The 57671-nt window shown below is 32.1% G+C and carries 63 protein-coding genes and 2 pseudogenes (1 of these 65 running past the window's edge); 41 read left to right on the top strand and 24 right to left on the bottom strand.

Annotation, left to right across the window (positions count from 1 at the left end; translation table 11 throughout):
* From dnaA to CCUN_RS00025, 5 genes are all read left to right on the top strand, one after another.
* On the top strand, window positions 1-1332 hold the full coding sequence (dnaA, locus tag CCUN_RS00005; RefSeq protein WP_027304904.1) for a chromosomal replication initiator protein DnaA: 1332 nt from the start codon (window positions 1-3) through the stop codon (window positions 1330-1332).
* Window positions 1333-1470: 138 nt separating this feature from the next.
* Window positions 1471-2538 (top strand): DNA polymerase III subunit beta, encoded by a 1068-nt coding sequence (gene dnaN, locus CCUN_RS00010; protein ID WP_027304905.1) that lies wholly within the window; start codon window positions 1471-1473, stop codon window positions 2536-2538.
* A gap of 9 nt (window positions 2539-2547) precedes the next feature.
* Window positions 2548-4857 (top strand): DNA topoisomerase (ATP-hydrolyzing) subunit B, encoded by a 2310-nt coding sequence (gene gyrB / locus CCUN_RS00015; RefSeq protein ID WP_027304906.1) that lies wholly within the window; start codon window positions 2548-2550, stop codon window positions 4855-4857.
* Window positions 4857-5783, top strand: coding sequence for a hypothetical protein (locus tag CCUN_RS00020; protein ID WP_027304907.1), 927 nt, complete (start codon window positions 4857-4859; stop codon window positions 5781-5783). Before gyrB ends, CCUN_RS00020 begins: the two co-directional genes overlap by 1 nt.
* Window positions 5776-6318 (top strand): hypothetical protein, encoded by a 543-nt coding sequence (locus CCUN_RS00025; RefSeq protein WP_035175578.1) that lies wholly within the window; start codon window positions 5776-5778, stop codon window positions 6316-6318. Before CCUN_RS00020 ends, CCUN_RS00025 begins: the two co-directional genes overlap by 8 nt.
* A gap of 291 nt (window positions 6319-6609) precedes the next feature.
* Here the strand turns inward: CCUN_RS00025 and CCUN_RS00035 are convergent, their stop codons facing one another.
* The gene (locus tag CCUN_RS00035) at window positions 6610-8430 is read right to left on the bottom strand and encodes a sulfatase-like hydrolase/transferase (protein WP_027304910.1); all 1821 of its coding nucleotides are present in this window, start codon (window positions 8428-8430) and stop codon (window positions 6610-6612) included.
* A gap of 194 nt (window positions 8431-8624) precedes the next feature.
* Between CCUN_RS00035 and queF the strand changes: the two genes are divergently transcribed.
* From queF to secY, 25 genes are all read left to right on the top strand, one after another.
* Window positions 8625-9011, top strand: coding sequence for a preQ(1) synthase (gene queF, locus CCUN_RS00040; protein ID WP_027304911.1), 387 nt, complete (start codon window positions 8625-8627; stop codon window positions 9009-9011).
* A gap of 30 nt (window positions 9012-9041) precedes the next feature.
* On the top strand, window positions 9042-9194 hold the full coding sequence (locus CCUN_RS10125; protein ID WP_164502899.1) for a hypothetical protein: 153 nt from the start codon (window positions 9042-9044) through the stop codon (window positions 9192-9194).
* Between the two features lie 79 nt (window positions 9195-9273).
* On the top strand, window positions 9274-9708 hold the full coding sequence (locus CCUN_RS00045; RefSeq protein ID WP_269474146.1) for a restriction endonuclease: 435 nt from the start codon (window positions 9274-9276) through the stop codon (window positions 9706-9708).
* Complete coding sequence (locus CCUN_RS00050) at window positions 9705-10712, top strand: DNA adenine methylase (protein WP_027304912.1); 1008 nt, start codon at window positions 9705-9707, stop codon at window positions 10710-10712. The genes CCUN_RS00045 and CCUN_RS00050 overlap by 4 nt, the downstream gene beginning before the upstream one ends.
* A 161-nt stretch (window positions 10713-10873) precedes the next feature.
* Window positions 10874-11185: a 30S ribosomal protein S10 gene (rpsJ, locus tag CCUN_RS00055; RefSeq protein WP_027304913.1), complete on the top strand. Its 312-nt coding sequence runs from the start codon at window positions 10874-10876 to the stop codon at window positions 11183-11185.
* A 9-nt stretch (window positions 11186-11194) separates the two neighbouring features.
* Window positions 11195-11770, top strand: coding sequence for a 50S ribosomal protein L3 (gene rplC, locus CCUN_RS00060; RefSeq protein ID WP_027304914.1), 576 nt, complete (start codon window positions 11195-11197; stop codon window positions 11768-11770).
* Window positions 11767-12381: a 50S ribosomal protein L4 gene (gene rplD / locus CCUN_RS00065; protein ID WP_027304915.1), complete on the top strand. Its 615-nt coding sequence runs from the start codon at window positions 11767-11769 to the stop codon at window positions 12379-12381. Before rplC ends, rplD begins: the two co-directional genes overlap by 4 nt.
* Window positions 12382-12383: 2 nt before the next feature.
* Window positions 12384-12665: a 50S ribosomal protein L23 gene (locus CCUN_RS00070; RefSeq protein ID WP_027304916.1), complete on the top strand. Its 282-nt coding sequence runs from the start codon at window positions 12384-12386 to the stop codon at window positions 12663-12665.
* Window position 12666: 1 nt separating this feature from the next.
* Complete coding sequence (rplB, locus tag CCUN_RS00075; protein ID WP_027304917.1) at window positions 12667-13497, top strand: 50S ribosomal protein L2; 831 nt, start codon at window positions 12667-12669, stop codon at window positions 13495-13497.
* A 1-nt stretch (window position 13498) separates the two neighbouring features.
* Window positions 13499-13780, top strand: a complete 282-nt coding sequence (gene rpsS / locus CCUN_RS00080) for a 30S ribosomal protein S19 (RefSeq protein WP_027304918.1) — start codon at window positions 13499-13501, stop codon at window positions 13778-13780.
* Between the two features lie 11 nt (window positions 13781-13791).
* A complete protein-coding gene (gene rplV, locus CCUN_RS00085) occupies window positions 13792-14178 on the top strand; it encodes a 50S ribosomal protein L22 (RefSeq protein ID WP_027304919.1) in 387 nt (128 codons plus the stop codon).
* Window positions 14178-14876: a 30S ribosomal protein S3 gene (gene rpsC, locus CCUN_RS00090; protein WP_027304920.1), complete on the top strand. Its 699-nt coding sequence runs from the start codon at window positions 14178-14180 to the stop codon at window positions 14874-14876. The genes rplV and rpsC overlap by 1 nt, the downstream gene beginning before the upstream one ends.
* Window positions 14877-14878: 2 nt before the next feature.
* On the top strand, window positions 14879-15304 hold the full coding sequence (gene rplP / locus CCUN_RS00095; RefSeq protein WP_027304921.1) for a 50S ribosomal protein L16: 426 nt from the start codon (window positions 14879-14881) through the stop codon (window positions 15302-15304).
* The gene (gene rpmC / locus CCUN_RS00100; protein WP_027304922.1) at window positions 15291-15476 is read left to right on the top strand and encodes a 50S ribosomal protein L29; all 186 of its coding nucleotides are present in this window, start codon (window positions 15291-15293) and stop codon (window positions 15474-15476) included. The genes rplP and rpmC overlap by 14 nt, the downstream gene beginning before the upstream one ends.
* Window positions 15477-15485: 9 nt before the next feature.
* Complete coding sequence (gene rpsQ / locus CCUN_RS00105) at window positions 15486-15737, top strand: 30S ribosomal protein S17 (protein ID WP_027304923.1); 252 nt, start codon at window positions 15486-15488, stop codon at window positions 15735-15737.
* Entirely contained in the window at window positions 15737-16105 is a 369-nt protein-coding gene (gene rplN, locus CCUN_RS00110; RefSeq protein ID WP_027304924.1) for a 50S ribosomal protein L14, read from the top strand. Before rpsQ ends, rplN begins: the two co-directional genes overlap by 1 nt.
* Complete coding sequence (rplX, locus tag CCUN_RS00115) at window positions 16105-16338, top strand: 50S ribosomal protein L24 (RefSeq protein WP_027304925.1); 234 nt, start codon at window positions 16105-16107, stop codon at window positions 16336-16338. The genes rplN and rplX overlap by 1 nt, the downstream gene beginning before the upstream one ends.
* Window positions 16339-16343: 5 nt before the next feature.
* Complete coding sequence (gene rplE, locus CCUN_RS00120; protein ID WP_027304926.1) at window positions 16344-16898, top strand: 50S ribosomal protein L5; 555 nt, start codon at window positions 16344-16346, stop codon at window positions 16896-16898.
* Window positions 16891-17076, top strand: coding sequence for a type Z 30S ribosomal protein S14 (locus CCUN_RS00125; protein ID WP_027304927.1), 186 nt, complete (start codon window positions 16891-16893; stop codon window positions 17074-17076). Before rplE ends, CCUN_RS00125 begins: the two co-directional genes overlap by 8 nt.
* A 9-nt stretch (window positions 17077-17085) precedes the next feature.
* Complete coding sequence (gene rpsH / locus CCUN_RS00130) at window positions 17086-17481, top strand: 30S ribosomal protein S8 (RefSeq protein ID WP_027304928.1); 396 nt, start codon at window positions 17086-17088, stop codon at window positions 17479-17481.
* A gap of 81 nt (window positions 17482-17562) precedes the next feature.
* Window positions 17563-18099, top strand: a complete 537-nt coding sequence (rplF, locus tag CCUN_RS00135) for a 50S ribosomal protein L6 (RefSeq protein ID WP_027304929.1) — start codon at window positions 17563-17565, stop codon at window positions 18097-18099.
* A 9-nt stretch (window positions 18100-18108) separates the two neighbouring features.
* Window positions 18109-18465, top strand: a complete 357-nt coding sequence (rplR, locus tag CCUN_RS00140; RefSeq protein ID WP_027304930.1) for a 50S ribosomal protein L18 — start codon at window positions 18109-18111, stop codon at window positions 18463-18465.
* A 9-nt stretch (window positions 18466-18474) separates the two neighbouring features.
* Window positions 18475-18918, top strand: coding sequence for a 30S ribosomal protein S5 (gene rpsE / locus CCUN_RS00145; protein WP_027304931.1), 444 nt, complete (start codon window positions 18475-18477; stop codon window positions 18916-18918).
* A 3-nt stretch (window positions 18919-18921) separates the two neighbouring features.
* Entirely contained in the window at window positions 18922-19314 is a 393-nt protein-coding gene (gene rplO / locus CCUN_RS00150) for a 50S ribosomal protein L15 (RefSeq protein ID WP_027304932.1), read from the top strand.
* Window positions 19314-20579, top strand: a complete 1266-nt coding sequence (secY, locus tag CCUN_RS00155; protein ID WP_027304933.1) for a preprotein translocase subunit SecY — start codon at window positions 19314-19316, stop codon at window positions 20577-20579. The genes rplO and secY overlap by 1 nt, the downstream gene beginning before the upstream one ends.
* A gap of 20 nt (window positions 20580-20599) precedes the next feature.
* Here the strand turns inward: secY and CCUN_RS00160 are convergent, their stop codons facing one another.
* The 5 genes from CCUN_RS00160 to CCUN_RS00180 all read right to left on the bottom strand — a co-directional run bounded on the left by CCUN_RS00160 (window position 20600) and on the right by CCUN_RS00180 (window position 25891).
* Window positions 20600-21673: a hypothetical protein gene (locus CCUN_RS00160; RefSeq protein ID WP_027304934.1), complete on the bottom strand. Its 1074-nt coding sequence runs from the start codon at window positions 21671-21673 to the stop codon at window positions 20600-20602.
* A gap of 12 nt (window positions 21674-21685) precedes the next feature.
* The gene (locus CCUN_RS00165) at window positions 21686-21916 is read right to left on the bottom strand and encodes a hypothetical protein (protein WP_027304935.1); all 231 of its coding nucleotides are present in this window, start codon (window positions 21914-21916) and stop codon (window positions 21686-21688) included.
* A gap of 106 nt (window positions 21917-22022) precedes the next feature.
* Window positions 22023-24893 carry an FAD-binding and (Fe-S)-binding domain-containing protein gene (locus CCUN_RS00170; protein WP_027304936.1) on the bottom strand — a complete coding sequence of 957 codons (2871 nt, stop codon included), beginning with the start codon at window positions 24891-24893 and terminating at the stop codon, window positions 22023-22025.
* A 214-nt stretch (window positions 24894-25107) separates the two neighbouring features.
* On the bottom strand, window positions 25108-25686 hold the full coding sequence (locus CCUN_RS00175) for a ribonuclease HII (protein WP_415270572.1): 579 nt from the start codon (window positions 25684-25686) through the stop codon (window positions 25108-25110).
* Window positions 25652-25891: a ComEA family DNA-binding protein gene (locus tag CCUN_RS00180; RefSeq protein WP_027304938.1), complete on the bottom strand. Its 240-nt coding sequence runs from the start codon at window positions 25889-25891 to the stop codon at window positions 25652-25654. The genes CCUN_RS00175 and CCUN_RS00180 overlap by 35 nt, the downstream gene beginning before the upstream one ends.
* Window positions 25892-26046: 155 nt before the next feature.
* Here CCUN_RS00180 and ilvD point away from each other — a divergent pair, with 155 nt between their 5' ends.
* The 4 genes and pseudogenes from ilvD (at window position 26047) to CCUN_RS10210 (ending at window position 30625) form a co-directional block, all read left to right on the top strand.
* Window positions 26047-27723, top strand: a complete 1677-nt coding sequence (gene ilvD, locus CCUN_RS00185) for a dihydroxy-acid dehydratase (RefSeq protein ID WP_027304939.1) — start codon at window positions 26047-26049, stop codon at window positions 27721-27723.
* Window positions 27724-27927: 204 nt separating this feature from the next.
* Window positions 27928-28842, top strand: coding sequence for a cytochrome-c peroxidase (locus tag CCUN_RS00190; protein ID WP_035175580.1), 915 nt, complete (start codon window positions 27928-27930; stop codon window positions 28840-28842).
* Window positions 28829-29530, top strand: a pseudogene (locus tag CCUN_RS10205) (DAHL domain-containing protein); the annotation flags it as partial. The gene CCUN_RS00190 and the pseudogene CCUN_RS10205, both read left to right, overlap by 14 nt.
* 510 nt (window positions 29531-30040) lie before the next feature.
* A complete protein-coding gene (locus CCUN_RS10210) occupies window positions 30041-30625 on the top strand; it encodes a methyl-accepting chemotaxis protein (RefSeq protein WP_415270573.1) in 585 nt (194 codons plus the stop codon).
* Between the two features lie 603 nt (window positions 30626-31228).
* Here the strand turns inward: CCUN_RS10210 and CCUN_RS00200 are convergent.
* The 4 genes from CCUN_RS00200 to CCUN_RS00215 form a co-directional block, all read right to left on the bottom strand.
* Window positions 31229-32848 carry a cation acetate symporter gene (locus CCUN_RS00200; RefSeq protein ID WP_035175594.1) on the bottom strand — a complete coding sequence of 540 codons (1620 nt, stop codon included), beginning with the start codon at window positions 32846-32848 and terminating at the stop codon, window positions 31229-31231.
* 36 nt (window positions 32849-32884) lie between these two features.
* Window positions 32885-33238, bottom strand: coding sequence for a DUF485 domain-containing protein (locus tag CCUN_RS00205; RefSeq protein ID WP_027304943.1), 354 nt, complete (start codon window positions 33236-33238; stop codon window positions 32885-32887).
* Between the two features lie 286 nt (window positions 33239-33524).
* Window positions 33525-34403, bottom strand: a complete 879-nt coding sequence (locus tag CCUN_RS00210) for a homoserine O-succinyltransferase (RefSeq protein WP_027304944.1) — start codon at window positions 34401-34403, stop codon at window positions 33525-33527.
* 21 nt (window positions 34404-34424) lie between these two features.
* Window positions 34425-35702, bottom strand: a complete 1278-nt coding sequence (locus CCUN_RS00215) for an O-acetylhomoserine aminocarboxypropyltransferase/cysteine synthase family protein (RefSeq protein WP_035175583.1) — start codon at window positions 35700-35702, stop codon at window positions 34425-34427.
* Between the two features lie 421 nt (window positions 35703-36123).
* Between CCUN_RS00215 and carB the strand changes: the two genes are divergently transcribed.
* Window positions 36124-39399: a carbamoyl-phosphate synthase large subunit gene (gene carB, locus CCUN_RS00220; protein ID WP_027304946.1), complete on the top strand. Its 3276-nt coding sequence runs from the start codon at window positions 36124-36126 to the stop codon at window positions 39397-39399.
* A gap of 55 nt (window positions 39400-39454) precedes the next feature.
* On the opposite strand, the gene CCUN_RS09910 is transcribed toward carB, so the two are convergent.
* Window positions 39455-39682 carry a hypothetical protein gene (locus CCUN_RS09910; protein ID WP_169732367.1) on the bottom strand — a complete coding sequence of 76 codons (228 nt, stop codon included), beginning with the start codon at window positions 39680-39682 and terminating at the stop codon, window positions 39455-39457.
* Between the two features lie 26 nt (window positions 39683-39708).
* Between CCUN_RS09910 and CCUN_RS00225 the strand changes: the two genes are divergently transcribed.
* The 6 genes from CCUN_RS00225 to CCUN_RS00250 all read left to right on the top strand — a co-directional run bounded on the left by CCUN_RS00225 (window position 39709) and on the right by CCUN_RS00250 (window position 43606).
* The gene (locus CCUN_RS00225; RefSeq protein WP_027304947.1) at window positions 39709-40131 is read left to right on the top strand and encodes a Sua5 YciO YrdC YwlC family protein; all 423 of its coding nucleotides are present in this window, start codon (window positions 39709-39711) and stop codon (window positions 40129-40131) included.
* Window positions 40132-40389: 258 nt separating this feature from the next.
* Window positions 40390-40845, top strand: a complete 456-nt coding sequence (locus CCUN_RS00230) for a DMT family transporter (RefSeq protein ID WP_027304948.1) — start codon at window positions 40390-40392, stop codon at window positions 40843-40845.
* Between the two features lie 63 nt (window positions 40846-40908).
* Window positions 40909-41295: a DMT family transporter gene (locus CCUN_RS00235; RefSeq protein WP_027304949.1), complete on the top strand. Its 387-nt coding sequence runs from the start codon at window positions 40909-40911 to the stop codon at window positions 41293-41295.
* Window positions 41292-41606, top strand: a complete 315-nt coding sequence (locus CCUN_RS00240) for a DMT family transporter (RefSeq protein WP_027304950.1) — start codon at window positions 41292-41294, stop codon at window positions 41604-41606. Before CCUN_RS00235 ends, CCUN_RS00240 begins: the two co-directional genes overlap by 4 nt.
* An 11-nt stretch (window positions 41607-41617) precedes the next feature.
* Complete coding sequence (gene bioD / locus CCUN_RS00245; RefSeq protein ID WP_027304951.1) at window positions 41618-42211, top strand: ATP-dependent dethiobiotin synthetase BioD; 594 nt, start codon at window positions 41618-41620, stop codon at window positions 42209-42211.
* Between the two features lie 114 nt (window positions 42212-42325).
* The gene (locus CCUN_RS00250; protein ID WP_027304952.1) at window positions 42326-43606 is read left to right on the top strand and encodes an adenosylmethionine--8-amino-7-oxononanoate transaminase; all 1281 of its coding nucleotides are present in this window, start codon (window positions 42326-42328) and stop codon (window positions 43604-43606) included.
* A 439-nt stretch (window positions 43607-44045) separates the two neighbouring features.
* On the opposite strand, the gene CCUN_RS00255 is transcribed toward CCUN_RS00250, so the two are convergent.
* From CCUN_RS00255 to CCUN_RS00310, 13 genes and pseudogenes are all read right to left on the bottom strand, one after another.
* Window positions 44046-44333, bottom strand: coding sequence for a hypothetical protein (locus CCUN_RS00255; RefSeq protein WP_027304953.1), 288 nt, complete (start codon window positions 44331-44333; stop codon window positions 44046-44048).
* A gap of 260 nt (window positions 44334-44593) precedes the next feature.
* A complete protein-coding gene (locus CCUN_RS00260) occupies window positions 44594-45046 on the bottom strand; it encodes a Dps family protein (RefSeq protein ID WP_027304954.1) in 453 nt (150 codons plus the stop codon).
* Between the two features lie 107 nt (window positions 45047-45153).
* Window positions 45154-46386: a glucose-6-phosphate isomerase gene (locus CCUN_RS00265; protein ID WP_027304955.1), complete on the bottom strand. Its 1233-nt coding sequence runs from the start codon at window positions 46384-46386 to the stop codon at window positions 45154-45156.
* The gene (galU, locus tag CCUN_RS00270) at window positions 46380-47204 is read right to left on the bottom strand and encodes a UTP--glucose-1-phosphate uridylyltransferase GalU (protein ID WP_027304956.1); all 825 of its coding nucleotides are present in this window, start codon (window positions 47202-47204) and stop codon (window positions 46380-46382) included. Before galU ends, CCUN_RS00265 begins: the two co-directional genes overlap by 7 nt.
* A gap of 261 nt (window positions 47205-47465) precedes the next feature.
* Window positions 47466-49436 (bottom strand): acetate--CoA ligase, encoded by a 1971-nt coding sequence (acs, locus tag CCUN_RS00275; protein WP_027304957.1) that lies wholly within the window; start codon window positions 49434-49436, stop codon window positions 47466-47468.
* A gap of 279 nt (window positions 49437-49715) precedes the next feature.
* Entirely contained in the window at window positions 49716-50030 is a 315-nt protein-coding gene (locus tag CCUN_RS00280; RefSeq protein ID WP_027304958.1) for a hypothetical protein, read from the bottom strand.
* Window positions 50031-50036: 6 nt separating this feature from the next.
* Window positions 50037-50234: a hypothetical protein gene (locus tag CCUN_RS00285; RefSeq protein ID WP_027304959.1), complete on the bottom strand. Its 198-nt coding sequence runs from the start codon at window positions 50232-50234 to the stop codon at window positions 50037-50039.
* Window positions 50235-50686: 452 nt separating this feature from the next.
* Window positions 50687-51247 (bottom strand): Fe-S-containing hydro-lyase, encoded by a 561-nt coding sequence (locus CCUN_RS00290; RefSeq protein ID WP_027304960.1) that lies wholly within the window; start codon window positions 51245-51247, stop codon window positions 50687-50689.
* An 84-nt stretch (window positions 51248-51331) separates the two neighbouring features.
* The gene (locus CCUN_RS00295; protein WP_027304961.1) at window positions 51332-52177 is read right to left on the bottom strand and encodes a fumarate hydratase; all 846 of its coding nucleotides are present in this window, start codon (window positions 52175-52177) and stop codon (window positions 51332-51334) included.
* Between the two features lie 304 nt (window positions 52178-52481).
* On the bottom strand, window positions 52482-53696 hold the full coding sequence (locus CCUN_RS10215) for a methyl-accepting chemotaxis protein (protein WP_415270574.1): 1215 nt from the start codon (window positions 53694-53696) through the stop codon (window positions 52482-52484).
* A gap of 39 nt (window positions 53697-53735) precedes the next feature.
* A pseudogene (locus CCUN_RS10220) lies at window positions 53736-54485 on the bottom strand (cache domain-containing protein); the annotation flags it as partial.
* Between the two features lie 547 nt (window positions 54486-55032).
* On the bottom strand, window positions 55033-56220 hold the full coding sequence (locus CCUN_RS00305; RefSeq protein WP_027304963.1) for a type II secretion system F family protein: 1188 nt from the start codon (window positions 56218-56220) through the stop codon (window positions 55033-55035).
* Window positions 56217-57671 carry the 3' portion of a GspE/PulE family protein gene (locus CCUN_RS00310; protein ID WP_035175584.1) on the bottom strand. 156 nt of this gene lie beyond the right edge of the window, so the window shows 1455 of its 1611 coding nt (coding positions 157-1611); its start codon lies beyond the right edge, outside the window; its stop codon occupies window positions 56217-56219. The genes CCUN_RS00305 and CCUN_RS00310 overlap by 4 nt, the downstream gene beginning before the upstream one ends.

Genomic DNA, 57671 nt, shown 5'->3' on the forward strand with positions numbered 1-57671 from the left:
ATGGACGCAAGCGAAATATTAGACTCCTTTAAAAATGAACTTTCAGAAAGTGAGTATGAAAACTATATCTCTCATCTTAAATTCAATGAAAAATTAAGCAAGGCGGATTTTTTAACTTTCAACGCTCCTAATGAATTTTTAGCTAAATTCATACAAACCAAATATGGTGAAAAAATCGCTTATTTTTATGAAGTACAAAGTGGAAATAAAGCTAAAGTTATCATACAAACTCAAAATCAAAAAACCCCCTCTAAAAGCAATAAAATCAACAAAATCGATATTGCAAATATCAAGATGCAAAGCACAATCTTAAATCCATCTTTCACTTTTGAAAGCTTTGTTGAAGGCTCTTCAAATCGTTATGCTTACGCAACTTGCAAGGCTATAAGCGACAAAGATAACTTAGGAAAACTTTATAATCCGGTTTTTATCTATGGACCCACAGGGCTTGGTAAAACACATTTGCTTCAAGCTGTAGGAAATATTTGCTTAGAAATGGGTAAAAAAGTCATTTATGCCACCAGCGAAAATTTCATTAATGATTTTACTTCAAATTTAAAAAATGGTAGTTTGGAAAAATTTCAAGAAAAATATAGAAGTTGCGATGCTTTATTGATTGATGATGTGCAGTTTTTAGGCAAAACAGATAAAATTCAAGAAGAATTTTTCTTTATTTTTAATGAAGTGAAGAATAAATCCGGACAAATCATAATGACAAGTGATAACCCGCCTAATATGCTCAAAGGCATCACAGAACGACTTAAAAGTCGGTTTGCTAATGGTATTATCGCTGATATTACTCCTCCCGAACTTGATACAAAAATCGCTATCATTCGTAAAAAATGCGATTTTAATGAGGTGCATTTAAATACAGAAGTGATTAATTATATAGCCATTTCTATGGGAGATAATATAAGAGAAATTGAAGGAATGATTACAAATTTAAATGCTTATTCAAGGCTTATCAATCAAGAAATAACCCTCGATATTGCTAAATCTTTAATGAAAGACCATATTAAAGATAAAAAAGAAAATATAAGCATTGGCGATATTTTGACTGCAGTGAGTAAAGAATTTAACATTAAAAGTAGCGATATAAAATCTAATAAAAAAACACAAAATGTCGTAACAGCAAGACGCATTGTTATTTTTCTTGCAAAAGAGCTCACAACTATGTCTATGCCACAACTTGCAATGTTTTTCGATATGAAAGATCATAGTGCAATTTCACATAGTTTTAAAAAAATCAATGAATTGATTTTAGAAAATTTAGAACTTAAAAACAAAATTGAGGAGTTAAAGAACAAAATTTTAACCAAAAGCCAAAGTTAAATGTGAAAAGATGTGAAAAATTTAGAAATTTAAAAAACCATAAAACTATGGTAAAATAAATTTTTGAAACACTTTTTCACATTTTCAACAAACTTATTATTATAATAAAATTTAAAAAATTTAAATAAGGAGAAAAAAATGAAACTTGTCATCAACAAAAATACTTTAGAATCTGCCATACTTTTATGCAATGCTTATGTCGAAAAAAAGGACGCAAGCACAATCACTTCACATTTATACTTTCATGCTGATGAAGACAAACTTACAATCAAAGCAAGTGATTATGAAATAGGAATCAATTATAAAATCAAAAAAATCCGTGTGGAAACTTCGGGTTTTGCAACAGCTAATGCAAAAAATATTGTTGATGTAATTAAAAATCTAAACAATGAAGAAGTAACTTTAGAGACCATTGATAATTTTTTGTTTATTCGTCAAAAAAGCACCAAATATAAATTTCCTATGTTTAATCACGAAGATTTTCCAGAATTTCCAAATACAGAAAATAAAAATAAATTTGATGTTGATTCAAATGATTTAAATCGTTGTCTTAAAAAAATTCTCCCAACTGTGGATACAAATAATCCAAGATATTCACTAAATGGAGCATTTTTAGACATTAAAACAGATAGAATTAATTTCGTAGGAACAGACACAAAAAGATTAGGAATTTCTACCTTAAATAAAAATAACGACAAAGAATTTCATATCAGCATTCCAAAAAAAGCCATCATAGAAATGCAAAAACTTTTTTATGAAAAGATTGAAATTTTTTATGATGAAAACATTTTAATTGCTAAAAACGAAAATTTTGAATTCTTTACCAAACTCATCAATGACAAATTCCCAGATTATGAAAAAGTCATTCCTAAGCAATTTAAACAAGAATTCACTTTCAAAACAGAAGACTTCATAGATTCTTTAAAAAAAATCAATGTCTTAACCGAAAAAATGAAACTTTATTTCAATAAAAATAAAATCATCTTTGAGGGCATTAGTCTTGATAATATGGAAGCTAAAACAGAGCTTGAGTTAGAATTAGACATTAAAGAAGAATTTGCTTTAATCATTAAAATTAAATACTTATTAGACTTTTTAAGCTCTATAGAAGAAGAGGAATTTAAGATTAAAATCAATGAACCAAATCTTGCTTTTATGGTAAGTTCTTTAGGGCTTGAAGTCATTATTATGCCTATGGTTTTATAAGGAAAATGAATGGAAAATTACGGCGAAGGTAACATTAAAGTTTTAAAAGGTTTAGAGGCGGTTAGGAAACGTCCGGGCATGTATATAGGAGATACAAATATCAATGGACTTCATCATATGATTTATGAAGTTGTGGATAATTCTATCGATGAAGCTATGGTTGGATATTGTGATGAAATTGAGATTGAAATTACAAATGAAGGAAGCTGTATTGTTAGAGATAACGGACGCGGAATTCCCGTTGGACTTCATCCTACAGAAAAAATTCCTACTTTAACTGTGGTTTTAACCGTTCTTCATGCGGGTGGAAAATTTGATAAAGACACTTATAAGGTTTCAGGAGGATTGCACGGAGTGGGTGTTTCAGTTGTGAATGCACTTTCAAAAAAACTCGTCGCTACCGTGCAAAGAGAGGGTGGAATTTATCGCCAAGAATTTGCACAAGGTAAAGCAACGAGTGAGCTTGAAAAAATCGCTTCAAGCAAGAAAAGTGGAACAACGATAGAATTTTTTCCCGATGAGAGCATTTTTGAAATTACAGAATTTGATTATGAAATTCTAGCAAAGAGATTTAAAGAACTTGCTTATCTTAATCCAAAAATCACTATAAAATTTAAAGACAGACGCATAGAAAAAGAAGAAATTTTTCATTTTGAGGGCGGAATTTCTCAATTTGTCAGTGATTTAAACAAAAAAGAAGCCTTAACCAAAGCTATATCTTTTAATGTAAATGAAGAAGATGTTAATGTTGAAGTGGCTTTGCTTTATAATGATAGTTATACTGAAAATTTACTTTCTTTTGTCAATAATATCAAAACTCCCGATGGAGGCACACACGAATCAGGCTTTAGAATGGGACTTACACGAGTCATAAGCAATTATATCGAAGCAAATGCAAGTGCAAGGGAAAAGGATTCTAAAATCACAGGAGATGATGTCAAAGAAGGGCTTATAGCTGTTGTGAGTGTAAAAGTGCCAGAACCGCAATTTGAAGGGCAAACCAAAGGAAAATTAGGTTCAAGTTATGTGCGTCCTATTGTTTCAAAGGCAAGTTTTGATTATTTAAGCAAATATTTTGAAGAAAATCCTATCGAAGCAAAAGCGATTATGAATAAAGCTTTAATGGCAGCTAGAGGCAGAGAAGCTGCGAAAAAAGCAAGGGAACTCACACGAAAAAAAGAGGGTTTGAGTGTGGGAACTTTGCCGGGAAAATTAGCGGATTGTCAAAGTAAAGACCCGATTGAGAGTGAAATTTATCTTGTCGAGGGAGATAGTGCAGGAGGTTCCGCAAAACAAGGACGCGAAAGGGCTTATCAAGCGATTTTACCTTTGAGAGGTAAAATTTTAAATGTAGAAAAAGCAAGACTTGATAAAATCCTAAAATCAGAAGAAATTAAAAATATGATTACAGCTTTTGGCTGTGGCATAGGAGATGAATTTGATATTTCAAAGTTAAGGTATCATAAAATCATCATTATGACAGATGCAGATGTTGATGGCTCACACATACAAACTCTACTTTTAACTTTCTTTTTTCGTTTTATGAATGAACTTGTGGTAAATGGACACATTTACCTTGCACAGCCACCGCTTTATCGCTATAAAAAGGGACAAAAAAAAGAAATTTATCTCAAAGATGAAAAAGCTTTAAATGATTTTTTGATTGAAACAGGCATTGAAAGTTCAAATTATGAGGGCATAGGGCTTAATGATTTAAAAGACTTTCTAAAACTTGTAGCAGCTTATCGTAGAATTTTAAAAGAGCTTGAAAAAAGATTTAGTATGATTGAGCTCATTCGGTATTTGATTGAAAATCAAGAATTAAGAAAAAATTCTCATTCCGAGCTCTTTACAATACTAAAAAAATTCCTTGAAAACAAAGGGTATAATATACTCAACCATTCAATCGATGAGGATAAAATTCAAATTTTTGTCCAAACTCCAAATGGTTTAGAGGAACTCATCATCAATGAGGAATTATTCACGCATCCACTCTATGAAGAAGCCCTTTTCATTTCTGAAAAAATCAAAGAAAGAGATTTAAATTTTCAAAGAGATATTTTTGAAATTTTAGATGAAGTCGAAAAGAATTCTAAAAAAGGAGCTTATATCCAAAGGTATAAAGGTTTGGGTGAAATGAATCCTGAACAACTTTGGGAAACAACTATGGATCCAAGCATAAGAAGACTTCTTAAAATCAATGTAGAAAACGCACAAAGTGCAAGTGATACTTTCAATCTCTTTATGGGTGATGAGGTTGAGCCAAGAAGAGATTATATCCAAGCCCATGCAAAAGATGTAAAACACTTAGATATTTAATGCACACGTTAAAATATGTTAATGGTGGTTCTATGCGTAAAAATCAAGGCAATGTCTTTGATGAATATTTCACAAAGCCTGAAATTTCAAAAATTCTTTTTGAAAAGACCAAAGAGATTATTTCTCAATATGAAAATTTAGAAAAATTCACTTGGCTTGAACCAAGTGTCGGCGATGGTTGTTTCTATAAACTCTTACCAGAAAAAAGAATAGGAATTGACATTCATAAAACCGCTTTTGATACCTTAGAGCTGAATTATTTGGAATTTAAATTACCCAAAAAACCGCTCATTGTCATAGGCAATCCCCCTTTTGGTCATCGTGGTGTTTTAGCTTTAGAATTTATCAATCATTCTCAAAACGCTGATTTTGTCGCTTTCATTTTACCTATGTTTTTCCAAAGTTTAGGCAAAGGCTCAATCCGCTATCGCGTGAGAGACTTTCATCTGCTCTATGAAGAGACCCTGCCTCACAATGCGTTTTATCTTAGCAATGGTAAAGACAAAGATGTGAAAACCTGCTTTCAAATTTGGAGCAAAAATTATAAAAATCCAAAAAATGAATTCAGCTGGTACAGACAAAAAGAAAAGCAAGAACCTTTTGCAAAGATTCTCAAGGTCGTTACCGTGTCTCTTGCAAAAAATCGCGAATGTGGCAAGGAGTGGATTTTTCACAAAAAACCTAATTTTTATCTCTCTTCTACCTTTTTTAAAGAAAATTCTGTGGTAAAAGATTTTTCAGAAGTTAAATATAAAAGTGGTGTGGCGATTATTTATGCACAAAACGCTCCAAAACAAAGGCTTAATAGAATCTTTTTAAAAGCCGATTGGAACAAATACAGCTCCTTAGCAACAAATGGTTGCAGACACATAGGCAAATCGCATATTTTTCAACTCCTTGCGGATTCTGGATTTGTAGATGATTAAAGAGCTTTTATTAAAAATTATTGAAGAAAAGCATAAAGAGTTACAAGCTTTTAAACAAAGTGGAATCTTTGATAAAATTAAGGATTTTGAAGGTAATGCTATAGGGCAAATTGGTGAAAAATTCATTAAGGAGCTTTTCAAAAAAATCAGTATTCCTATTGATAATAACAAAGAAATCATACATGATGAATTTGATTTGCTTTCTAATGATAAAAAAATAGAAATTAAAACTGCAAGAAAAGGACTTAAAAACGATACCTTTCAATTTAATGGAATCAAGGCAAAATACAATTATGATTATATTATCTTACTCGGTATAACTTATGATGATATATATTATTATATTATTGATAAAAAACAATATTATAAGTATGATCATAAAAAGAGAAAAGAATTCATTAAAATTGGCGAAAAAGATAAACAATTAGTATCAATGAATCCGGGGAATACGGTCAATTATAAACTCACTCTAAAATTAGATGAATTAAAACCAAGCAAGGATTTAATTGAGGAATTAAGAATATTGTTTCTATAAACTCCTACCAGAAAAAACAATCTAAAAAACTCAAAACTTTACTAGAAAAGGTTTTAGAATTTTGACAAAATCTCTGAACTTTCTAAATAAGAACTTACATAGGATAAATTGAAAGCTTTAAACATTTCTAAGCATAAAAAATAACTAGCAATAGAGATTACAAAACATAGAAAAAGCTTAAAACTACAATGCAAAGAGGATTTCTGCAATATCTTAACCTTGTAAGCATTAAATTCTATCAAGGCAAAAAATTTAAATTCTTGCATTCATTGCTTGTTTTTTGACGCTCTATCATTTTCTATAATAGGAAAAATCTTTTAAAATTTCTAAAAGATAAGCATCTCTTGAGGTATTTTTGGAATCTTTATAGACTTTGTCTTTGAAATGAATCAAGCCCAAAGAATCAATGAGTATAATTCTTTCATTTTCTAAAATGGCATTTTGATTGTAAGAACCCGCAAGGAGGAATTTTCTGTCTTTCAAGTTGAAAAGATTCTGCCCTAAGGAATAATCTTTTATAGGATTTATCACGCCAAAAACCTCTTGCATTAAAGTCGCACTAATATCATAAGCACTAGATTTTGTGTAAATGTTTTGTGCAAGTATTTTAGGATATTTGATGATAAGAGGAATTTTAACTTGAAAGTCTTTAAAATTACTATTATGTCCCCAAAAATTATCCTTATCTTCATTGAATTCTTCGCCGTGATCCGAAGTGATAATTATAATAGTATTGTCTAACTCCTTATAAGTTTCTAATATATTTAAGATTTTTTGTATATTAAAATCAGCATATAAAACTGCATTTTGATAAAAATTAAAATAAGGAGTCGCGTCAGTATCTGCACTTAAATCAAGATAATTTGTGTTTTTAGAAGGCTTAAAGATTTCAAAATCTTTTGGAAAGCTCTTAGCATGGACATTATCCAAAAAAATAAATCCTAAGAATCCCCTGTCTTTATTGCGTTTATCCATAAATTTTTTAAAATCTTCAATGCTGTTTTCATCAGCTTCTATTGTATTAGCCCCCTTTGATTTTAAACGCAAATAAGGCACAGAAGCGAAAATAGTCCTATCAAATTCTGGTTTTGTCAAAGTCGCTGTTGCAAATATCGCTAAATCATAGTCATTTTCTTGTGCAGCTGTGATTAGAGCTGCAGGTTTTTGATTGCTTAATGCAAGTTGCCAATATATAGGAGCAATCCCATAAAACAAGCCAAAGATTCCACCACGAGTAGAGTTTGAACTTGAATAATGTTGATGAAAAACTAAAGCATTTTTAGAAAATTCATAAGTAAAGGGCATATTTTTAGCATTGAGCATATCATAACGCAAAGAATCAATAGCTAAGATTAAAATATTATATTTTGTTTGAGTATTTTTATCATATTTTAATTTGTTTTTTGGATAATCAAATCCTCCTTTATTAGTTAAATTTACATTGACTGCATTTTCATTGCTGATATAACCGATTTTTCTTAAAAAAGAATTCATTGTCAAAGGCTTGTAAAGTGGTAAATGGTTTTGTATGTCTAAAATTTGCACATCTGCTTTAGCAAAGGCAAAGGCGTGAATTAGATTTGCTACCAAATAAGAAGCAAGAATCAAGGGCGTAAAAATCACTAAAAATCTTTTAGAAAGTTTTTGAGTCAATAAAGAAGCTACGAAATAAGCTAAAATAGTGTATAAAACAATACCTAAAATCTTACAAGAAATTCCAAGCCAAGTTTCTAGATTAAAGCTTATCACATCAGTGTTAAAAAATAAATCAAGCATTGCATAAGAGAGATGAAAACGATAAAGTTTGAAAACATTTACATCAACGCTTAAGACGATAAGAAATAATGCGTCAATCAAACAAGCAAAAAATAAAATAAAAAGATTATATTTTTGGCTTAAAATCAAGCAAGGATATACAAAAATAAAATTTAAGGCAAACAAAAATAAAAAGATTAAGCTCAAATCAGCAAGTAAGAAGTATGCAAATGTGGTGAAATTCATTTCACTAGGAGCGTAAGATAGGGAAATCACCGCAGCCAAAATGAAGTTTAAAATACAAAAATAGAGCATAAAAATAAAGGGCTTCTTTATACAAATAAGATGTTTTATCATAGTTATCCTCACAAAAAGCTATGCAATTTCTTAAAAATAAAATTAGAATAATTATTGTATCCCCCCCCCTTAAGCTAAATTAAAATTTGTTGTTTTTAAGAATTTTTTTATTAATTACAAGTAAAATCACATTTAGGCTGTATTCAAGTCGAATTTTGTAAAATCACAAAAAAATGAATTTTTAAGGAAAAACAATGCATTATGGAGAGAAAGAAATCAAAAAATTTGATGCAAACAAAGATTTAGAACTTTGGAAAAATGAAGCAGAGAATGATTATATCATTAAAATCACCTTGCCAGAATTTTGTTGTCTTTGTCCAAGAAGTGGCTATCCGGATTTTGCGACAATTTATCTTGAATACATCCCTGATGAATTTGTGGTGGAGCTTAAAGCCGTGAAACTTTATATCAATTCTTTTATGCATAAATACATCAGCCACGAAGCAAGTGTTAATGAAATTTATCAGACCTTAAAAAATAAACTTAAGCCAAAATGGATTAAAGTTGTGGGAGATTTTAATCCACGTGGAAATGTCCATACTCTTATAGAATGCAGAAGTGATATGGTGATACCGCATTAGCTTTAAATTCTTTTTAAAGAAAGTTACAAAATGAAACAAAGTAAGACAAAACTCTTTTTAAAACTTGCAAAGCCTGATGAAAAGGGATTTTCAAGATGGGTGAGTGTGAGTGAATTCGTTGGTGCATATGAAAGTTTGAAGCTTGGAAATGGTGGGAGTTGGTGTCGCAAAGGGAGTTTTTAGCTCAAAAATATAATGTAGAGATTGATAGAGCAAAGGAAATTCCATAGACAGAATAAGACTTCAAGGATTCAAGGCTGAATTGTCTTTCAAGCAAAACATAAGAAAAGACATTAGAGATTTTTATAAGGATAAAAACTGTGTTATGCTTGGAATTTGTGGCAAAAGTGAAAATACAAAAATAGAAATTGACCACAAAGATGGCAGAAAAAACAATCAACGCATCAGTGATACAAAAACACAAAAACTTGAAGATTTTCAACCCTTATCTAAGGCAGCAAATGATGCAAAAAGACAAATTTGCAAACTCTGCAAGGAAACGAATAAAAGATGGAAAGCCCGAAATATTCAAGGCAATCCCTATGATTTTTATAGGGGCGATGAGGACTACACGGAGGAGCTTGGCTGTGTGGGTTGCTATCAATACGACCCTGTGGAGTATCGCAAAGAAAGTGTAAGAAGAATAGCCAAAGAGGCGATAGATTTTATCTTGCAAAAGATTTATGGAAACTCATGAATTACATCGGTTCTAAATTCAGACTTTTGCCCTTTTTGTATGAACATATAAGCAAAAGTTTAGAAAAGAGGCATTTGCGATTGCAAGATTGTGTGTTTGCTGACATTTTTGCAGGAACTTGTGCTGTGAGTAAATTTTTTAAAAACAAGGTCAAAAGGATTATCGCTAATGACAAGGAATTTTATAGCTTTGTTTTGGCAAAAAATTATATACAAAATTCCACTCCTTTAAAACAAAGCGAAGAATTGATTCATATCTTAAACAACGCAATTCCTTTAATCAAGGGCAAAATTTACACTCATTATGCTTTGGGCGGAGGAGAAAACAGACAATATTTTAGTGATAATAATGCTATAAAAATTGATTCCATACGCACACAAATTTCATTATGGAAAAAAGAAAATTTTATCAATGATGCGCAGTATTATTTTTTGCTCGCTTCTTTGCTAGAATCCGCCGATAAGGTCGCAAATACCGCTTCTGTGTATGGAGCTTTTTTAAAAAACCTTAAAAAGAGTGCTTGTAAGGATTTGGATCTAAAGGCTGCGTTTTTTGAGTTGAGTGCAAATTCTCATCAAGCATTCAATCAAAACGTTGAGGATTTGATTGACAATATCACCGCAGACATACTCTATCTTGACCCGCCCTACAACACAAGAGAATATGGAGCAAATTATCATCTTTTAAATTCCATTGCCCTCTATGATGATTTTATACCGCAGGGTAAAACAGGGCTTAGAATCTATGAAAAATCTGCTTGGTGCAAAAGAAATTTAGTAGAATCTGCTCTTGCAGAACTCATTGAAAAGGCTCAAGCAAAATTTGTGTTTTTAAGCTACAATGATGAGGGCTTATTGCATTTAGAGCAAATTGCACAAATTTTTAAAAAATATGGAAAATACAGCTTTAAAACCCAAATTCATAACCGCTTTAAAGCCGACTCTCAAAGGATTCAAAAACAGCAAAAAACCTTAGAATATCTTCATATTTTGGAGAAAAATTAAATTTTAAAAGAATGAAAAATATTATTTATATCCTTTTAAAAAGGACAAAAATATAAAAAATTATCAAATACTCTTGACTTTTTAATGCCGAATTGACTATACTCACATTTTTATTTTTGAGTTAGTTAAATCTAACGAGTTCTTTTAAAAAGGAAAAAAATATGGAAAGAATAAGGCTTAAGCTTAAGGCTTATGACCATCGAGTACTAGATAGAACAGTTGCAGCGATTGTAGAAGCTGTTAAAAGAACAGGTGCAGACATTAGAGGTCCAGTGCCAATGCCTACTAAAATCAAACGTTATACGGTTTTAAAATCTCCACATATAAACAAAGACTCTCGTGAGCAATTTGAGATTAGAGTCCATACGCGTATGCTTGATATTGTAGCGGCGACTCCGGATACGGTGGATTCTTTAACCAAGCTTGATTTAGCACCAGAAGTTAGCGTTGAAGTTAGGGCTATGGGTAAGTAAGGATAAGATATGGAATATATTGTAGAAAAAATCGGTATGAGCAGAACTATTACAAATCCAAGTATAGCCGTAACTTTATTAAGAGTTGTCAATGCAAAGGTCTGCGAGGTTGAGAATGGAAAAGCTTTAGTCGCGTATGCTCAAGGCAAAAAAAACAACAAATGCATAGCAGGACAGCAAAGAAAATACAAGCTTTCTGCAGAATTTAACCGCTTTGCTGTTTTAGAAGTTGCCAATACTGAAGCGGGAGATTTGGATGAAACTCCTCTAACTCAAGCAAAAATTTTAAAAGTCAGTTTCAATTCTAAAGGTAGAGGTTATAGTGGCGTCATTAAAAGGCATGGTTTTTCAGGAGGTCCAGCCTCTCACGGCTCAAGATTTCATAGACGTCATGGTTCTATAGGAAACAGAGAATGGCCAGGACGCGTTCAACCGGGTATGAAAATGGCAGGACATTACGGAAATGTCAAGATTAGCGTTAAAAATGAAATCGTATCTTATGATACAGAAAACAAAATTTTAGTGCTTAAGGGTGCAGTTCCCGGATATAATGGTGCTATGGGTAAAATAAGGATAGCAAAATGAGTAAAGCAATTGTTTTAAATGAAAAATTAGAAAAAACAGGAGACTTTGAGCTTCCTGCAAAATACGCAGAAGTTAATTCCCACAATCTTTACTTGTATGTTAAATCTTATCTTGCAAGCCTTAGAGCTAACACCGTACACACTAAGGGAAGAAGTGAGGTCAGTGGTGGAGGCAAAAAACCTTGGAGACAAAAAGGCAGAGGCGGTGCAAGAGCAGGTTCTACAAGAACAAATGTTTGGGTAGGCGGTGCTGTGGCTTTTGGTCCAAAAAACCAAAGAAATTATTTCCAAAAAATCAATAAAAAGCAAAAAAGACTCGCGTTAGAGAGAGCTTTAGAAGATAAAGCAAACAAAAATGCACTTTTTGTGGTTGATCTTTTAAGCATAGAAAGTGGCAAGACCAAAGACGCAAATGCAGTGATTAAAAAGCTTGGCTTTAAAGATGTTTTGATTGTTAAAGACCTTGTCGATGAAAAAACCTTTTTAGCGTGTAGAAATTTAGCAAATTGTTATGTGATTGATACAAGCGAAGTTAATGCTTATTTGGTTTCTGTATTTAATGCTGTGCTTATTGAAAAATCAGCATTAGATTCGATTACAAAAGAGGGGTAATTATGGCAGATATTACAGATATAAAAACTATACTCTATACTGAAAAAAGTTTAAATTTACAAGAAAAGGGCATAGTTGTGATTCAAACTTCGCCGAAAATGACTAAAACAAGCCTTAAAGCAATTTTAAAGGAGTATTTTGGCGTCACCCCAAAGAGTATAAATTCTTTAAAAATGGACGGAAAGGTTAAGCGATTTAGAGGTCGTTTAGGTCAAAGAGTTGATTATAAAAAATTCTATGTTAAATTGCCAGATGGCGTTAGCTTAGAAAATACGGAGGTTTAAAATGGCAATTAAAACTTACAAGCCCTACACTCCAAGTAGAAGATATATTACAGGTTTAAGTTCGCAAGACATTACAGCTAAACCAAGTGTGCGTTCCTTGCTTGTTAAACTTCCTTCTCATTCAGGTAGAAATAGCTATGGAAGAATTACAAGTCGTCATAAAGAAGCAGGTGCGAAAAAACTTTATAGGATTATTGACTTTAAACGTCGTAAATTTGGTATAGAAGGCAAGGTTGAGGCTATCGAGTATGATCCTTATAGAAATTGTAGAATCGCTCTTATCTCTTATAAAGATGGAGAAAAAAGATATATACTCCAACCTAAAGGTTTAAATGTTGGCGATTTTGTTTCATCGGCTGAAAGTGGTTTGGATATTAAGCCGGGTAATGCTATGAAACTTAAAAGCATTCCGGTAGGAACGATAGTGCATAATATCGAGTTAAAGCCGGGTAAAGGTGGACAAATGATTCGCAGTGCAGGTTCTTATGCACAACTTATGGGTAAGGAAGAAAAATATGTGATTTTAAGACTTGCAAGTGGTGAAATGAGACAAGTTTTAGCCGAGTGTATGGCAAGTATTGGCGAATTGGGTAATGAAGAATGGGCAAATATTACCATAGGAAAAGCGGGACGCAATCGTCATAGAGGAATTCGCCCTCAAACAAGAGGAAGTGCAATGAATCCTATTGATCACCCACACGGCGGTGGTGAAGGTAAGAAAAATTCAGGGCGTCATCCTGTAACTCCGTGGGGAAAACCAACCAAAGGTGCGAAAACGCGTCGCAAAAAAGCGAGTGATAAACTCATAATTTCAAGAAGAAAAGGAAAGTAAGATGGCTAGATCACTGAAAAAAGGTCCTTTTGTTGATGATCATGTAATGAAAAAAGTCATCGCTGCGAAAAAGGCTAATGATAATAAACCGATTAAAACTTGGTCAAGACGCAGTACTATCGTTCCGGATATGATAGGCTTAACTTTCAATGTGCATAATGGCAAAAGCTTTATTCCTGTGTATATTACCGAAAATCATATCGGTTATAAGCTTGGTGAATTTGCACCAACACGCACCTTTAAAGGGCATAAAGGCTCTGTGCAAAAAAAGATTGGTAAATAGGAGATTTTATAATGAGTAAGGCTTTGATTAAATTTATAAGACTATCTCCGACTAAGGCGAGATTGATTGCAAGAGAAATTCAAGGAATGAATGCTGAACTTGCAATGGCAAGTTTAAAATTTATGCCAAATAAAGGGGCAAAATATATTGCAAACGCAATTTCAAGTGCAGTTTCAAATGGAAGTTTTGAACCCAATGAAGTTATAGTTAAGAGTTGCCGTGTGGATGCAGGTTCTGTTTTAAAAAGATTCAGAGCACGTGCAAGAGGAAGTGCAAGTCGTATTAGAAAGCCTACTTCACATATCTTCGTAGAAGTAGAGAAGCTTGAAGAGAAAAAAGATGAGACAAAAAAATCTAATAAAAGCACTAAAACAGCGAAAGTGAAAAAGGAAAACTAATGGGACAAAAAGTCAATCCAATCGGTTTAAGACTAGGAATCAATAGAAATTGGGATTCAAGATGGTTTCCAACCAAAGCAAATTTGGTAGAAAATATCGGTGAAGATTATAAAATAAGAGCTTTTTTAAAAAGAAAACTTTATTATGCAGGAATCAGTCAAATTTTGATTGAAAGAACGGCTAAAAAATTGCGTGTAACCGTTATTGCGGCAAGACCGGGCATTATCATCGGTAAAAAAGGAAGTGATGTTGATATTTTAAGAAAGGATATACAGGATTTAATCCATAAAGATGTCAATATCAATATAAAAGAAGAGAGAAAAGCGGGAGCTTCAGCTCAACTTGCTGCTGAAAGTGTTGCAACTCAACTTGAAAAAAGAATTGCTTTTAGAAGAGCGATGAAAAAAATCATTCAAGGGGCTCAAAAAGCGGGAGCTAAAGGCATCAAGGTTTCAGTATCAGGTCGTTTGGGTGGTGCTGAAATGGCAAGAACAGAATGGTATCTTGAAGGACGCGTTCCACTCCATACTTTAAGAGCAAAGATTGATTATGGTTTTGCAGAAGCAAGAACAACTTATGGAAATATAGGCGTTAAGGTGTGGATTTTCAAAGGAGAAGTTTTGCAAAAAGGTGTGCAAACTGAAAAAAGCGAAGAAAATACTCCAGCGAAAAAACCAAGACGCAGAAGGAGTAAATAACAATGTTAATGCCAAAAAGAACTAAATATCGCAAAATGATGAAAGGACGCAATCGTGGCTATGCAAGCAGGGGAACAGAATTTACTTTTGGCGAATATGCTTTAAAGGCAACGGAGGCTGGAAGGATTAATTCGCGTCAAATTGAAGCTGCACGTATTGCTTTAACGCGTTTTGTTAAAAGACAAGGTAAAACTTGGATTAGAGTTTTTCCCGATAAACCTTTGACTAAAAAACCTTTAGAGACTCGTATGGGTAAAGGTAAGGGCGGAGTTGAAGAATGGGTGATGAATATCAAACCCGGACGCATTATTTATGAGATGGCAGGCGTGAGTGAAGATATGGCGAGACAAGCTTTAACCTTAGCGATGCATAAATTACCATTTAAAACCAAGTTTATTACAAGAGAGAGTCAAAATGAAATATACTGAAATCAAAGATAAAACAGCTAAAGAGCTTGGGGAAATGCTAAAAGAGAAAAAGTTGCTTTTATTCACTTTAAAACAAAAGCTAAAAACAATGCAGCTTACTAATGTCAAAGAACTTAGTCAAGTTAAAAAAGACATTGCCAGAATTAATACAGCGATTAATGCTTTACAATAAGGATATAAAATGGCATTTAAAAGAGAAATTCAAGGTATTGTTGTTAAGATTGCTGGAGATAAGACAGCAAATGTTTTGGTGGAAAGAAAAGTCGTTCATCCAAGATACAGAAAAATTGTCAAACGTTTTAAAAAATACCTCATTCACGATGAAAAAAACGAGCTTAAAGTTGGCGATGTGATTGTTGCAGTAGAATGCAGACCGCTTTCAAAAAGAAAAGCTTTTCGTTTAAAATCTGTATTAGTTGCAGGAGTTGAGTGATGATTCAAAGTTTTACAAGACTTGCAGTTGCAGATAATAGCGGTGCAAAAGAACTTATGTGTATTAAGGTTTTAGGAGGTAGCAAAAGGAGATATGCTACAGTTGGTGATGTGATTGTTGCATCTGTTAAAAAGGCTTTGCCAAATGGTAAAGTGAAAAAGGGTCAAGTTGTCAAAGCAGTTATTGTAAGGACTAAAAAAGAAATTCATAGAGAAAATGGTTCTTTAATACGTTTTGATGAAAATGCTGCTGTGATTCTTGATAATAAAAGAGAGCCTATCGGGACTCGTATTTTTGGACCTGTGGGTCGCGAAGTTAGATATGGTGGTTTTATGAAAATTGTTTCATTAGCACCGGAGGTTTTATAATGGCGGTAAAATTTAAGATTAAAAAAGGCGATAATGTTAAGGTTATTGCAGGAGATGATAAGGGTAAGATAGGTAAGGTTTTGGCTGTTTATCCCAAAAAATCTCAAGTGATAGTTGAGGGTTGTAAAATTGCTAAAAAAGCTATAAAGCCAAGTGATAAAAATCCTAATGGCGGTTTTATCAATAAAGAAATGCCTATAAACATTTCAAATGTAGCTAAAACAGGAGAGTAAGCATTATGATGAGATTAAAAGAAAAATACAATCAAAGCATAAAAGCTACTTTAAGCAAGGAATTTGATATTAAAAATCCTATGCTCATCCCTTCAATAGAAAAGATTGTGATTAGCGTTGGTGCAGGAGATTTAGCAAAGGATCAAAAAGTGTTGCAAAATATTGCAGATACTATATCTTTGATTGCAGGACAAAAGGCTGTCATCACTAAGGCTAAAAAATCTGTTGCAGGATTTAAAGTAAGAGAAGGTTTTCCTGTTGGGGTTATGGTCACTTTAAGAAATGATAATATGTTTGCTTTTCTTGATAAACTCATCTCTATAGCTTTACCACGTGTAAAAGATTTTAGAGGCTTAAGTCGCGATGGCTTTGATGGACGCGGAAATTATAATTTCGGACTTGATGAACAATTAATGTTTCCAGAAGTTGAATATGATAAAATTTTAAGGACTCACGGAATGAATATTAGCATTGTTACAACAGCACAAAATGATAAAGAGGCACAAAAATTATTAGAGCTTATGGGTGTGCCACTTGCAAAAGGAAGACAAAATGGCTAAAAAATCAATGATAGCAAAAGCAGCACGTAAGCCTAAATTTCAAGTTAGGGCTTATAGTAGATGCCAAATTTGTGGGCGTCCGCATTCTGTTTATAGGGATTTTGGAATTTGCAGAGTTTGCCTTAGAAAAATGGGAAATGAAGGCTTGATTCCGGGTCTTAAAAAAGCAAGTTGGTAAGGAAAAAAAATGATTAATGATATTATTTCAGATTCACTCACTCGCATCAGAAATGCAAGTATGAGAAAGCTTGAAACCACTAAACTCTTACATTCTAAGGTTGTTGAAGCTTTGGTTGGAATTTTTGCAGCTAAAGGCTATATAGAAAGCTTTAATGTCATTGAAGAGGATAAAAAGAAATTTATCAATGTGGTGTTAAAATACGACGCAAAGGGTAAAAGCATTATCAATGAGCTTAAAAGAATTTCTAAGCCGGGTCGCCGTGTTTATAAAGGCAAAGATGAAATTAAAAGATTTAAAAATGGTTATGGTACGATTGTAGTCAGCACAAGTCGCGGTGTTTTAGCAAATGATGAAGCATACAAAGCCGGAGTTGGTGGTGAAATTCTGTGTACCATTTGGTAGGGGGATTGAGTTTTTTATGGCATTGGGTATCCATTCTTTAAAAAAGTAGAAATATCCTAGACAAATAAAAAAGGAAAAAACATGTCGCGTATAGGTAAGCAACCTGTTGTTATTCCAGCAGGTGTTGAAGTAAAATTAGAAGGAAATTTGCTTAAATTTAAAAAAGGAAATTTAGCCAAAGAATTAGATATAAAAGCAAATGTAAATGTTGAGATAAAAGATAATCATATTATTTTTTCTCCAAAAGGTGAAGACAGACAAAGCAGAGCGTATTGGGGTACTTATAGGGCTTTAACTCAAAACATTGTTTTAGGAATCACAGAAGGTTTTAGCAAAACTCTTGAAATCAACGGAGTTGGATATAAAGCTACATTAAAAGGAAAAGTTTTAGAGCTTAGTTTAGGTTTTTCACACCCTATAAATTATGCTATTCCAGAAGGCATTGAAATTGCAGTGGATAAAAATAATGTGATTGTGAAGGGAAGCGATAAGCAAGTTGTCGGTCAGGTTGCTGCTCAAATTAGAGAATTTAGACCACCAGAGCCGTATAAAGGAAAAGGCGTGAAATATATTGATGAACGCATTATACGCAAAGCGGGCAAGACCTCTAAAAAATAAGGATACAAAATGAGAGCAAATGTATTAAAAAGAAAACTTAATTTAAGAATCAAAAGAAAAAAAAGAATTCGAGCTAAAATTTCAGGTTGTGACAAGTTTCCAAGAATTTCAGTGTTTAAATCTAATAAAACTTTATACATTCAAGCTATTGACGATGTTAAAGCCGTGACTCTTGCAGCCATTAATGGGCAAAAAATCGGAGTAAAAGCTAATAAAGAAGGGGCTAAAAAAATCGCTAGTGAATTTGCAGAACTTTTAAAAAGCAAAAAAATCAATCAAGCTGTTTTTGATAGAAATGGTTATATTTATCACGGCGTAATTGCAGCTTTGGCTGAATCTTTAAGAGAAAATGGCATTAAGCTATAAGGAGAATTGATGCAAAAATACAATAGAGAAGAATTTGAAGAGGTTATTGTCGATATAGGCAGAGTTACAAAGGTTGTTAAAGGAGGTAGAAGATTTAGATTTACCGCTTTAGTGGTTATAGGCAATCGTAAAGGTTTAGTTGGTGTGGGATACGGCAAGGCTAAAGAAGTTCCGGATGCGATTCGTAAGGCTGTCGATGATGCTTTTAAAAATATTATCGAAGTTAAAACTAAAGGTTCAACAATTGCTCACGATGTTGAGGTAAAATATAATGCAAGTCGTATTTTGCTTAAACCTGCAAGTGAGGGGACGGGAGTTATTGCAGGGGGTTCTACGCGTCCTATTATGGAGCTTGCAGGGATTAAAGACATTTTAACTAAATCTTTGGGTTCAAATAATTCTTCAAATGTAGTCAATGCGACAATTAAAGCCCTAAGCATGTTAAAAGGATAAAAGATGAATTTACAAAAAGCAGCAGGTTCAACACATAAAACCAAAAGAATAGGTCGCGGACAAGGAAGCGGTATGGGTAAAACCGCTACTAAAGGTGGAAAAGGACAAACCGCTCGAAAAGGTTATAATGAAAAAAGAGGCTTTGAAGGCGGACAGCAACCTCTTCAAAGAAGATTGCCAAAAGTGGGTTTTAGCTCGAGGAAAGAAAAACCTTATGCTATTAATGTTGAAAAGATTGCAGCCATTAAAGATTTGAAAGAATTGACATTTCAGAGTATTAAGGCTGTGCATAAAATTTCAAAATCTGTTAAAAAAATCAAACTCATTGGTAAGAGTGCAAAGGATTTAGCTTCAAAAATTAAAGATGAGAATATTAGCGTTACTGGAAGTAAATAATGAATAAAACACTGGTGAATAAAATTTTAATCACTCTAGCATTTTTATTTGCTTATAGAGTTTTAGCTTATGTGCCTGTTCCGGGCGTGAATGCTGATGTCATTGCAGAATTTTTTAATAACAATCAAAACAATGCTCTTGGGTTGTTTAATGTCTTTAGCGGTGGAGCAGCGGAGCGATTTTCTATTATTTCTTTAGGAATTATGCCCTATATTACAGCTTCGATTATTATGGAGCTTTTAGCCGCTACTTTTCCAAATATAGGAAAAATGAAAAAAGAAAGAGACAGCATACAAAAATATATGCAAATCATCCGTTATGCAACCATAATCATAACTTTAATTCAAAGCATAGGTGTAGCCATAGGTTTGCAAGGTTTGCATGGACGCGGTGGAGTTGGTGCAATTATGATTGAGGATTTAAACATTTTCATTGCTCTTTGTGCAATTTCTATGCTTGCAGGGACTATGCTTTTAATGTGGCTTGGAGAGCAAATCACTCAAAGAGGCGTGGGCAATGGAATTTCTTTAATCATTTTTGCAGGCATTGTTTCTAGCATACCTGCAGCCATTTCAAATACAGTTGGACAAATTAATTCTGGAGAGATGAATTTTTTAACCGCTTTTGCAATTTTGGTGTTGATTTTACTCACAATAGGCGTGATTATTTATGTTGAGCTTGGAGAAAGGAGAATTCCTATTTCTTACTCGAGAAAAGTCGTCATGCAAAATCAAAATAAACGCATTATGAATTATATACCCATTAAAGTCAATTTAAGCGGGGTCATTCCTCCTATTTTTGCAAGTGCGATTTTAATGTTTCCAACAACGATTTTACAAACAAGTACTAATCCCTATATTCAAACCATTAATGATTTTTTAAATCCAAACGGCTATGTGTTTCATATCTTAACCTTTTTATTTGTGATTTTCTTTGCGTATTTTTATGCGAGTATAGTTTTTAATGCTAAGGATATTTCTGAAAATCTTAAAAAGCAAGGGGGATTTATACCCGGAATTCGTCCGGGCGAGGGAACAGCACATTATCTTAATGAAATAGCTTCAAGGCTTACTCTATCGGGCTCTATTTATCTTGGCTTGGTTGCAACCTTGCCTTGGATTTTAGTGAAATTTATGGGTGTGCCTTTTTATTTTGGAGGTACTTCTGTGCTTATTGTTGTGCAAGTTGCCTTGGATACAATGAGAAAAATTGAAGCTCAAATTTATATGAATAAATACCAAACTTTAAGTGCAGTAGGGCTTTAAAAAGCCCTTGATTTAAAAAATTAAGCTTTTAAATCAAGTATTTTATCTGTTATGGTGAAGCTTTTTGTATGAAGAAGTTCTTGAAATAAATGATTAAAGTCTTGCACATTTTGCTTATTTTCTAACATTTGAACCAGTTTAGGAAAATATTTTTTAGCTAAGTTTTTTTCTTCAATGCTTAAGGTGCTTAGGTCTGTTGAGGATAAGAGTTTTGTGTATATTTTTTCTTTGTCATCTTTATCTTGAAAAATTTTTAGCTTTTCTTCATTTCTTTTTGCAAGTTCTTGCTTGATTTTTTCTTTGTATTGTTCTAAAAATTGATCAAAATCTTCTTTGCTTAAACCCAATAAAGGATTGTCTTTTATAAGCTCATTAAGCAGATCTTTGATGAAATTATGATAAATATTCTTATCATAATCTGTATATTTTACAAGTCCATCAAAATCTCTATCCAAACGTAAAGCTTTATCAAGAGCTAGATTGAGTGTATCACTTGTAAAGAAATCTTTATATTTTTCCCTAAGCTCCTCACTTAAATCAGAAAAATTTCTATGCGTTTTCATATCATGAGCAGATAAGAACATACCACCATAGCATAAGCGATTTGGTATAAAAAGGCTTTTTAAATTAAGTTTTTCTTCATCATCAATGAGTCCATCTTTGTTCGCATCTGCTTGCAAATAATTTTGATTTTGTGCTATTTCATTATACCAACCCCATACATAAGCATTGCTTTCTCCATCGAGTAAAAATGAACCATCTTTTCTTTGATGCACTGAACCAAATTCTTTATTGAGAAAAATCACTGCTTCTTTGCTTAATGCAATTTGAGTGATTTTATTGCCTGTGATATTTGTAAAATAAACCTTTACAAATTCCTTTTCAAGCTCCTTTTTATCCTCATGTTGCAATTCATCAAGTGCTTCAAAAGCATCTTGTAATTCGTTGATTTTTTCATTGATTAATTCATTTTGTTTAGAATCTCTTGTAACAACTGCAGAATTTATACTTACATAAGAAATTGTGCTTTTACGCAAGGCTTTATCATCTACAATCTTCCCATAGGGATTGAAGCTGTCTGAAAAAATATCCACTACAAAATTTCCTTAAGGTTTATAAGAATTAACACATCTCATATAATCCAAAGTATTTCTACCATACCATTTTGCACAAAGATTTGTGTAATAGTAGTAATTGTTTGAATTAAAATATCCCGGTCTATAAGGTCTGTGCACTGAATAAGGATTTGTATAATATCCATATGCTCTAGTTTCATCAGCTGTTAAAATTGTTAAAAAAGAGCCGATGAAAAAGCCTAGTAAAATGAGTTTTTTCATCTCCATTGCTCCAAATTCTAAAATATCAGTTTAAACTAGATTTTAGCCTACAGACACTTAAAAATAAATTAAGACATTTTTTAACCGAAAATGCACACAGAAAAGATTAAGAATTTTCTATTGTTTTTGCAGATGAAACCTCATCAAGCAGATAAATAATATGCTCCCAATTTTTATCTGTCGCAGCACTCAAACCTAATTCACAAGTACTTGAACTTGCATACATTTTTTTAACTTCAAGTTTTTTAAAATGGTTTTTTAAATCTTCTAAGGCGTTTTGATTGAATTGAGGATTTATAAAGCCCTTATTTCCCGCAAAAGCACAGCAATAAGTTCCAGAATGCGTATAAACTTTTGCCTTCGTGCAACTTTGAGCAAGTTCAACAAGACTATCCGCCCAGCCTCCTTTTTTAGTCGCACAAACAGAATAAATTCCAATATTTTCATCAAGAGCCTTAATGTCAAGCTTTGATAAAATGAATTCTTTGACAAAAACACTCATATCATAAATTTTAAGTTTTTCAAAGCCTTTTAAGTCCTTAAGTTTGTCTAAAATTTCAGCAGAACAAGCACTATGATCACAAACAATAGCAATATCTCCATTGCAAGAACAAAGCAATAATTCTTGTAAGGCAAAATGCAAAGGATTGAGTGAAGGTTCTTTTTGAGTGTAATGCTTAAAAGCTTTTCCACAACACATTTTTTCTATATTTTTTGGATAAATAAGCTTGATATTTGCCTTAAGACATAGGCTCTCAAATACTTCTTGTATAGGGCGTTTGTTTGCACTAAAAGCACGATTAAGACAACTTGAAAAATACACCACACTTGCGGAATTTTCATTTTTTTCAAAGTAAGAATTTGAAATTTTATCCTTAAAAGTATAGGAATTTTTGTGTGGCATAGTCTTTAAAATCACCGGAGTATTGAATTTTTGATTCAATTTAAAGCTCAATCTTTCAAGCCTGTCTTGACCAAGTATTTTAGAGCCAAAATCAAGCATACTCATACCAAATTTTGCTAAATTTATAGTTTTATCCATATGAGAGGAGAGGGTTTTTGCAATAAAAAGCTCTTTTTTTGATGCCTTGTTATTGTAATAAGAATTCGCAATTTTTGCTGTATCAATCTCAATGGGACAAAGCGTAGAACACATTGAACAAGTTGCACAAGTATCTATCACAAAATATTTATATCCTTTTTGTAAATTTTCTAATTCCTCTTCTTGTTCTTTACTTTTTTCTTTTAAGGATTGAAGGCGTTTGATTTCTCTATGCACAGCAATTCTTTGTCTTGGAGTGAGAGTAAAATTCTTGCTCGGGCAAACCTTTTCACAAAAACCGCATTCCATACAAGCTTCGAGATAATCCTCGATTTGATGAGAGGGTTTTAAATTTTTTATATGAATTTGAGGATCCTCGCAAAGAATCACATCCGGATTGAAAAGCTTTTGAGGATCAAAGATTTTTTTAATGCGTTGATTGATTTTATAGGCTTTCTCACCCCATTCTTGCTCGATAAAAGGTGCCATCATACGTCCTGTGCCGTGCTCTGCCTTAGTGCTGCCTTTTAAAGTAAGCACTAAATTCACCATAGCATCCATAAATTTTGCAAAATTTTCTTTTTCCACCACATCATCTAAAAGCGGAGTGATAATAAAATGCACATTCCCACTTAAGGCATGTCCAAAGATAATGCCTTGAAAATTATAGAGCTCAAAAAGCTTTGTAATGCCTTCAATGCCTTTTGCGAAATTGTCAATTTCAAAGCAAATGTCTTCTGTAATAACCGTGCTTTTTGGACGCTTATTAGCCGCAGATATGGGCAATAAACCCTTACGAATTTTCCACCAACTCGCTTGTTCTTGCTCATCAAAACTAAAATTTATCCCAAAAAGTGTAGGAATATTTTCAAGCTCTTTTGTGATGAAGGCTGTGTTGTTTTTAAGAAGTTCTTTTTGATTTTCTTCAAGCTGGATTAAAATACAGCAATTTCCTTCTTTTAATTCTTGTAAAATTTGAGGCAGACCTTGCATATGAGACATAGCTTTTAAACACGCATAGTCCATAATCTCTGCCGCACTGACTAAGGCATCGTTTTTTGAAAGTGTTTTAATGGCTAAAGATGCTAGGCTAAGATTTTCATAAAAAAGCAAGGCACAAGCTTTAAATTTAAAGTCCTCCACAGCATAATACTCCACCCTTGAAACAAAACCCAAAGTTCCTTCAGCCCCTATAAAAATATGATTTAAAAGATCTTTAATATCGCTAAAATCTATGAAAGTGTTAAGACCATATCCTGTGGTATTTTTGATGCGAAATTTACGTTCAATCTCCTTGCATAGCTCTTTATCCTCTAAAATTTCTTTTCTAAGACTTAAAAGTTCATCGACAAGCTTTTGATGAGTTTGGATGAATTCTTTAAGATTTTCAGAATCAGAAGTGTCTAAAATAAAGCCATCATTTAAAATCACACGCACGGATTTAATGGTTTGATAGCTGTTTTGTTTAACTCCGCAACACATACCGCTTGAATTGTTTGAAAAAATTCCCGCTATACTTGCATTGTTTATGGTTGCGGGGTCAGGTCCTATTTTTTTGCCAAATTTTTTAAGGGCTTCGTTTGCTTGTGAGGCGATAACTCCACAATCACACCATAGAGAATTTTCATTTGCTTCAATCCTTTGCCACCCCTTCATGCACACCACAAGCACATGATTTGTGCAAGCTTGTCCGCTTAAGCTTGTTCCAGCAGCTCTAAAAGTAAGAGGGATATTGAATTTTTTGCTTAATAAAATGATTTTTTGCACCTCTTCTTCATTATTTGGTTTTAAAACGAGTTTTGGGATATAGCGATAACAAGATGCATCGATTCCGTAGGCAAAGCGTCTAAGATAATCATCATAAATTCTACATTCCTCTGCGTTGAGTAGAAATTTTTTGCATTCTTTTTTGAAATTTTCATAAGCTGCTTGCATTGATTTATCCTTTTTTTAATTGATTTGGAAAAATATCATTTTAGAATTTAAAGCCCTAAAATACACTTAACTCAATAAAGAAATTTTTTTACAAATATCGTAAATTTATTAAAAATTTTGAATCATTAACAAAAATAAAGGCGAATTTTTAGAGTATTGAAAATTTAAATCATACAATTTATCTTAAAAATTTTCATCAAAAATTAATGTGTTTTTAAAGCAATTTAAAGCTTTTTCTATGAATTTTGCATATTCCAAATTTCGCAATGAGTTCTTTGTGCCTTTTTGTGCCATAAGCTTTGTGTTTTTCAAATTCATAGCAAGGAAAATCTTTAGCAAATTGCTTCATTATTCTATCTCTGCTCACCTTAGCTAAAATGCTTGCAGCACTGACTTCATTGACTAAGGAGTCGGCTTTGATGAGGGTTTTGATTGAATTGACTCCAAAATTTGTATTGCCATCATAAAGAAATATAGAATTTTTAAAATGAAGTTTTATGATTTCAAGCCCTTTTTTAAGACAAAAGCTAAGCCCTAATTCATCGATTTGTTCGCTTGAAAAAGCAAGGATTAAAAATTCCGAATTTTGAGTGATGAGTCCATAAAATTGTTCCCGCTTTTTTTCATTCAGTTTTTTCGAATCTGTCAATCCTTGTAGCTTAGATTTAAGCTTACAAGCAGCCATCATCATAGGACCTGCTAAGGCTCCGCGTCCCGCTTCATCTATGCCAACAAGTTCGCTTTTGTCTGTAAAAAACTCATTCAACTGAAATGGAGTCTTTGATTTCTTCAAAGGTTTTTTCACCTATGCCTTTAACCTTTTTAATGTCTTCTATGCTAGTGAAATTTTGGTCTTTGCGGTATTCTAAAATCGCTTCAGCCTTTGTTTCACCTATACCTTTAAGAGTTTGAAGTTCTTCTTTACTCGCGGTATTGATATTAACAGCTGCAGATAAAAGGCTTATAAAAGCAAAGATTAAAAATAAGATTTTTTTCATTTTTTTTCCTTTATTGTGTGAAATTTACTTTTAATTTTAAATCATTTTTGTTAATCAAAATCAAATCATTTAAAATCGGGCTTAAATTTAAATTTGATTTTATTTAAATTTGATTATACTTTAAAAACATTTGATAAAAATAAAAGGAGTAATTGATGAGAAGCGATGCGATTAAAAAAGGACATTTAAAGGCTCCAAATCGTTCTTTACTAAGAGCGTGTGGTTTGAAAGATGAGGATTTTGATAAGCCTTTTATAGGTGTTGCAAATAGTTATATAGACATTATTCCGGGTCATTATTTTTTAAATGAATATGCCAAGATTATTAAAGATGAAATTCGAAAAAATGGTTGTGTGCCTTTTGAATTCAATACCATAGGTGTTGATGATGGTATAGCTATGGGACATAAGGGTATGCTTTATTCTTTACCGAGCCGTGAAATCATTGCAAATTCAGTTGAATCTGTTATGAATGCTCATCAGCTCGATGCTTTAATCTGTATTCCAAATTGCGATAAAATCACTCCCGGAATGCTTATGGGTGCTTTAAGGGTCAATGTTCCTACGATTTTTGTAAGCGGTGGTCCTATGAGAGCGGGTTTGAGTAAAAAAGGCGAAAAACTCACTTTAAGCAGTGTTTTTGAAGCGGTTGGTGCCTATGAAACGCAACAAATCAGCGAAGAAGAGCTTAAAGATATAGAGTGTCAAGCCTGTCCGGGTGGCGGTTCTTGCTCGGGAATGTTTACTGCAAATTCTATGAATACGCTTTGTGAAGCTATGGGTATAGCTTTAAAGGGTAATGGGACAATTTTGGCTCAAACTCCACAAAGAGAAGAGCTTTTGAGAAAAGCAGCAAAGAGAATTTGCGAGATTGCTTTAGATGAAAAATTTAAAATTCGCAATATCGTCAATGAAAAAGCCATCAGAAATGCTATGGTTGTAGATATGGCAATGGGTGGAAGCTCAAATACTATTTTGCATATGCTTGCTATATCAAGAGAAGCTGGAGTGCCACTTGAGATTAAGGATATTAATGAGATAAGCAAAAATACTTCACACATTGCAAAAATCGCTCCTTCTTTACCGAGTGTTACGATGAAAGATGTTGATGATGCAGGGGGGGTGAGTGCTGTGATAAGAGAAATTTCTTTACAAAAAAACCATATGCTTGAGCTTGATACTCTTACTATCACGGGAGAAAGTTTAAAAGAACGTATTGAAAATGAGGCTATTAAAGATGAAAATATCATTCATAAGGCAGAAAATGCTTATTCAAAGGTCGGGGGACTTGCAATTTTATTTGGAAATTTAGCCGAGCAAGGTTGTGTGATAAAAACAGCTGGAATTATAGGAGAGCGTCAATTTAAAGGCAAGGCAGTGTGTTTTAATTCTCAAGATGAAGCCATTAGCGGGATTATAAAGGGTAAAGTCAAAAAAGGCGATGTTTGCGTGATTCGTTATGAGGGACCTAAAGGGGGTCCGGGTATGCAAGAAATGCTTAGCCCAACAAGTCTTTTAATGGGTATGGGTTTGGGTGCTGATGTGGCACTTATTACGGATGGAAGATTTAGCGGAGCAACAAGGGGTTTGAGTGTGGGGCATATTTCGCCTGAAGCCGCTGAAGGAGGACTTATAGCACTTTTACAAGATGGAGATGAAATAGAGATTGATGTAGATTCTTACACAATCAATGCCGTTTTAAGCGAAGAAGAAATTTCTAAAAGAAAGGCTTCTTATAAGGCTCCTAAAAAAGAATTAAACTCAAGATGGCTTAAAATGTATCAAAAACTTGTAAGCAATGCAAGCAAAGGAGCTGTATTGGATATGGAGTAAATTTTTATATTTAAAGATAAAAGTATAAAATTTTATGCTTTTTGAAAAGATTAACTTTTTGTTTTTTTTTTTTTTTGATATTATCGCAAATTAAATATTAATTTGCGAAACTTTTAATCAATTCACTTTCGCTTCACACAAGATAAGTAGAATGTAAATTTCTTAATTTAATATTTAGTTTAATATTTTAACAAGGATATTTTAATGAAAAATTATTTTGTAAGTATAGTGATTTTGATAAATTTTTTATTTGCTCAAGATATAATCAATCCAATTCCTACAAGCATAGCTTATGACAAAGCTAAAGCTAAACTCGGTAAAAAAATTTTTATGGACACTTCTTTATCAAAAGACGGCACAATCAGCTGTAATTCTTGTCATGATTTGAAAAATTTTGGCGTTGATCATAAAGAAGTTTCAACAGGGGTGGAAAATAAATTAGGCAGAGTGAATTCTCCTAGCGTTTTTAATTCTGTTTTTAATTTTGTTCAGTTTTGGGATGGACGTGCTAAGGATTTGGTAGAACAAGCAAAGGGTCCATTTTTTAATCCTGTGGAAATGGGCTTAACTCCTGAAATTTTAATTGAAAAGGTTAGTGCAAATAAAGATTATGTTAAAGAATTTGATGAGCTTTTTGGAGAATTAAGTGTTGATACAATCGCTTTAGCCTTAGCTGAATTTGAAAAAACTCTCATCACTCCTCATTCCCCTTTTGATAAATGGTTAAGAGGAGACGAAAACGCTATTTCAGTTCAAGCTAAAAGAGGTTTTGAGTCTTTTAAAGCTAATGGCTGTATTTCTTGTCATCAAGGGCAAAATATCGGTGGAAATATGTATCAAAAAATCGGAATTTTTGAGGTTTATCCTAATGAAGAATCTTCTTTAGGGAGGTTTGAACAGACAAAAAAACAAGAGGATAGATTAGTCTTTAAAGTTCCAAGCTTAAGAAATGTTGCTAAAACTCCACCCTATTATCACGATGGTTCAATTCCTAGTCTTGATGCTTGCATTCAGTTTATGGCGTATTATCAATTGGGCAAATTTTTGGAAAAAGATGTGGTAGAGGATATTGTAGCATTTTTGGAAAGCTTGACAGGAGAATACAATGAAGCAAACTAGAAAATCCACCTTTTTGAAAAAATTTATTTTTCTAAGTTTATTTGTTTTATTTTTTGTTTTATTGCTTAGCTTTTTTATCTTTAACAATTATACTTCTTTCCAAAAAAATGAGAAAATCACAAGCCTGCTTCAAAATTTAGCGATTTTAGACAGCAAAATGGATAGAATTTTTGAAAATAAATTCACTCTTAATAATTATGATGAAGAAGTTTCACAGGCAAAAGAATTTGAAGAGGGTTTGAATGCTTTAAAAAAATTGAATGTAAATGTTTCAAGTATTGAAGAAATTTTTAGAGCCAAGATTGAGCAAATTGAAAAATTTAAATCCGCAAATTCCATAGCCATCAATTCAAAAACTTATCTTTATGAGCTTGAAAATTCTTTGGTTGCTTCATATAATGAGGATAATTTTTCTAACCCAAATGCTTATAAAATTATGAGCAATACAAATCAAATTTTAACCATACTTGCAACTCAAAATATACTTGAATCAAGCACACTTAGTCAAATTGAAAAGTTGCTTAAAAATATCGAGCTTGAAAGCGAAAAAAATGATGAAAATCTTAATTTATTCATCAAACATCTTAAAACTGCTCTCAATCAAATTGAGATTATGCAAAAGAATTCATCTTTATATACAAATAATGCTTTGAGTTTAGAGCTTAAAAAATTTTCATCTCAAATTAAAGCTGAATTTGCTTCATCAAGTTTATATGAGCTTTATATTGCTGTAATTATTGCGGCTTCGACTTTAATTTTGCTGATTTTGTTTATTGTTTTAATCCTTAAAAAAGTCATCATTCCTATATCCACACTTGAAAGATTGAGTGCAAATTTGGCAAGTGCTGAAGCTAATTTACAAGCTCGATTAGAAATCGATTCAAAAAGTGAATTAGGTGCGAGTGCAACTTATATCAATTCTTTTATAGAAATTGTGCAAAATTCTGTCCTTGAAGCGAGTGAAAATGCAAAAGAAAGTCATAAATTTTCACAACAACTTAAAAACAATGCCCATTTACTCCAAACAAGCTCAAGTGAGCAAAATGAAGAAATAAAAAGCGTGAAAAATATCACACAGGACTTAGATGAACATATTTCTTTATCGGGGAATTTAGCAAATGAAACCATAGAAAATATGCAGCATACGCATACTTTGATGAATAAGGTTGAAACAACTCTAAATGGGCTTACTGAACTTATGATTGCTAACAACGAAAAAGAACAAGGCGTGATTGACAATATGGAAAATCTCACTCAAACAGCGGATAATATTTTAGGCATAACTAATTCTATTAAAGATATAGCTGAACAGACAAATCTTTTAGCCCTCAATGCTGCCATTGAAGCCGCTCGTGCTGGAGAACACGGACGCGGCTTTGCTGTTGTGGCTGATGAGGTAAGAATTTTGGCAGATAAAACAGGAAAATCCCTTGCGACAATCAACGCAACTGTGCAAACCATAGTCCAGCAGATTAATGATAATAAATCTTTGATGGATTTAATCGGAGAATCTATGAAAGACACCCAAGCTAAGGTTAATGATTTGCAAAAAGACCTTGTCGATTCTATGTATAAATTACAAAGCTCAATACAATCAACCCAAAATATGAAAGAAAAAAGTATAGAAGTTAAAGAAAAAATGCTGAATTTAGAAGGCAACATCCAAAAAGTGAGTGCTCTTGCAAATTCAGTTAAAAAACTTTCTAAAGAAGTCAATGATATATCTGAAAATGTATTGAATGGAGCTTCTAAACTTTCATCTAAACTTAGCACTTTTGTGTGATAAAGCAGTTAAATTCTAGTATATCTTAGAATCATATTTGATTTTAAGATAAAATTTTTATCGAAATTGATAAAATATAAATAAAAAATACAAATGTTTTAAAGCCCAAAATTATAAGCCTAGAAACAGAATTAAAATGTTTTATAGTAAGAATAGCAACGGCTTAAATTTGGCATTGCTTAGATGCAAGAATATAATTAAAGCTAAAACTTTGATAAATTTTAAATGAGTGCAAATAAAATTAATAAAAATTATATTAATATCCGCTACGGTTTTTCACTTCATTTTCTTAAGGTATTTTGAATAAAAATTTTTAAATTTTAATGAGTTTTGATTTATATTTTGTTTTTGAAAAAATAAAATTTTTTTATCAATAAACCCTTCAATCAAAATCTTAAAAAGCTTGTAAAAAACCAAAAGAGTCATTTTAAGCAGTCAATGATATAAATTTCTTCTAATTTGTTATTATTTTTTACCCTCTTTGGAGTATTTTAAATCGTATGAATTGATACAAAAATTCATTTTTTTAAATTTTAAGAGTTTGATAAAACCTTCACAAAGTTAAATCTTATTGTAAAAAGGGCTTTTTTAAGCCCTTTTTTGTCAATGAGACGTAGCTTCACTGATTCCCACCCCGCTTTGTGCTCTAAAATTCTGTGCTTCAAAGCCCTCTTTGTCTATTCTTGCTCGTTTTGAATCATCGAGTTTTGAAATGACATAAATCAAAATAAAAGTTAAAGGCATAGAAAAAATCGCAGGGTGATTATAAGGAAAGATCGCTTGAGTAAATCCAAAGCTTTTCACCCAAATGCTAGGGCTTAAAATAACAAGACTAACAACAACAATGAGTCCTATCAATCCTCCCCAAAACGCACCTTTAGTTGTCAAATCTTTCCAATAAAGGCAATATAAAAGTATAGGGAAATTCACACTTGCAGCAATTGCAAAAGCAAGTCCAACCATAAAAGCAACATTTTGATTTTCAAAGATAATTCCTACAAGTATGGCTAAAATTCCTAGACAAGCTGCGGATATTCTTGTAACTCTTAATTCTTCTTTTGGGTCGCAAACTCCATTTTTACAAACATTAACGAATAAATCATGGCTGATGGCTCCTGCTCCAGAAATCGTAAGTCCAGCCACAACAGCAAGTATGGTTGCAAACGCTACTGCAGAAATAAAGCCTAAAAACACACTTCCACCCAAAACTTCAGAAAGTAAAACCGCAACCATATTTGTAACACCATTAAAAGTTCCATCTTCGTTAGTGTATAAAGGATTTCCAAGTAAAAATACAATGGCTCCAAAACCTATAATAAAGGTTAAAATATAAAAATATCCTATCAAAGAGGTTGCATAAAATGCTGATTTTCTAGCTTCTTTAGCATTCCTAACCGTGAAAAATCTCATCAAAATATGAGGCAAACCCGCTGTTCCAAACATTAAAGCAAGTCCTAAGGATACAGCTGAAATGGTATCAGGTAAAAAGGTTCCCGGTTTCATAATCTTCTCCCCACTTGGATGATGAGCTATGGCTTGTTGAAAATATGAAGTTAAATCAAATTTAGTCAGATATAAAATCATAATAGCCATAAAAGTTGAACCGCTTAAAAGTAAAATAGCCTTAATGATTTGCACCCAAGTTGTCGCGTGCATACCCCCAAAGACAACATAAATCATAATCAAAATTCCCACTAAAACAACCGCAGAGGTGTAAGGAAGACCAAAAAGCACCTGTATGAGCTGTCCAGCTCCTACCATTTGTGCTATGAGATAAAAAATGACTACGCTTAAGGCTGAAATTGCCGATAAAATGCGAATAGGTTTCGAGTCTAAGCGATAAGCTGTTATATCGGCAAAGGTGTATTTTCCAAGATTTCTTAATTTTTCAGCAATTAAAAATAAAACAATAGGCCAACCCACTAAGAATCCTATAGAATAAATAAGCCCATCAAAGCCATTAGAAAAAACTAAGGCAACTATACCCAAAAAGCTTGCGGCACTCATATAATCACCGGCAATAGCCACGCCATTTTGCCAACCGGTAATATTTCCACCTGCAGTGTAAAAACCAGTCGTTGATTTGGTTTTCTTGCTTGAGTAATAAGTGATGAATATGGTAACAGCCACGAAAGCCACAAACATAAAAATAGCGGTTAAATTTAAATCGCTCTTTTTTGCATCCGATAAATCCACAGAAGCTGCATTTAAAAAGGTCGTCATATAAATAAAATAAGATAAAATTTTCATGGTTTTTCCTTATTCTTGAATTTTATAAGTTATTTTTCCATTTTTAAGATCTTCCATAAGCCCACTTTTTTCTATATCGCTTAGGATTTCATCTTGATCTTTGTCCATATATTGATTTGCTACAAAAGTGTAAAGTCCTGTAACAATAATACAAGATACAATGATAAAAATTCCATAAATTATTCCAAGCGAAACAGAGCTTGTTCCTATCCGTGAGCCTAGAACTTCAGGGGCCATTCCAATACCAAATACGAAAACATAATATAATACCAGAATCACCAAAGACAACAACAAAGAAATTTTGTTTCGAAAAGAAACAAAATTTCTAAACCTCAGCAAAACATTTTTCTGTTCCTGTGTCATAAATACTCCTTAATATTTGATTTATACTAAATATAGCATTATTTTAATAAATTGTAAAATAAATTTTTAAAAAATAATATAATTTTAATCTTAAAATAGTGTATAAAAGTAACATTACATTTTGTTTAAGTATAAATTTGAAACGGATTAATTTTAGATTTTTATTTAAAAATTAGGTATTTAAATGAAATTTGTATTCAAACAGAATCATAAAAATTGAAAATAAATTTATTTTTATAAAACCAAGTCTATTTTTTGATTACAATTTAAATTTGTGTAAAATTGACTAAAAACTCAACACATAAGGTGTGCTTTGATACACATCATAATTGAGCCAATTTGAGAAAATCGTATTTGCATTTGAACGCCAATTGTATGCAATCTCACCTTTTTCATCAAAATAATTTTTTGGAGCTTGAATCTTTGCATCTCTTTCGTATTCAAGGTTTAGAGTGTTTTTGAAATATTCTAAATGCCCTAAGATAAATATATCTTGTTTGTCTCTTAGCATTGAAATGCCCGCTTCATCATTTTCAAGCAAAATTTTTAATTCTTTATGATTTAAAATTTGAGCTTCATTGATATGGCTGTGTCTTGAATGAGGCATTAAAACTCTTTCATTTAAATTTGTGAGGATAAGGTCTTGATTTTTGATTGTATGAGAAAAAACTCCAAAGCATTTTTTATCCAAAGCATATTTTTCAATCCCATAAAAATAATAAAGTGCTCCCATTGCACCCCAGCAAAGATACATTGTGCTTGTAACATTTTCGCGTAAAAAATCAAAAATTTGCTTTAATTCTTCCCAATACTTAACATCTTCAAAATTCATAAGTTCGACAGGAGCACCCGTAACGATGGCTCCGTCAAATTTTTTGTTTTTAATCTCATTGACACCTTGATAGAATTTTTCCATATGAGTCAAAGGCGTGTTTTTGCCAACATAACTTTGAGTCGCAATAAAACTGATATGAATTTGCAAAGGAGAATTTGCCAAAAGAGATAAGAGTTGATTTTCTGTTTCAATTTTGGTTGGCATGAGATTGAGGATTAAAATTTCAAGTGCTCTTATATCTTGAGAATTTGCTCTTTGTGTATCCATAACAAAAACACTATTTTTGAGTATGTCAAAAGCTGGAATTTCTTTTGGTATAACTAATGGCATTTTTTCTCCTTATATTTTAAATCAATTTTCAATCGCTTGTTTTAAATCATCGATTAAATCTTTCGCATCTTCAAGTCCTATGCTAAGACGCACCGTTGTAGGAGAAATTCCTGCTGTTTTTAGCTCATTTTCATTGAGTTGAGAGTGCGTTGTACTTGCTGGATGGATGATAAGGGATTTAGAATCTCCTAAATTTGCAACGATTTCAAAAATTTTTGTTCGATTGCAAATGGCTCTTGCGTGAGCTTCATTCTTTGCTTCAAAACTTATAAGTCCGCTTGCTTGTGTGGAAACAAAGTATTTTTTAAGCAAAGGATAATAAGCATTGTTTTGCAAACCCGGATAATTAACCTCCTTAATATCAGGATGAGACTCTAAAAATTTTGCAACTTCTAAGGCATTAGAGCTGTGTTTTTTGATTCTAAGCCCTAAGGTTTCAAGTCCTTGTATCAGTATCCAAGCATTTTGTGCAGAGAGGGTTGCACCGATATTTCTTAACCATTCTGTAATGATTCTTATGCAAAAAATCGGCAAATTTAAATCCGCATAAACAAGCCCGTGATAACTCGCATCGGGAGTGTTGAAAGCTGGATATTTAGGATTGTTTTTAATCAATTCATTTAAACCCTTTCTTTCTATCACCACTCCGCCTAAAGCACTGCCTTGTCCATTGACATATTTGCTCAAAGAATGCACCACAACATCAACACCAAAATCAAAAGCTTTATGCAAAAATGCCGTTGCAACGGTATTATCACAAATGGTTATAATGCCGTGTTTCTTAGCAATTTGGACGATTTTTTCTGTATCTGCGATGGAAATTTGCGGATTTGAAAGGCTTTCAAAAAAAATCGCCTTAGTCTTTTCGTTGATTGATTTTTCAAGTGTGCTTAAATCATCAATATCAAATTCCTTGCTTGAAATTCCAAATCTTTTTAAAGTATGCTGAATCAGTGTATTTGTGCCTCCATAAATTTTATTTGAAAAAAGTATATTGTCTCCATTTTGAGCACAATTGACCAAAGCATAAAATGAAGCTGCGGAACCACTTGAGGCACAAACCGCAAATTCTCCACCCTCAACCGCTGCAAGTCTTCTTTGCAAAACATCCACCGTAGGACTTGTCAGTCTTGCGTAAATATTTCCAAGCTCTTTAAGGGCGAAGCGATTGCCGGCTTGTTCTAAATTTTCAAAGCTAAAAGCTGTGTTTTGATAGATGGGCACACTAATAGTTCTTTGAGTGTCAAATTCATATCCTGCGTGTAAAGCAAGTGTATTTTGTAAATGATTTTCTGCCATAATTTTTCCTTTATTGTGTAAATTTTTATCATAAAAAAGTCCTAAAACTTTAAGACTAAACTTAAAACTAAATGTGAGTATTTTGGTAAGATTGATTAAGGATTAAGCACGCAAAGCGTGCATCATAGCAGACATAGAAAAAAAGCAAATTAAGTTAAAAACAGATGAAAATGTTAAGACCATATTTTACTCCTTTCCTAAGTATTTTATTATTGTAAGTATTAAAAAATTTAGGGATTATACTTTAAAAAATATAAAAGTATTCTTAAATTATATTCCAAACTTCGATTTTTGATATTAAATATTTCTCAATTTTAGCATATTTCATTGCATAAATTTGTCATTTTATCTCAAATTTTTAAGCTTTCAAAAACAAAGACTTTGTTATAATTTCTTAAAAATCAGCTTTTTAGGAATATCAATGCCAAAACGAACGGACATTAAAAGCATTTTGCTTATAGGAAGCGGACCTGTTGTGATAGGACAGGCTTGTGAATTTGATTATTCAGGCACTCAAGCAGCTAAAACCTTGAAAGAACTAGGCTATCGCGTTGTGCTTATCAATTCAAATCCTGCTACCATTATGACAGACCCGGAATTTGCAGATGCAACTTATATCGAACCAATCACAAAAAAAAATATTTTAAAAATCATTAAAAAAGAAAAAATCGATGCGATTTTACCGACTATGGGCGGACAAATCGCTCTCAATGTTGCTATGGAAGTTTATGAAAGCGGACTTTTAGGGCAGGTGAAATTTTTAGGTGCTAATCCGGAGGCGATTAAAAAAGGCGAGGACAGACAAGTTTTTAAAGAATGCATGAAAAAAATCGGTATGGATTTACCAAAATCAATGTATGCTTATGATTATGATGAGGCCCTAAAAGCAAGCACGGAAATAGGCTTTCCTTTGATGATACGAGCTTCTTATACCTTAGGCGGTGCAGGAAGTGGAGTGGTGTATAATTTAGATGAATTTAAAGAGCTTGCCACTCAAGCCTTAAATCTTAGCCCTATCCACGAAATTTTAATCGAAGAAAGTCTGTTAGGCTGGAAAGAATACGAAATGGAGGTCATAAGAGATAGACTTGATAATTGTATCATTGTTTGTTCAATTGAAAATTTAGATCCTATGGGCGTTCATACCGGAGATTCTATCACTATCGCACCTGCTTTAACACTCACAGATAAAGAATATCAAGTTATGCGCAATGCTTCTTTTGCTATATTAAGAGAAATCGGCGTCGATACCGGCGGTTCAAATGTGCAATTTGCAATCAATCCAAAAAATGGCAGAATGATAGTCATAGAAATGAATCCTAGAGTTTCAAGGTCTTCAGCCCTTGCAAGCAAGGCTACAGGCTATCCTATTGCTAAAGTTGCTACGCTTTTAGCGGTGGGTTTTAGTTTGGACGAGATTAAAAACGATATTACAATGACTCCAGCTTCTTTTGAGCCTGTGATTGATTATATTGTAACAAAGATTCCACGTTTTACTTTTGAGAAATTTCCGGGTGCAAATGATATTCTAGGCACAGCGATGAAAAGTGTTGGCGAGGTTATGGCAATAGGTCGCACTTTTAAAGAAAGCATACAAAAAGCCCTTTGTTCGCTTGAAAAAAATTATAGCGGTTTTGATAGAATGAAGATTGAGGATAAAAATGATTTGATTTTTAAGATAAGAAATCCCAATGAAAAAAGACTTTTATATATAGCACAAGCTTTTAGAGAAGGTTTAAATGTAGAAGAAATTCATGCTTTATCAAACATTGATTCTTGGTTTTTAGAGCAGATTAAAGAATTAATCGCATTTGAAAAACAAATCGATATGGATATTTTAAACAACAAAGCCTTGCTAAGAAAGGCTAAAACTATGGGTTTTTCTGATAAAATGATAGCTTTTTTGGTGAATTTAAAAGACAATCTTGATCTCTCTCAAAATGATATTTATTACGCGAGAATGAAACAAAAAATCATTGCTGAATTCAGTGAAGTTGATACTTGTGCAGGAGAATTTAAAGCCTTAACTCCTTATCTTTATTCTAGCATTAATGTCAGCGAAATGACACAAAGTAAGAGTGAGAATAAAAAAGAAAGAGATAAAAAAGTCCTTATCATAGGAGGTGGTCCTAATCGCATAGGACAGGGTATAGAATTTGATTATGCTTGTGTTCATGCGTGTTTTGCTCTTAAAGATATGAATATTAAAACCATTATGTATAATTGCAATCCAGAAACCGTTTCTACTGATTATGATACAAGCGATATTTTGTATTTTGAACCCATTGATTTTGAGCATTTAAGGGCTGTTATTGAAAGAGAAAAACCCGATGGAATCATCGTTCATTTTGGGGGACAAACCCCTTTAAAATTTGCTAAAAGATTGAGTGCATTTGGAGCTAAAATCATAGGCACAAGTGCAAGAGTGATTGATTTGGCTGAAGACAGAAAGAAATTTTCAGAATTCATCAATAAACTTGGAATCTCTCAACCTAAAAATTCCACTGCAACAAGCGTTGAAGAAGCTGTGATTAAAGCTAATGAAATTGGCTATCCGCTTTTGGTGCGTCCTAGTTATGTTTTAGGCGGTAGAGCTATGCGAGTGGTGCAAAATGAAAATGAATTGCGTCTTTATATGCAAGAAGCGGTTGATGTGAGTGATAAAAGTCCCGTTTTGCTCGATGAATTTTTAAACAATGCAACCGAACTCGATGTGGATGCTATAAGTGATGGTAAGGAAGTTTATGTCGCTGGGATTATGGAACATATTGAAGAAGCGGGAATTCACTCCGGAGATAGTGCTTGTTCTTTGCCTCCTTGCAGTATCGATGAAAAAACTCAAGAATTGATTAGAGAAAAAACAGCAGATATTGCTTTAAATTTAGGAGTTATAGGGCTTTTAAACATACAATTTGCTCTTTATGAAAATAAACTTTTTATCATCGAGGTCAATCCTAGAGCCTCAAGAACCGTGCCTTTTGTAAGCAAAGCAACGGGTATTGCCTTAGCTAAGGTTGCTACGCGTGTGATGTGGCAGGGAAATTTAAAAGAAGCCTTAAAATTTTATGATAAATTTAAAATTGTCGATGATAAACATAAAATTTTGCGTCCTAAAAAACCTCAATATGTAAGCGTGAAAGAAGCGGTATTTCCTTTTGCAAAACTTAATGGAAGTGATTTAGAGCTTGGTCCTGAAATGCACTCAACCGGAGAAGTTATGGGTATTAGCAAGGATTTTGCAAATTCTTATGCTAAGAGTCAGCTTGCAGCTTTTAATGTCTTGCCTGAAAAGGGTAAAGTTTTTATTTCTTTAAAAAATTCAGATAAAAAACAAGCCAAAAAACTTGCACAAGAATACTCAAAACTTGGCTTCACTCTTTTAGCAACAAGTGGCACTTGTGCAGAAATTCAAAATGCAGGTTTTGAGTGTGAGCGTGTCTATAAAATTTCAGAAGGACGTCCAAATGTTGAAGATAAGCTTAAAAATGGTGAGATTCAGCTGGTGATTAATTCAAGCGATGAGAAAAGTTTTAAAAGCGATACTAAAAAAATTCGTGAAAATATCATTCGTTTTAAAATTCCTTATTTTACAAATTTAAGGGCCGCTTTTGCAGGTGCAAAGTCTATCAAGGCAATGCAAGATGAAACTTATGAAGAGATTAAAAGCTTACAAGAATGGCTTAAATATGAAAAATAAATGAAGTTTTAAAGCGTTTAAAAATCTTTAAAACTTCATAGTGAAACCAAGCTTTTTATGAAGTTAAAACTTTAAATACAGCTTGAGTGTATCGCTTGAATTTAAATGAGATAAAAATGAAAAAACAAAGAATGTAAATGAAAAAATGTAAAGCTGTTTCCATAGAAGTTGGTATGCAAAATTCAGCTCTTGCAACCTCTTTTGCTGTTAATTTTAATCCTGTTGCCACAATAGCAGGAGCAGTTTTTAACGTATGGCATAATATTTCAGATTCTATCGCCACTAATTTTTTAGCTCGTAAAAATTAAGATGATTTATTTAGCACAAACAGATACTACAGCAGGTTTTTTGAGTAAGGATTTAAAGGCTTTAAACACCTTAAAAAATAGAGATAAAAACACGGCTTGTTTAATCACAACCGCAAAATTTTATGAGCTTAAAAAACTTGCGAGGGTGCCAAATTCTTTTAAAAATTTAATTCGTCGCGTGAAAAAAACAACTTTTATATATCCTAATTCTAAAGCTATACGAGTTGTAAAAGAAGGAAAACATAGTGAATTTTTAGCTCAATTTTCTTGGCTTTACTCAACTTCAGCAAATCTTCATGGACAAAAATTTGATGAAATTTGGGCACGTAAAAAGGCAGATAAGATTGTCGATTTTGATTTATTCGAGGGTGAGGCTTCAAAAATTTATAAAATTTCAAGGCTTAAAAGAAAAAAAATACGTTAAAATTCAACGCAATGAATTTTTATGATTTGGTTAAATTTTGTGAAATCATATTTGTAGAATAATTTTAAAGATTGAATTTGTATTGATATTAAAAAATTATTTAGCACTAAATTGTAAATGAATTTAAAAATATAAACTTATATTTTGAAAGAAAAAATCTTGTAAGGTTTGAAAATAAAAATTTAATCAAACCAATCATTGTGTTATAAGTTCAAATTGTAAATCAAAGTGCTTGTTTTACAAAGTTAAGGGGTTAAAATGTTTTATGTGTTTGCTTTTTGTATGGGTATTATGTTTGCTGTGCAAGCTTCGATTAATTCGCTTTTGAGTAAGTCTTTGTATGAAACACCTTTAATGGCGGGTTTGGTTTCTTTTGTTGTGGGTACTTTTTGTTTGTTCATGCTTTCTTATTTTAGCGGAGCTTTAAATTCTTCTACGATAAAGGCTTTGACTCAACAAGAATGGTGGAAGTTTTTAGGAGGTGTTTTGGGAGCTTGTGCTATTTTAGGTATTATTGTATTAACTCCAAAAATTGGACTTGCAAATACTTTTTTACTCATTGTTTTAGGGCAGATAATTTCAAGCGTTGTGATGGATAAAATAGGGTTTTTTGGGCTTGAAGTGAGAGAAATTTCTATCCATAAAATCATAGGATTGATTATAATTTTTATGGGACTTGGAGTGTTTTTTTATAAGGATTTATTAAAAAATTGAAGTAAATTTTTTTGATATAATTGTATTTTAAAAATTTGATTTATAGAGGTTTATAATTAAGAAATGAGTTCAAATTTAGCTTGGGTTTTGATTATTGTTGGCGGTATTATGGAGTGTTTTTGGGTGAGTGGTTTAAAATATGCTGATTCTTTTACTCTATATATTCTTACAGGTTTAGGCATATTGATTTCTTTTTCTTGCGGTATAATTGCGATGAAAAAGATTGAAGTGAGTGTAGCTTATGCCGTTTTTGTGGGGATTGGGACGGCTGGAGTGGTTTTAGCTGAAATGCTTTATTTTGGTGAGAATTTTTCCTTGATTAAAATCCTTTTAATCACTATTTTAGTGATTTGTGTTATAGCTTTAAAATTTGTAAATAAAGAAAACGATGATGAAGCATTTAAAGAGCTATCCGATGTTGTTTTCGATGAGATAAAAGAGCAAAAATGAGCTGGATTTATCTCATTATTGCTGGTTTTATGGAGATTTTGGGTGTTATAGTGATGAAAAAATTCGTATTGAGCGGCAAGAAAATTTTAATTCTCGTTTTAATGTTTTTATTTATGTTAAGTTTTGGATTTTTATCTCTAGCGATGCGAGAACTTTCAATGGGAATTGCCTATGCAGTATGGACAGGAATAGGTGCAGCTGGAGGCGTTATTTGTGGGGTTTTGTTTTTTAAAGAGAGTAAAAGTATATTGAAATTTATCCTTCTATCTCTCATTATTATATGTAGTATAGGACTTAAATTTATTTCTTAAAGTTAAAAACGATGAAAATTTATGTTAGTGCAATCCATACAGATGTGGGTAAAACTCATTTTAGTGCAGTATTTTGTGCGAATTTCGGTTATGATTATTTCAAGCTTATACAGGCGGGAAATCCTACAGATAGTGAATTTATCGCTAAAACTAGTCCTAAAACTCGTATTTTTAAAAACGGAATCACTTTACAAACTCCTGCCTCACCACATGTAGGAAAGAAACTCGAACATGCAAATTATCAGGCTTTAAAGATAGCTTTACCTGAAAGTGAAAATTTGCTTATTGAGCTTGCTGGCGGGATTTTTACACCACTTGATGAAAGATACACAATGATAGATTTTATGGAAAGATTTAAATTCCCTACTTTTTTAATCGCTAAATACTATCTTGGAAGCATCAATCATATTTTATCAAGTGTAGAGGCTTTAAAACGAAGAAATATTAAAATTCTAGCCCTAGTGATGATGGGTGAAAAAGAGCCTTTACAAGATGAATTTGTGCAAAATTACACTCAAATTCCTCTTATAAATCTACCCTTTTTAACTCAAAATTTAATTTTAAATCCGCATTTAAAAGAGCAAATAAAAAGCCTTATAAAATAAAATTGACTTTTATATTTTAAATTTGCATGAAAATTTATTCTTTATTAAAAAATTTATGTTCTTAACTCAATTTTTATGTTATTTTTATACAATGCTTATTTATAAAGGAAATTGATGTATAAAAAATTACAAAAGCTTGATTTAGAGCATATTTGGCATCCTTGCACTCAAATGAAAGACCACGAATTTTTACCTTTGATACCCATTAAAAAGGCAAAAGGGGTTTGGCTCTATGATTTTGATGATAAGGCTTATTTAGATTGTGTGAGTTCTTGGTGGGTTAATCTTTTTGGGCATTGCAATCCCTATATATCAAAGGCTATAAAAAAGCAACTTGCTCAACTAGAGCATGTCATTTTGGCAGGATTTTCTCATGAGCAAATTATTATGCTTTCTGCAAGGCTTTGTCAATTAGCCGGAAAACCTTTCAATAAATGTTTCTATGCAGACAATGGTTCATCAGCAGTAGAAATCGCCCTTAAAATGAGCTTTCATTTTCATTTGAATTTAGGACAAAAAAGACATAAATTTTTAGCCCTTAGCAATGCCTATCACGGCGAGACCTTAGGGGCTTTAAGCGTCGGTGATGTAGGACTTTATAAGGATATTTATAAACCTTTACTTCTCGAATGTCTTAGCACTCCTGTGCCAAAAGATGAAAATTTTGAAAACGAACTTAAAACCTTGCGTCTCATTTTAGAAAAAAATGGCAACGAAATTTGTGCTTTTATACTTGAGCCTCTCGTTCAATGTGCAGGAAATATGCGTATGTATAAAGCTCAATTTATCGATGAAGCCATAAAACTTTGCAAGGAATTTGGAATACAAATCATCTTTGATGAGGTTGCTACAGCTTTTGGGCGCACAGGGAGCTTTTTTGCATTTGAACAATGTAAGCTAAAGCCCGATTTTTTATGTTTATCTAAGGGTATTACAGGAGGATACTTGCCCCTCTCTGTTGTGCTTACAAGTGATGAAATTTATAATGCCTTTTATGCACCCTATGAAACTCAAAAAGCTTTTTTGCACTCTCATTCTTATACCGGAAATGCTTTGGCTTGTGCTGCAGCAAATGCTGTGCTTGATATTTTTGAACATCACAATATCATAGAAAAAAATCGCAAACTTAGTGCTTTTATAAAAAAGAAATTTGAAATCTTAAAAGAATTTGATTTTTTGGGGAATTTTAGACAATGCGGAATGATTTACGCCTTTGATATTTTGCGAAACCCCGATACAAGGGCAGGGCTTTTCGTGTTTCAAAAAGCCTTAAAAAAAGGGCTTTTATTAAGACCTTTAGGCAATACAATTTATTTTATGCCACCTTATGTGATTTGTAAAGATGAAATTAAATATGTTTGCAAAAGTCTAAGGGAAATTTTTAAAGAAATGTAAAGAGATAAGCTCATAGCATTGAAGTGTAACTTTTTGCTAAAATTAAGAATTTATCCAAATTCTATGTGTTTTATTTAAGGAAATATTAAAAATATAAGTTTTTTGTTTGTTTAGAATCTTAAATTTAGAATTTATGCTTGAAATTTTAGATTTTCTATGTTTAATCGATGTAAGATTTTTCTTGTTTTTTCAAAAGTGAAAGAAGGATTTGAGTTTGCTTTAAATATCTTTTATATTTTTTTGATTGCGTCTTCTATTTTCTTGCAACATATAAATCATCGCAATGCTCTTTAATTTTGTGCAAATTTGATAATTCTTAATAAACATCACTTCAAACGCAATAAAGTCTTTAACAACTGCAAAAAATATTCTTTTGTGCCTAATGAAACCTTTTTTAAATATTTTTCAACCACTCTTTTATCAGTATCCGCTATCTCCACTACTCTACCTCATAGATACACCTATCTCTATCAGGACGATTACACACTTGACATTGCGGAATAACATTACCGGCTATGACACCAGACTTTGCCACCTTGTTTTCAAGCTCTCTGTCATTCCACTCATCATTCATTCCGTCAATAAAATAGGGCGGATCTGTAACGATAAAATCAATACTATAATCCTCTAATTCCCGCAAACCACTGCGACAATCTTGCTTGAAAATCTTGTAATTTTGTGTCCCAAATTCCGCACTTTTGCTTTGTTTTTCAGTTGTCTTTGGCATTTTACTCCTCATAAATTTTTTAGTATTATATACATTTTGTTTTTAAAAATTTTTATAAGTTTTAGAATTCAATGTTTAAAACTTGATATTTTTATATAAAAGCATTAATTTTTTTATATTTACAAGATATGGTTTTAGTTGTAGAGTTATGAGAAAAATTCTTAAAAATAAACGATTATTTTAAAAATTTATAGCCTTTCAATCTGTGAATTTTTATTTAGCGGAGCTTCACTCCGCTTTTATTTTAATGCAAATGAAAATTATTTATTCTTGCAAGAATTTTCCAAAGTGGCTTCAAGCATCCAAAGACTTTTTTCATATTTTGCTATATTTTCTTGTGCAAAAGCCGCTGTGGTTGTATCCCCTGCTTTTTCTGATTCTTTATCGAGTTTTTTAAATTCATTTAAAAGATATTCGTAATCTTTTTTAATAAGTTCTATAACTTCATTTGCACTGAAGCAATCTTTTTGAATTTTTGGACTCTTCGCATTTTTATTTAAAATTTCTGCATCCACTATCGCTTTTTCTTTAAGTTGTAAAACCCTCTCGGCACAATCATCAAATAATTCTGCCATATCCTCATAAGCTTTTTCAGTGTATTCGTGGATAGAAAAAAACTGAAATCCTTTAACATTCCAATGATAATTGTGAAATTTAACCCACAAACTGTGAGCATCCGCTTGAAGTTGCAAAAGTTGTTTTGTAACTGACATTTTGTCTCCTTATTTTAAATTTTTTAAATTATAATATAAATATTCTTAAATAATAATTATTATTAATTAATAATTTTATATTATAACCTTTTTATTATACTATTTTTTTATGAATTTGTTTGTGCGTCAAGGATTTTTTTTAAAATTAATTTTCCAATTTCTACACCGGGTTGATTATAAGTATCAATCCCCAACATAATGCCACAAGTTGAGGTAAAAAGTTCATAATAATACATCAAATACCCCGTATGCCAAGCATCTAAATAATCAAGTTCGATTAAATCCACGCTTAAATTTTCAGCAATGAGTGCATTCATTGTGGCTTCACATTGTGCATTTAAAAGATTGTGCAAACTCACTCCATTGCTCGAAGAGTCTAAAAATTCAAAATCAATATTTGGAATCACAGGGCTTTTTTTAGAATTCAAAACTCTTAAAAAAGAAATGGTTTTATTCTTAGGTCCATCCATAATGAGTTGCAAAAAACTATGCTGATCCCTTGCTCCTATGAGGGCTATAGGAGTTAAACCTATTCTTTTATAGCCTTGTTTTTTACCCAAACTTTCAGCAATGAGCTGGATATACCATTCATTAAAACCTTTAAAAGAATCCCCGTAAGAAAAAAGCACATTGATATTTGCATTTTTATGAGTGCAATAATGATAAGCCTTTTGTAAGATTTCTTCTTTTTTATGGATAAAAAAATCCTCAAAACATTGCTTAGCTCCGTCCAAAAGGGCTTTTGCATTATAACCACAAAAACAAAGTGGCACTATGCCCACAGCTGAAAGCACACTGAAGCGACCACCGACATTATTTGGGATAAAAAAGGTCTTAACCTTCAAATTTTCACCCTCTTTATGAAGTTTAGAATCTCTATCTGTGATAAAAACAAAATAGTCCCTAATCCTTGAAAATTCTATACCAAAATGAGCAATGATAAGTTTAAAAAGCGAAACAACTTCTATAGTGTTGCCTGTTTTTGAAGTGATGAGAAAAAGACTCTCTTCAAGCTTAAGTTTTTTTAAAATTTGAGCGAAGCTGTGCGAAGAAGTATTATCGAGTATAAGAAGCTCTCTGTCATTTTCCTTTTCATCAAAGAGTAGATTTTGCAAGGCTTTCACCCCGCAGCTTGAACCGCCCATTCCGACTAAAACGATATTCTTAATATGTGTTTTATCTTTGATAAATTCTAAACTCTCATCAATAAGCTCCAAACTCGTATGGATAAGATGATAATACCCTATATCTCCGCTATTTAACTCATCATTCATACGTCTTGCATAAGAAGAGATGAATTTGAGCTCACTTGTCTTAAAAAATAAGTTGTTTCTTAACATAAACTTTTCTTATAAAAATAATTTGTCGCCTCTACAAAGCCCTCTACACTTCCGCAATCAAAGCGTTTGCCTTTAAATTTATAAGCTAAAACCATATTATTAGTCGCTTGAGTTAAAAGGGCATCTGTGAGTTGGATTTCTCCATTTTTACCCGCTTTTGTATTTTCTAAAATTCCAAAAATATCCGGAGTTAAAATGTAGCGTCCTATGATAGCAAGATTACTTGGAGCTTCTTTGGGATTTGGTTTTTCAACCATAGAATGCACCATAATCAAATCCTCTTCAACAAAATTACCATTAATGATTCCATAGTTTGAAACTTGATTTTTAGGAACTTCCATAACAGAAATGATGGTGCAACGATATTTTTCGTAAATTTTAACCATTTGAGCCATAACATTTAAGCCCTCTTCATTGACGCATAAATCATCGGCTAAAATCACTCCAAAGGACTCATCTGAAGTTAAAGGTTTTCCTTTTAAAACAGCATCACCTAAGCCTCTCATCTCATTTTGCCTTGTAAAAGTAAAAGTGCAACGATGGATTAAACTACGAATTTCGCTCAATAAATGTTCTTTTTTTGTCCCAGAAATTTGATGTTCAAGCTCATAAGATATGTCAAAATAATCTTCTAAAGCCCTTTTTCCACGTCCGGTGACAAAGCCCATGTTATCCATTCCTGCTTCTAAGGCTTCATCAACCCCATAATGGATTAAAGGTTTTGTAAGAATTGGCAACATTTCTTTTGGAAGAGCCTTTGTTGCAGGCAAAAACCGCGTCCCATACCCTGCAGCGGGAAAAATACAAGTTTGAAGCATATTAATCCTTAAAATTTCAATCAATCATATAGAATTTTAAACTAAATGATACATTTTGTCAAGCCTATAAAGAAATTTTATATCTAAAAATAAAGCATTTGAGTTAAGGGCTAAGTTTAGCTTAATTTTCTTAGCTAAGGGCTTTAAATTTTAATCCTAAAACTCAAGATTCATATGCTCTTATAAAATTAATCCCAAACAAGCAATCCACTCTTACTTAAAAAATAAGAGCTTCTTGCTAAAATATAAAGGTTTAAAAATTTATTCAATTTCCGCTTTTACAAGATTTGCAATGGTTTGGACGATATGAGAATCTTCAAGTGTAGAAATGTCTTGTTTGATTTCCTCACCTCTTGCAATAGTCCTTAAAATTCTACGCATTATCTTACCGCTTCTGGTTTTTGGTAAGCCCGGAGTGTAAAGAATTTTTTCAATTTTAGCTATAGGACCGATTTCAACTCTTAAAATATCATTAAGCTCTTTTAAGGTTTCGACTGAACTGCCTAAATCGCAAGAAGAATCGCGATTTAACACAACAAAAGCAAACAGAGTTTCACCCTTTATACTATCCTCAACTCCAACGACTGCGGACTCGGCAACACTTGAATGTTTAGCAATAGCAGATTCTATTTCTGCGGTGCCAATTCTATGCCCTGCAACATTGACAACATCATCAGTACGACCTGTGATTGTAATATAACCATTTTCATCATAAAAGGCTCCGTCTCCGCTAAAATATACAGCTTTTCCATTTTGTTTAGCTTGAGAAAAATAGCTTTCTACATAACGTTTTTCATCGCCCCAAATTCCTCGAATCATAGAAGGCCAAGGTTTGACGATACAAAGCAAACCATCTTCCCCCACTCCTTTGATATTTCCTTCTTCATCAATAATCTGTGCGAAAATTCCGGGTAAAGGTAGGGTTGCACTTCCGGGTTTTAAAGCTGTGGCTCCGGGAAGAGGTGTAATCATATGCCCACCTGTTTCAGTTTGCCACCAAGTATCCACAATAGGAGCCTTTGAATTTCCTACATTTTCATAAAACCACTTCCAAGCATTAGGATTGATAGGCTCACCCACAGTTCCTAAAACTTCAAGAGATTCTAAATCGTATTTTTTAGGCTCATTAGGAGAATCGGCATGAAGCATACGAATGGCTGTTGGAGAGGTGTAAAATTTACTGATTTGGTATTCTTCTATCATTCTCCACCATCTGCCTGAATTAGGATAAGTTGGTGTGCCTTCATAAATGAGTGTGGTTGCACCACAAGCAAGAGGTCCATATATAGAATAAGTATGCCCTGTAATCCAGCCCACATCTGCACTGCACCAATAATTATCCATATCTTTAATATCAAACACCCATTCCATAGTCATTTGTGCCCAAAGTATATAACCCGCACTTGAATGCATCACACCCTTTGGTTTGCCCGTAGAACCTGAAGTGTAGAGTAAGAAAAGCAAGTCCTCGCTATCCATAATTTCGGGCTCACATTTATAGGATTCATTTTTTATAAGCTCATTATAGATATAATCTCTGCCGGGTATATAATCAATCTGTTCTTTATTGCGAATTACAATCAAAACTTTTTTTACACATTCACAATCTTTTTCCAAAGCTTCATCGACAGCAGGTTTGAGCATATAAGGCTTACCGCGTCTAAAGGCTCCATCAGCAGTTACAACAAGTTTTGCTTTTGCGTCAATGATTCTATCTCTTAAAGCTTCAGGAGAAAATCCTCCAAAAACAACGCTATGGATTGCCCCAATTCTTGCACATGCAAGCATGATAATCGCTGTTTCTGGAATCATAGGCATATAGATAACAACTCTATCACCCTTTTCTATGCCAAATTTTTTCAGCAAATTTGCTGCTTTGCAAACCTCATGCAAAAGTCTGCGATAAGTATAGACTTCAAAATCCCCCATCTCTCCTTCAAACATTATAGCAACTTTGTTGCGACGCGTTTTCATGTGGCGATCTAAGCATTGATAACTTACATTTAAAGTGCCTCCTTCAAACCACTTATAAAAAGGGGCGTTGTCTTGATTTAAAACTTTAGAAAAAGGTGAAAACCAAGTAATTTTTTCGAGAGCTTTATTTTTCCAAAATTGCTCAAAATTCTCTTCTGCTTCATTCCATAAATCATAATATTCACAAATATTTTTAATACGAGCATTACGCGAAAATTCTTTGCTGGGTTTAAAAAGATTTTGATTTTTGTGTTGCATTGTTATACTCCTTATTATTATAGTTATTTTTTACAATTATACAAAAATTTAGGTATTTTACAAGATAAATAATAACTTATTAAGAAAAAATTAAAATAAATGTTAATTTTAGTAATATTTTTATAGAATTTATTATTTAATTTGTTTAGAAATAGTTTAAAAAATATTTGGATTAAATTTTTATGTCTTTAATTTTAAAATTTTTTATTTATTGACATAAAAATTTTTATTTTTAGATTTTCTGAAGATTTCAAGGGAATATTTAAAAATATTTTTTTATTAAATCAGTAAATCAAGCCTAAAATAATCTCTTTGATAATACAATTCAAAAGAGTTTGAAACAATTTCTTTTGTTTTTTGAGAATCTGTAAATTCTATAGCTGGATTTTGAGGTGATTCTAAATTTTGACTTTCTTTTGTCCTTAAAGCAAGATATTCTTTAGAATATTCAATGGATAAAATCCTTTCTTTTTCCTCTTTTTTTCTCTCTTTAATTTCTTTTTCTAAAGCTTCTTCAGCATATTTTAAAGCTGGAGCACCAGAAAATTTTATTCTTGTATCAATAATCTTTCCGCAAACTTCAATTAAAGCCATGTTAAATCACCAATAACAAATTCCAAAAGTTGCACAAGCAGATTGTTGATAAGTAGATTGATTTTGAGTTTGGCAAGATTTATAATGCCAACTAGGATAAGCGAGACAACCTAAATAAGCCCTATTTCCTGAATCATCTTGCTTGGAGTCATCTCGTGCAAAAAGAGAAACCAAAAACAAAGTCATAATAAAAATTTTTTTCATAGTAAAATCTCACATAATTAATATTAAGTCTTGTAATGATTATTATGTATAAAAGCTTTAAATTTTCTTAACATAATAATTAAAATCGAGGCTATTTCAATTTAATGTTACTATTTTACTCAAAATATGAATTTATATTCAAATATTTTCTTGGTATTTAAAAGATTATACAAGTTGTTTTATGTTTTAATTATATTGCTAAATGGCGGTGATTTCTTTTGATTTTGCTTTTTTAAATCTTATAATTTTATAAAATTTGCTTTTTTCAAATTTCATTCATTTTAGTGCTCTTATCAATTTTAATTATTGCGAAAGAGGTTAATAGTCTTTTTCTATCCTTTTAAATTCTTTTTTGTATATAAAAAATGGATACTTATTTTATTATCGTTTTAATTGTTAGCTTGTTTCATCGTTTAAGAGCATAAAATAAGATTTTTTATGCTCTTAATGGTTTAAATTTTTTTATAAGGAGCTTGTCCTTGCTCATAAAAATTATTTCCTTTGCAATCAATTGCAACAATAGCAGGAAAATCTTCAACACTAAGTCTTGCTACCGCTTCAGGACCAAGTTCAGGATAGGCTAAAACTTCATATTTTTTAATACTTTTTGAAATCAAAGCTCCCGCTCCGCCGATTGCGACCATATACACAGCCCCATTTTTTATCATGCTTTTTATAACTTCTTCAGAGCGGTATCCTTTACCAATCATTCCGCTCACTCCTTGTTCAAGCATTGTTGGAGTGTATTTGTCCATTCTTCCGCTTGTTGTAGGACCTGCTGAACCCACTGCTTGATTTTTATCAGGATTAGCTGGAGAGGGACCTAGATAATAAATCACTTCATTATTAAAATCCACAGGTAATTTTTCTCCTCGTGCCAAAGCTTCTGTTAAAGCCTTATGTGCAGCGTCTCTTGCTGCGATAATGGTGCCGGTGATAAGCACATTATCTCCCGCTTTGAGTTCTTTGACTTTTTCTTTAGTCAAAGGGGTTGTTATTTTAATCGTTGCCATTTTCTTTCCTTAGCTCATTTTTTAAATGTTTTAAAATCTCTCCTTATTTTTTGAGAGATTTTAATTTTTGCTTTTTAAAGCTATTTATAATTGTGCATCCGCATGTCTTGCGGCATGACAATTGATATTGATACACACAGGCAATCCTGCAATATGCGTTGGATACACTTCAATATTAACCTTAACCGCTGTTGTTGTTCCGCCTAATCCTTGAGGACCAACGCCGGTTTGATTTGCAAGTTCAACAAGTTCTCTTTCAAGTTGAGCATATTGAGGGTCTGGATTTTCACTATCTGCACTTCTTACTGCTGCTTGTTTTGCTAAAATTGCACATTTTTCCATCGTTCCGCCTATGCCTACACCGACAACCAAAGGAGGACAAGCATTAGGACCAGCTTTTTTAACCGCTTCTAAGAAGACTTGTTTAACGCCTTCAAGCCCATCAGCAGGCACGAGCATTTTAAGAATTCCTTTATTCTCACTTCCAAATCCTTTAGGAGCGACCTTGATTTTAATTTTATCGCCCGGGACAATTCTTGTGTGAATTACAGCTGGAGCGTTGTTTTTAGTGTTTTCTCTGTTATAGACTGGGTCCTTAACAACAGATTTTCTTAAATACCCGCCTACATAGCCCTTAGCAATTCCTTCATTGATTGCATCTTCTAAGTATCCATCGACCAAATGCACTTCTTGTCCAACTTCGACAAAAACCACAGTCATACCTGTATCTTGACAGATAGGCATCATCTCTTGTTTAGCTATCTTTGCGTTTTCTAAGATTTTACCTAAAACATCTCTACCAAGTTCTGATTTTTCAGTTTCTTTGGCTTTTTCAAAAGCCCTTTGCATATCATCAGTGACGCGACAGCAAGCCTCAATACAAAGTTTTGCCACAACTTCAGTGATATCTTTACAAGAAATTTCACGCATAAATTTTCCTTTTTATAAAAATTTTATGTCTGTAACATAATTTTAAAAATTTAAATATTTCTAAAATTACACTACTTTCACTCCTCATTAAAAGAATTTTTAAATTTAAAATCTTAAAAATTCAATGCCAAACCCTAATATACCTTTAATACTTGATATATTTTAATTCAGTTATTCTAAAATAAAAATCATTAAAAAAGTATTAAAACTATTTTTATGTTTTGTTTTAATACTTTGCATTTTGAGAGTGAGCGGGAATTTGCACCCACTCTGAATTTCAAAGATTTACAAATGAAGGTGAAGCTTAAAATTTTTTAGCTTCAATTTGTTTTAATATATCTGTAGCATAATCATTAACTTTTAGGGCTATTTCATCACAAGAATTTGCAATTTCCATATTTTTATTCACTTCATTTTGAAGTGAAATGGCTATTTCATTGACTTGTATGATTTCAGAAGTTTGTTCTTTAATGGATTGACTCATATCGTTGATTCCTTGCACAAGTATATTGACATTTGTTTCTATTTCGGTTAAAGAATTTTCCGTTCTTTCTGCGAGTTGTCTGACCTCATCAGCCACGACAGCAAATCCCTTTCCATATTCTCTAGCTCGTGCGGCTTCAATGGCAGCATTGAGGGCTAAAAGATTTGTCTGTTCGGCTATATCTCTTATCACTCCTATAACATTTTTAATGTCTTTAGCTTGAATGGTGACTTGTGAAGTTCTGCTTGAAACCTCATTCATAGAATTTGTGATTTGTTCTATAAATTGTGCAGATGTTTTTATAGAATCAACTTGAATTTCAAGGCTTCTTTTTATATCTCTTACACGATTTTCAAGGTCTTGAGAATGGTCTTTTAAAGAATGAGATAAATCACTAGAATCTTTAAGCATATTTGAGATATAAATTCCAAGTCCATTAATATCTGTTAAAATGTTAGCAAAAGCCCCCTGTGCTTCATCAGCATTAGCCTTTTGAGTGAAATCATCATTTTCATAAATTTGTAAAATTTTAGTGATGGTTTCAAAAGAAGATTTCATATTTAAAATCGCTTTTAATATGCCTATTTTTAACTCTTTTAATCTTGCATTAGCGGGGTCTTTGGAGATTAAAACTGAAAAATCTCCTTGAGAAACTTGTTCTAAAGCCTTAATGAGTTCTTTGACGCATTCTTTATCTTTATCTAAATTTCTTTTAGATGAAATAATGTTTTCATTAAGTTTTTCACTGATTTCTTCAAATTCATCTCCTGTATTGATTGCTTTTAAATCATCAATTTGTTTTGTTTTGCCATTGAGATAATCAAAAAAGTTAAAAATTTCATCTCTAATAATTCTTAAAGGAGAAAGAAGTTTTCGCATTAAAATATTGACTATAATGATTAAAATAACTCCAAAAACAACAATAGAAATGATAAAATTTTGAATAGAATTTTGAGTTCCTCCATAAATGCTTGATGTATCATCTAAAAGACAAATTTTCCAGTTTGTAAAATGATTGATACGACAAACCGCCATTTTGTTATCAATTTGTGTGAAATTTTGTAATTTATCTATATTTTCAACACTTAAAAGTAATTTAGAAAGTTCGGTTTCTTGAAAAATATCTTTATCGTTTGGAGAAATTACTATCTTGCCTTTAGAATCAATAACAAATAAAGAATAAGAACTACTAAAAATGCCAGAAACAAACTCATTCAAAGCTTTTAAAGTAAAATCTCCACCTACAACTCCTTGAAATTTGTTATCAATAATCACAGGAGAGCTAAAACCAAAAACGGGAATTTTTTTATAATTTTGCAACCAAATATCACTCAAAACCATATCTTTATTACTTGATTTTGCTATTTTATACCAAGCTCTTTGTCTTGGGTCATAACCTGAAGAAATCAAACTATGGTTGCCATTGCTTCGAAATTGCTTACCACTTGTTTCTACCCCAAAATACACAAGATTAAAATTACCAAGTCTTTCACCATTTGCCAAAGCACTCGAAATTTGTGTATCATCGTTGAAATTTTTAGAGATAAATTGACTGAGTTCAATGATAATCCTTTGTTTTTCTTTGACATAAGAATCAAGAGCTAAAGATGCAAGATTAAGCATATGTCCATAATCTCCAAATTTTTGCTGAAGTTCATTTTTTTGAATATTATAATATCTTAAAATTCCAAAAATAATAAATCCTATGACACACACCAAACTAATCGCTATGGTCATTTTTGTATTGAGTTTCATACCCCCCCCCCCCCCCCGTCTTTGGATATTTATTATTTTTTTATTATTTATTGTTTTATCAAAATTCATTATATCTCCTTATTTTATCTAAGATTTAATTTAGTATATAATTATTATATTTTATATATTAATTTATACTTTATATGTTGTAATATATTAAATTTTTATAGAAATAATTACTTAAAGTAACATTTTTATTGATTTTTAAATTGCAAATTTTTGTTAAAATTTAAATGAGAATTTTTATATAGAAAATATGAAACATTTTGTAGTTTTTAAAGAAAATTATAATTTCATTATTAGTATGTTTAATTTTTAAAAGATTGATTTTTATAAAGATAAAATGAAAAATTTATATTTTTCAATTCTAGCGTTCTACAAAATTTTTATACTAAAAAGATTTTTCAATATTTCAAAGGAATGAATTTTTAGAAATTAAATTTTTTAATGATATTTTTACTCCATAACAGAAAGCAAAAATGTTATGATTAATGATTATACAGCGTTTATCAATGATGGCTGTATAAAAAATAAATTTTTGCAGAGAATTTGAAATGTTTATAAGTCCAAATGCATTTTGATTGCCATTTCTTTTAAAAGCAAAATTTTAACTCCTTTAAAATTTCACACCAGAACCAAGCTCCCACAAAGGCAAAAAAATTCCCAAAGCCAAAAATAAAACCAAAATTCCAACCACTAAGGTCATTAAAGGTTCAAGCAGGGCTAAAAATTTATCCATAAAATCCTCTTGTTTTCTCTCATAAAAATTTGCAATTTCATTGCTTAAAAGCTCTAATTTTGCACTTTTCATTGCAACATTGAGCATAGAAATCACCACAGAATCAAAAATTTTTACCTTTTCGAAAGCCACACTCAAATCAATTCCTTGCGACAAAGAATTTTCAATATCTTTAAATTTTGAAAACAAAGCCCTGTTTTTAATACTGCTGTATGCAATTTTGAAAGCCTTAGAAGTTGGAATTCCGCTTTTTAAAAGCAAAGAAAAAATGATAAAGAAATAATAATTTTGATTGCAAAGCATAAAATGAGACAATAAAGGCGTTTTAAACACCAAAAAATCGCAGATAGAAGCAAAATGATTTGATTTTTTATAAAGAAAAAACAAATTGAGCAAAACACAGAGAAAAAATACTGCTAAAAAAAGATAGTATTTGTTTAAAAATTCATAAATTCCTAGTAAAATTCGCGTCATCAAAGGCAAATCAACCCCCAAATTTTCAAATAAATTTTCAAATTCACCAACAACAAAAAACATTAAAAATAAAAATGCTCCACAAACGCTTAAAAACACTATCAAAGGGTATCTTATAGCCTTTTTGACTCGTTTTTGATTTTGCAGACTTTTTTCTCTAAGCTCAGCAATTTGCATAAAAATTTTGCTAAGTTTTCCTGTATTTTCGGCCATTTTAATGAGGGCAAGTTCGCCTGAATTGAGAGCGAGATAGGGAGTTTCAAAGGCTTTGCTTAAATTTTGTCCGAGATTTAAATTTTCATTGATTTGAGCTATGATTTTATCAAAATTTTTGTGATTTTTTGACAATTCTTTTAAGGCTTCTTTGATACTCAAACCCACTCCGCTAAGCAGACTAAGCTCTTTAAAAAATAAAATAAAATTTTGACCTGAAATTTTAGTTTTAAAAAAAGGTTTTTTGACTTCTTTAAGGCTTAAAATTTGAAGATTTTCTTTTAGGGCTAAATTTTGTGCGACATTTAAATTCGAAGCCTTAATAAGCTTTTTGGCTTTAAGTCCTTTTTGTATGAATTCAAGTTCATAAATTTTCAATCCAACACCCTTTGAAGCTCTTCAATGCTTGTTAATCCTTCCTTAGCCTTTTGCAAACCGCATTCTAACATAGTTTGAAAGCCTTGTTTTCTAGCGTATTCTAAAATCCTTTTTTTGCCTACATTTTCACGGATAAGCTCTTTTAAATTCTCATCAATCACTAAAAATTCTGCCACCAAATCCCTACCCGAATAACCGCTATAATTGCAATGCTCACAGCCCCTACTTTCATAGAATTGTCCCTGAAATAAAGTGTATTTTTTCTCACTTTTTCTTTTGCAAAAAATGCAGAGTTTTCTTACAAGTCTTTGAGCCACAATTAAACTCAAAGCCTGTGCGATAAGATAAGGTTTTGCTTTCATATCCAAAAGTCTGTCTATTGTGCTGATGCTATCATTTGTATGCAAAGTGCTTAAAAGCAAATGTCCTGTAAGAGAGGATTTGATGGCTATATCAAGGCTTTGCTCATCGCGAATTTCACCAATCATTATAATATCCGGATCCTGTCTTAAAATGGCTCTTAAAGCATTGTTAAATTCTAATCCCGCTTTAGGATTGAGTAAAATTTGTTGTATCCCTTGCATTTTGTATTCTATAGGATCCTCCGCTGTGATAATCTTTTTCTTTATCGATTTTAAGGCATTTAAACACGCATACAAGGTGGTACTTTTGCCACTTCCTGTTGCCCCTGTGATTAAAATCATACCATAAGAGGAAGAAATAGCCTTTTGAAGTGCTTTTAAATGAGAATCTAAGAAATTTAAATTCTTAAGCTCTAAAAATTTCTCATCATGTTTAAGTATCCTTAAAACAACGCTTTCCCCGTAGATTAAAGGCAGGGTGGAAACTCTAAAATCATAATTTTGATTTTCTAGTTTTAGCTCAAAATTTCCATCTTGAGCCTTGCGTTGCTCGGCTACATTTAAATGGGTTAAAAATTTGATGTGAAAAACTAAGGCTTGATAAATTTCTTTTTCTAAAATACAAAAAAATTGAAGTTCTCCATCGACTCTAAATCTTATCAAAGCGTCATTTTTTCTTGATTCTATGTGAATATCACTTGAATTTAAATTCAAAGCTTCTTTAAGGATAAAATCAAAAATTTTGCTGACTGAACTTTGATTTTCTTGTTTGAAATTATCCTCCCATTCCTCCTTAAGTTGAAAGCTTAAATTTTTAAGCTCCTCTTTGATGCGCAGACGATTTAATGCTTTAGAAATTTTAAAACAATCACTTATAACAGCTTTGACAAATTTATCTCTAAAAAGGCTTTGTATTCTCTCTAAAAGCTCTAAAGAAAAAGGTTTAGCTCTTGCAATATAGACATTTTCTTCATCGGTTTTTATCGGCAGAATTTTAAATTCCAAGAGCAAATTTAAAGGTAATTTGAAATTTTCATCATAATTTTCAAAACTTAGAAATTCCATTTTATAGTATTTTGCTAAGGTTTT

The sequence above is a fragment of the Campylobacter cuniculorum DSM 23162 = LMG 24588 genome (genome assembly GCF_002104335.1).
Taxonomy (GTDB): domain Bacteria; phylum Campylobacterota; class Campylobacteria; order Campylobacterales; family Campylobacteraceae; genus Campylobacter_D; species Campylobacter_D cuniculorum.

Bases quoted from the DNA above. Each gene is read 5' to 3' on its own strand.
- rplX (WP_027304925.1), top strand. From the start codon at position 16,105: ATGGCGGTAAAATTTAAGATTAAAAAAGGCGATAATGTTAAGGTTATT.
- rpsJ (WP_027304913.1), top strand. From the start codon at position 10,874: ATGGAAAGAATAAGGCTTAAGCTTAAGGCTTATGACCATCGAGTACTA.
- rpsS (WP_027304918.1), top strand. From the start codon at position 13,499: ATGGCTAGATCACTGAAAAAAGGTCCTTTTGTTGATGATCATGTAATG.
- queF (WP_027304911.1), top strand. From the start codon at position 8,625: ATGCATTATGGAGAGAAAGAAATCAAAAAATTTGATGCAAACAAAGAT.
- CCUN_RS00230 (WP_027304948.1), top strand. From the start codon at position 40,390: ATGTTTTATGTGTTTGCTTTTTGTATGGGTATTATGTTTGCTGTGCAA.
- CCUN_RS00165 (WP_027304935.1), bottom strand. From the start codon at position 21,916: ATGAAAAAACTCATTTTACTAGGCTTTTTCATCGGCTCTTTTTTAACA.
- galU (WP_027304956.1), bottom strand. From the start codon at position 47,204: ATGCTTCAAACTTGTATTTTTCCCGCTGCAGGGTATGGGACGCGGTTT.
- CCUN_RS00235 (WP_027304949.1), top strand. From the start codon at position 40,909: ATGAGTTCAAATTTAGCTTGGGTTTTGATTATTGTTGGCGGTATTATG.
- rplF (WP_027304929.1), top strand. From the start codon at position 17,563: ATGTCGCGTATAGGTAAGCAACCTGTTGTTATTCCAGCAGGTGTTGAA.
- CCUN_RS00295 (WP_027304961.1), bottom strand. From the start codon at position 52,177: ATGCGTGAAATTTCTTGTAAAGATATCACTGAAGTTGTGGCAAAACTT.
- CCUN_RS00070 (WP_027304916.1), top strand. From the start codon at position 12,384: ATGGCAGATATTACAGATATAAAAACTATACTCTATACTGAAAAAAGT.
- CCUN_RS00250 (WP_027304952.1), top strand. From the start codon at position 42,326: ATGTATAAAAAATTACAAAAGCTTGATTTAGAGCATATTTGGCATCCT.
- CCUN_RS00260 (WP_027304954.1), bottom strand. From the start codon at position 45,046: ATGTCAGTTACAAAACAACTTTTGCAACTTCAAGCGGATGCTCACAGT.
- rpsC (WP_027304920.1), top strand. From the start codon at position 14,178: ATGGGACAAAAAGTCAATCCAATCGGTTTAAGACTAGGAATCAATAGA.
- CCUN_RS10125 (WP_164502899.1), top strand. From the start codon at position 9,042: ATGAAACAAAGTAAGACAAAACTCTTTTTAAAACTTGCAAAGCCTGAT.
- CCUN_RS00180 (WP_027304938.1), bottom strand. From the start codon at position 25,891: ATGAAAAAAATCTTATTTTTAATCTTTGCTTTTATAAGCCTTTTATCT.
- rplD (WP_027304915.1), top strand. From the start codon at position 11,767: ATGAGTAAAGCAATTGTTTTAAATGAAAAATTAGAAAAAACAGGAGAC.
- ilvD (WP_027304939.1), top strand. From the start codon at position 26,047: ATGAGAAGCGATGCGATTAAAAAAGGACATTTAAAGGCTCCAAATCGT.
- dnaN (WP_027304905.1), top strand. From the start codon at position 1,471: ATGAAACTTGTCATCAACAAAAATACTTTAGAATCTGCCATACTTTTA.
- CCUN_RS00205 (WP_027304943.1), bottom strand. From the start codon at position 33,238: ATGACACAGGAACAGAAAAATGTTTTGCTGAGGTTTAGAAATTTTGTT.
- CCUN_RS00280 (WP_027304958.1), bottom strand. From the start codon at position 50,030: ATGGCTTTAATTGAAGTTTGCGGAAAGATTATTGATACAAGAATAAAA.
- rplN (WP_027304924.1), top strand. From the start codon at position 15,737: ATGATTCAAAGTTTTACAAGACTTGCAGTTGCAGATAATAGCGGTGCA.
- rpsQ (WP_027304923.1), top strand. From the start codon at position 15,486: ATGGCATTTAAAAGAGAAATTCAAGGTATTGTTGTTAAGATTGCTGGA.
- rpsH (WP_027304928.1), top strand. From the start codon at position 17,086: ATGATTAATGATATTATTTCAGATTCACTCACTCGCATCAGAAATGCA.
- CCUN_RS10215 (WP_415270574.1), bottom strand. From the start codon at position 53,696: ATGGCGGTTTGTCGTATCAATCATTTTACAAACTGGAAAATTTGTCTT.
- CCUN_RS00265 (WP_027304955.1), bottom strand. From the start codon at position 46,386: ATGTTAAGAAACAACTTATTTTTTAAGACAAGTGAGCTCAAATTCATC.
- bioD (WP_027304951.1), top strand. From the start codon at position 41,618: ATGAAAATTTATGTTAGTGCAATCCATACAGATGTGGGTAAAACTCAT.
- rplR (WP_027304930.1), top strand. From the start codon at position 18,109: ATGAGAGCAAATGTATTAAAAAGAAAACTTAATTTAAGAATCAAAAGA.
- CCUN_RS00170 (WP_027304936.1), bottom strand. From the start codon at position 24,893: ATGCAAGCAGCTTATGAAAATTTCAAAAAAGAATGCAAAAAATTTCTA.
- rplP (WP_027304921.1), top strand. From the start codon at position 14,879: ATGTTAATGCCAAAAAGAACTAAATATCGCAAAATGATGAAAGGACGC.
- gyrB (WP_027304906.1), top strand. From the start codon at position 2,548: ATGGAAAATTACGGCGAAGGTAACATTAAAGTTTTAAAAGGTTTAGAG.
- CCUN_RS00290 (WP_027304960.1), bottom strand. From the start codon at position 51,247: ATGGCAACGATTAAAATAACAACCCCTTTGACTAAAGAAAAAGTCAAA.
- CCUN_RS00035 (WP_027304910.1), bottom strand. From the start codon at position 8,430: ATGATAAAACATCTTATTTGTATAAAGAAGCCCTTTATTTTTATGCTC.
- CCUN_RS00285 (WP_027304959.1), bottom strand. From the start codon at position 50,234: ATGAAAAAAATTTTTATTATGACTTTGTTTTTGGTTTCTCTTTTTGCA.
- CCUN_RS00025 (WP_035175578.1), top strand. From the start codon at position 5,776: ATGATTAAAGAGCTTTTATTAAAAATTATTGAAGAAAAGCATAAAGAG.
- CCUN_RS00210 (WP_027304944.1), bottom strand. From the start codon at position 34,403: ATGCCATTAGTTATACCAAAAGAAATTCCAGCTTTTGACATACTCAAA.
- CCUN_RS00240 (WP_027304950.1), top strand. From the start codon at position 41,292: ATGAGCTGGATTTATCTCATTATTGCTGGTTTTATGGAGATTTTGGGT.
- secY (WP_027304933.1), top strand. From the start codon at position 19,314: ATGAATAAAACACTGGTGAATAAAATTTTAATCACTCTAGCATTTTTA.
- rplC (WP_027304914.1), top strand. From the start codon at position 11,195: ATGGAATATATTGTAGAAAAAATCGGTATGAGCAGAACTATTACAAAT.
- CCUN_RS00190 (WP_035175580.1), top strand. From the start codon at position 27,928: ATGAAAAATTATTTTGTAAGTATAGTGATTTTGATAAATTTTTTATTT.
- CCUN_RS00255 (WP_027304953.1), bottom strand. From the start codon at position 44,333: ATGCCAAAGACAACTGAAAAACAAAGCAAAAGTGCGGAATTTGGGACA.
- CCUN_RS00050 (WP_027304912.1), top strand. From the start codon at position 9,705: ATGAATTACATCGGTTCTAAATTCAGACTTTTGCCCTTTTTGTATGAA.
- rplE (WP_027304926.1), top strand. From the start codon at position 16,344: ATGATGAGATTAAAAGAAAAATACAATCAAAGCATAAAAGCTACTTTA.
- rplO (WP_027304932.1), top strand. From the start codon at position 18,922: ATGAATTTACAAAAAGCAGCAGGTTCAACACATAAAACCAAAAGAATA.
- rplB (WP_027304917.1), top strand. From the start codon at position 12,667: ATGGCAATTAAAACTTACAAGCCCTACACTCCAAGTAGAAGATATATT.
- CCUN_RS00020 (WP_027304907.1), top strand. From the start codon at position 4,857: ATGCACACGTTAAAATATGTTAATGGTGGTTCTATGCGTAAAAATCAA.
- rplV (WP_027304919.1), top strand. From the start codon at position 13,792: ATGAGTAAGGCTTTGATTAAATTTATAAGACTATCTCCGACTAAGGCG.
- CCUN_RS10210 (WP_415270573.1), top strand. From the start codon at position 30,041: ATGATTGCTAACAACGAAAAAGAACAAGGCGTGATTGACAATATGGAA.
- rpmC (WP_027304922.1), top strand. From the start codon at position 15,291: ATGAAATATACTGAAATCAAAGATAAAACAGCTAAAGAGCTTGGGGAA.
- carB (WP_027304946.1), top strand. From the start codon at position 36,124: ATGCCAAAACGAACGGACATTAAAAGCATTTTGCTTATAGGAAGCGGA.
- CCUN_RS00215 (WP_035175583.1), bottom strand. From the start codon at position 35,702: ATGGCAGAAAATCATTTACAAAATACACTTGCTTTACACGCAGGATAT.
- CCUN_RS00225 (WP_027304947.1), top strand. From the start codon at position 39,709: ATGATTTATTTAGCACAAACAGATACTACAGCAGGTTTTTTGAGTAAG.
- dnaA (WP_027304904.1), top strand. From the start codon at position 1: ATGGACGCAAGCGAAATATTAGACTCCTTTAAAAATGAACTTTCAGAA.
- CCUN_RS00125 (WP_027304927.1), top strand. From the start codon at position 16,891: ATGGCTAAAAAATCAATGATAGCAAAAGCAGCACGTAAGCCTAAATTT.
- CCUN_RS00200 (WP_035175594.1), bottom strand. From the start codon at position 32,848: ATGACGACCTTTTTAAATGCAGCTTCTGTGGATTTATCGGATGCAAAA.
- acs (WP_027304957.1), bottom strand. From the start codon at position 49,436: ATGCAACACAAAAATCAAAATCTTTTTAAACCCAGCAAAGAATTTTCG.
- rpsE (WP_027304931.1), top strand. From the start codon at position 18,475: ATGCAAAAATACAATAGAGAAGAATTTGAAGAGGTTATTGTCGATATA.